Genomic DNA, 57,671 nt, shown 5'->3' on the forward strand with positions numbered 1-57,671 from the left:
CCATTACTTCATCATAATCCAGATATTCAGAAGTGATTGGCGCAAATTTCGGTCCAACTTGAGTTTTTATACGTTCATCGACACCACCGTTGATTGCATAAAGAAGAGCTTTTGCAACGTTAACCCGGGCACCGAAGAATTGCATTTGTTTACCGATTCTCATTGCAGATACACAGCAGGCAATACCGTAGTCGTCACCGTAGATTTCACGCATCATATCATCGTTTTCATATTGAATGGCACTCGATTTAATCGACATTTTTGCTGCATATTTCTTGAAGTTTTCCGGTAATTTTGTTGACCAAAGAATCGTTAAGTTCGGTTCCGGAGCCGGTCCTAAGTTATCCAAAGTGTGCAGGTAACGGAATGAAGTTTTTGTTACCATTGGACGACCGTCAAGGGCAATACCGCCGATGGATTCAGTTACCCAAGTCGGGTCACCGGAATATAATTCATTGTATTCAGGTGTACGAGCAAATTTTACAAGACGCAGTTTCATGATAAAATGGTCAACTAATTCTTGAGCTTCTTTTTCGGTTAATGTACCATTTTTTATGTCTCTTTCAATGTAAATATCTAAGAAAGTGGAAGTACGACCAAGGCTCATTGCTGCACCGTTTTGTTCTTTAATGGCTGCAAGATAAGCAAAATATAACCATTGAATCGCTTCTTTTGCATTGGTAGCCGGTTTACTGATATCATAACCGTAAGCTAATGCCATTTGTTTTAATTCTTTTAAAGCACGAATTTGTTCTGAGTATTCTTCCCGTTCACGAATAACATCGTCAGTCATTGTACGGTCGCCGATATAATTTAATTCGTTTTGTTTTTGTTCAATTAGGAAATCGACACCGTATAAGGCAACGCGACGATAGTCACCGATAATCCGACCACGGCCATATGCATCCGGAAGACCGGTAATAACTCCGGCATGACGAGCAGCTCTCATTTCCGGCGTGTATGCATCGAATACACCTTGGTTATGAGTTTTCCGCCAGTCAGTGAAAATATGTTCAATTTCTTTGTCAAGTTCAAAACCGTATGCTTCCAATGCTTGTTTTGCCATGCGGATACCGCCAAACGGCATTAATGAACGTTTGAAAGGTTTGTCAGTTTGGAAACCGACGATTTGTTCAAGGTCTTTATTTAAATACCCTGGACCATGAGATGTAATAGTTGATACAATTTTCGTATCAGCGTCTAATACACCGCCAGCTTCCCGTTCTTTTTTCGATAATTCCATAACTTGATCCCAAAGTTGTTTTGTTGATTCAGTCGGACCTTCCAAGAAACTTTCATCACCGGTGTAAGGAGTAAAGTTTTTAATAATGAAATCACGCACGTCAACTTCTTCTTGCCATTTACCAGGTTTAAAGCCTTCCCAATATTGAGTCATTTCTCATGCCTCCTAAAATTATATTAATATAATTTGTTCACTATTTCACATGTTTGTTTAAAAAAATATATAACAGGTAAAATGTTGTTACTGATACAGTTTTGAAATATTTTTGTAGTGAACAATCTTTCTATGAATATAATAGCACTTTCATAACTAATTTCAAAGCAATTTTTTTTTACAAAAATGTGATAAAAGTTAGTTTTACACTGATTTTCACATAAAATTCACATTTACTAAGAAAATCTTGAAAAATAATAGAATGCATGTTTGTATTATATATTTAAAATAAGATAGTGCTGAACTGTATTACTAAAATTCATTTAATAATTTCTGAACTTGTCTCATAGAAATATAATATCCTATATGTTTTCGGTAATCGAAACAAAGTGATGGGGGTTTTCTTTATCCCCTCTGATGGTTAGTTACCAATCGGACCTTAACGGGTAGTTCATTCCCCCATATATTTTCTCGTAAACTCCTAATCTTGAGGCGGGGGTCTTACTGCCTGTTAAAGCGGCTAATATCATGCAGAAAAAATCAATTGAGACACAAAGGAGTTATTTATGAGTAATTTTTTTAAAGGAACCATTTTATTGGCAGCAACAGCTTTTATAAGTGAGTGTATTGAATTTTTAATTAATTTAACGATAACAAAAGAATTAGGTGAATATGGTGTGGGTCAATACATGACAATTATTCCATTAATTGGACTTGTCATGATCATTGCAAGCATGGAGTTGCCAATTTCCATTTCAAAATTTATCGCTGAAAAAGAAGAACTATATCATTTGACCATGTTAAAATATGCTATGAAACTGACAATAATTTTCATTTCAATTTTATTAACGGTTTCGATACTAATTTTTATGATTTTCCCGATTTTTAGTGAGATCCACCCGTTGATTCGCTGGGTTATTTTGCTATTAGTCCCGATTGTATCGATTTCTTCCATTGCCCGGGGTTATTTTGTCGGTATTCAAAAAATGGGACAAGTTGCTGTTTCGAATTTGCTGAAAAGAAGTACACAACTTTTTATCCTTGTATTTATATATCAAATGTTTGATTTTCAGCTTGAAGTTGCTATTTTGATTGCGTTATTTTCATTAATTGGCGGCGAGCTGCTTGTTTTTATTTATTTGATCAGTGCTTATGTTTTGCAGCTAAGGTATTTAAAAAACCGACCAGCCGTAAATATCCCTAAGAGTCAACTGGCGAAAAGTTTAATGGAAGTTTCCGTGCCAACAACTGCCATGAGAATATTCCATTCTTTGACCCATGCCATCCAACCGTTCTTGATTAAGTATACTTTAGTTGCTGCCGGTTTATCAATGGGAGAAGCGACGGAAAATTTTGGGTTAATTTCAGGTGTTGCGATGACGATCGGCTTTTTTCCGGCCTTTATTGCCCATTCATTAATGACCGTTTTGATCCCGAATGTTTCACAAGCATTTGCCAGTCACAACCATGAACAATTACTGCAATTGTTGAAGCGTGTTATTTTATTGACTTCTTTATATGGGATTCCTGTCACTATAGGCTTCTACAATTTTGCCGATGAGTTAACGGGAATATTTGTGAATTCAGCAACAGCATCCTATTTTTTTCAGCTAATGTTGCCTTATTTTTTTCTTCATTATTATACCATTCCATTTCAAGCGTTTTTGATTGGAATGAACTTGGTTAAAGATGCATTTTTACATAATATATGGACGACGATTATTTCTTTTTTGATGATTTATTTTCTTGGTTCAAATGAGCATTTTGTCATGGATGGGATCATCGTCGGAATGAATATGGGAGCGGTTCTTTTAATGTTGTTGCATTATTTTACGATTTGTAAAAAAATTGGTATATCACCTTTGTCACTAAGAAAAGGGGAGATGTTCATTCCACATTGAGGGATAGGTAGCATCTTCCCTTTATTTATCGTATAGAAACACTGGTTAAATTTTATTGTCTCGCTCCACAAGGATATGAAAGCTGTATTTAGCGCCTTTGGGGTTAAGAATACAAATTAGCTGATAAATTTTCATATTGTAGGCCCCAAAAATTGTTAACTTGGTTACTGCATGGAGATACATATACTTGTGAAAGCAGTATTTTGTGCTTTTCTTATGTGTAACAAATATTTTTCATTATTTGCGCCAAAAATTGTTAACTTGGTAGTTGCATACAGATAAAGATATGTGAGACATTAAGAGTAAATTCGATTCGTATGATGAAAAACTTTATTGTTGATGGATAAAAAAAATAGAGATAGAATAATTTTAGTGTCATTTTCATGATTTTTATTGTTGTTCTTGAAAGAATTTTTGACAATGGTTTATTTTAAAATATGGTAGAGAGAAGGATTGATGTTGGAACTTGCTTGGTCATTAGCGACTGTAGTTGTTGTATTAAAAATCATTGCGATCGATATTATTCTTTCCGGAGATAATGCTGTTGTCATCGCTATGGCCACAAGAAGATTACCAAAGAAAAAGAGAAATGTGGCAATTTTATGGGGGACAGCCGGGGCAGTCGTTTTGCGGGTGTTATTCGCCAGTGTTATTGCCGTCCTGTTGGGGATACCCTATGTACATTTCTTCGGCGGTCTTTTATTACTGTGGATTTCTTACAAAGTATTAGTGAATCACGATGATAGCAAAGATGTAAAAGCAAAAGACTCAACATTGCAAGCGATTTGGACAATCATCATGGCCGATGCGGTTATGAGTTTGGATAATGTCGTAGCAATCGCCGGTGCTTCAGGTGGTCATATTTTACTGATTTTCTTAGGGGTTCTTGTTAGTATCCCAATTATGGTTTTTGGCTCAAAATTAATTGTTCGTTTGATGGAAAGGTTCTCCATTGTACCATATATTGGTTCGGCGATATTAGCCTGGACAGCTAGTAATATGATTACAGGTGATGAACGGATTGCAGATTTGTTAAATATTGAGCAAGGTGTGCTTACTCGTATTTTTGCGATTGTGGTCACAGCTGTTGTGTTATTATTAGGTTACTTAAGCAATAAAAAATGGGGACAACCTAGTTCCAGTCATTAAATATAGTTAATACGAAAAGGGTTCTCCGGTCGGGGAGCCTTTTTTGTACGTTAAGAAGTATAAATTTCCAGCAAAGAAGCGACTTCGACGTAGTTGAAAATTTTAAGAATTAAGTATAAGTGCATAAGGAAAACTTCACTGGAATACATCGCAGCCCAAAAAATTTTATATTTTTTCGGTGAACTACGGCTCTGCTCTCGCCTAAAGGCTCAGCAATCGCCGAGTTTTCTTTATGACTGTGAGATGGGGTCTCGTCGCCAAAAAAAGGAGTTTCGCGCCTCAAAACGACGACGAGAAAGAGTCTCGTCGCCAAAAAAGGGAGTTTCGCGCCTCAAAACGACGACGAGAAAGGGTCTCGTCGCCAAAAAATGAAGTTTCCGGCCCAAAAACGACGACGAGAAAGGGTCTCGTCGCCAAAAAAGGGAGTTTCCTGCCCAAAAGTGACGACGAGAAGAGGTCTCGTCGCCAAAAAAGGGAGTTTCCTGCCCAAAAGTGACGACGAGAAAGGGTCTCGTCGCTAAAAAATGAAGTTTCCTGCCCAAAAATGACGACGAGAAAGGGTCTCGTCGCTAAAAACGAGCGATTTTCGCCTCAAAATGGTGACGAGAAAGGGTCTCGTCGCCAAAAAATGAAGTTTCCGGCCCAAAAACGACGACGAGAAAGGGTCTCGTCGCCAAAAAAAGGAGTTTCCCGCCTCAAAACGACGACGAGAAAGGGTTTCGTCGCCAAAAAAGGGAGTTTTCCGGTCAAAAATGACGACGAGAAGAGGTCTCGTCGCCAAAAAAAGGGGTTTCTCGGCTCAAAATGACGACGAGAAAAGGTCTCGTCGCCAAAAAAAGGAGTTTCTCGCGCAAAAACGACGACGAGAAAAGGTCTCGTCGCCAAAAAAAAGGAGTTTCCCGCGCAAAAACGACGACGAGAAAAGGTCTCGTCGCTAAAAACGAGCGATTTTCGCCTCAAAATGGTGACGAGAAAGAGTCTCGTCGCCAAAAAAGGGAGTTTCCTGCCAAAAATGACGACGAGAAAAGGTCTCGTCGCCAAAAAAAGGAGTTTCCCGCGCAAAAACGACGACGAGAAAAGGTCTCGTCGCTAAAAAAAGTTCCTCACACAAAATTGTCGGCGAGAGTAAGTCTCATCGGTAAAAAATAGGTTCATCCCGCCCAAAAATTCTTGTCGAGAAAGATCCCGCCAACACCCTGACACCACAGTTAATGATTATCAATCTAGATTATCTTGGTCTGTTAAAATCAACGTACCCTCTTTGGTAATCGCAATGGTATGTTCATATTGAGCCGAGTTTTTTCCATCGATTGTCCGGGCTGTCCAACCATTTGCATCCATTTTTGATAAATATTTCCCAACATTGACCATTGGCTCGATGGTGAATACCATCCCTTCTTTAATTCTCGGCCCTTTTCCCGGTAAACCAAAATGGGGAACATCCGGTTTTTCATGCATCGATGGTCCAATACCGTGTCCAATAAATTCACGGACAACGGAAAACCCTTCTTTTTCCACATATGTTTGAATTGCATGACCAATATCACCGATTCGGTTACTAGGTACTGCTTTTTCGATGCCTAAATATAATGCCTTTTTTGCAACTTCCAGTAACTTTTTGTTCAATTCGGAAATTTCACCGACACCATATGACCAAGCGGAATCGGCCAAAGCACCGTTTAAATTAACAACCATATCAATTGTCACAATATCGCCGTTTTTTAATGGGGTTTTTCTTGGAAATCCATGACAAATTTCATCATTGATACTTGCACATGTGGCATACTTATACCCGTGATAACCTTTTTGCTCCGGTGTTGCGCCTTGTTTTTTTAAATACTCATCTACAAACACTTCAATATCCCAGGAAGTTACGCCCGGTTCAATCATTTTTGCAATTTCTTTATGGCAAGAAGCAAGAATTTTACCTGCCTCCCTCATATTTTCAATTTCACGTTTTGATTTTAAAACAATCATTTCTACACCGCCTTCAAATACTAAAAAATTTGCCTTCAATATTCTATTGTACTCTTTCTCCATTGATTGTTCTAGTATACCAAAAAATTATCTAATTTCATTTTAAAAGCCGGTCTTCAAGTTTCCTTTGATAATTTTTAAAAACAGATGAATTGGTACGGATTCTTTTCTTTGCCAGCAACGAATTGTATTGTAATAATTTTTTTGATAATGCTTGCTCAAATTGTTTCCTTTCTTCATCATTCAAACAATTTTTCAATAAATCTTGGGTGGTCATAATTTCCTTCTTCAATTCGGCTTCTTCCGGACTAAAACCAGCATTCTCTAATATATGGTATGCCATCCTCAAATCCTTAGGAATTCCTGAATCATCTTTCAAATTTAACGGTTTACCCATCCCTTTTAAATTACGAAACTCCCCATCCTGATATGCTTTTTGAATTTTTTCTTCTGCAATTCGCCAAAATAAATCCATCCGACTCCCACCCTTATCGTTTTTTAATAAACAGCCTATTTTTTAGTTCGCCATTTATAGTGAACAAACCTTGGCCACAATGCGGATGCGCTTGCTTTAATCCCCTTTAGTTTACCATTTATAATGAAGAAACCCCAGTTTCCGAACCTTTAGATTAGCTTATCGCCTATTAATGAAGAAAACCCTCCGTACAAATGAGGGTTGTTTTACTTATTATTCATTTTTTTCGCAAGGATCCCAGCTCTTCAGCAATAGCTTGTCTTTCGTTTGGTGAAAAACGGTCTCGCTTAATGACAAGTTGATAAATATCGAAAAGTTCTTCGTATTTTTCCTCGTCAAATTGGCTGGCTTTCATTATACCAGTATTGATAAAATTTAATTTTTCCGATATTTTATCAACCATATACACCATATTTTCCTTACTTTTGACTGATAAATCCATTCTTATCCCCCTTGTCAAAAATTTATCTCATACTTAGTAGGTAAGTCAAAGACTCCCACCAAAATGGGTGCGTCAATTTGCACAATGTTGGTCCCACAAGGACATGAAGCATTTAGCTTATGTTCCTATACTTCAATGAGGATACCGATTTGATCCCTTACAGATTTTTGATTTCATTCGCTCATTTATATGTAAAATGATAAAAAATAATGATATTGTTAATCATAGCATAGCTGATGTTCAGTTGAAATGATTTTTTGTTATAATGCAAAGTGTAAGGTCTTGTCAGTCTGTCCACAAAAACATGTTAGCTACTCATAAACATAAGTTAAAAATTCGTCGGACAGACTCCGTAGATGATTTAAATGAGGTGATTAATTTGATACGGGTATTATTTGTTTGTCTTGGAAACATTTGTCGTTCACCGATGGCCGAAGCGGTGTTCCGTGATTACGTAAATAAAGAGGGGCTTGGTGACAAATTTTTCATTGATTCGGCGGGTCTTGGCGGTTGGCATATTGGGGAAGGTCCGCATCACGGTACAAGAAAAATTTTAAAGAAATATAATATTTCCGGGGAAGGACTAATTGCCAGGAAAATTGAAGCAGATGATTTAGACAAGTTTGATTATATTATTGCCATGGATAATGACAATCTTTCAGGGATCCAACGTTTGCGAAAAGAACATCCAAAGGCTTATGTGGCAAAATTAATGGATTTTGTTCCGGATGCGGATGAAAATAATGTGCCGGATCCTTACTACACAGGAAATTTTGAACAAGTATATCATTTGGTAACAATGGGATGTCGGGCATTATTGGAAAAAATAAAGGCTGAGCATGGTTTGTAGTATAATTAATAGAAAATTACTCTTTTATCGTTTCCAAAATTATATTGGCTGAAAGAGGGGGACATGATGAATAATAAATTTGTGAAGGGCATAATATACGGTGCGTTAATCGGTGGTGTGATCACTTTATTCGATAAAGAGGTTCGGCAACAGGCTTTGAGTGAAGGAAAACAAAAGGCGAGACAAATAAAGGGAGTCATTTTAAACCCGCGGAAAACGATTGATGAAATCCAAGGAAAATTTGATCAAGTTCGAAATTCTATTCAGCAATTTAATCGTGATATCCAATTTCTTACCGAAAAAGCTTCGGAAATAAAAGAACTTAGTCTGCAAACAGTAAAAACATTTACGGATGAACAGGAAAGTAAAGAGTATGAAAAGGCAAATTCGAATAATGAAAACCAATGATAGAAAACAGCATTACCGGGTTTTGCCGATGTTTTTTCATAAAAAAAACCTCAAATGAAGGATGTAAGTTTTCTTAAATTGCTGGATGTTCCAAAATGAACAGGTGATACGATGATTAATATAAAAAAGAGTATAAATTGGGTGTTGGATTTATATAGAAGAATTATAAGGCACGACTCTCTCGGGTATTCGGCGCAACTGGCTTATTTTTTTCTATTATCGCTATTTCCATTATTAATTACGATGTTTTCCTTACTACCCTATTTACCGCTTAAAACCGAGGATATTATGTATTTTATTAGTGACTTTGCTCCAGGCGAAACAATAACTTTTATAGACTCCACATTGGATACATTATTGGAAAAGCATAATGGCGGGATTTTATCATTTGGTATTATTGCAACACTTTGGGCTGCTTCGAATGGAATGAATGCCATTATTCGGGCGATGAATCTGGCGTATGAAATTGATGATGACCGGCCATTTTTCATTGTCCGCGGATTGTCTGTTCTGCTAACGATCGTTATGATTGCAGTATTTATTATTGCTCTTCTATTACCGGTTTTTGGGAAACATATCGGGATCTATATATCTTCAAAATTTGGCTATACGGATCAGTTTATCGACACATGGAACACGATTCGTTTTAGTCTTAGTTCTGTAATTCTTTTTATTGTTTTCAGTGCAGTTTATTTTCTGACACCCAACCGGAAAATGAAATGTGCAACAGTGGTTCCCGGAGCTGTTTTTTCAACGATAGGGTGGATACTGGCTTCATTGGGGTTCTCCTTTTATGTGAACAATTTTGGAAATTATACGTTTATGTATGGCAGTCTCGGGGTTATTATCGTGTTGATGATCTGGTTTTATATAACCGGTGCAGTGTTGATTATCGGCGGAGAAATAAATGGATTAAATGAGGAGTATAAACGAAAAAATTGCAAGTGAAAAAATGGATAAATGACAAGCAGTTTTTAAAAAATTAGGAACTGCGTCTGATTTGTTTACGAGGGTACGACATTGGTTTCATAAGGACATGACGAATTAGCTTATGTTCGTAGGGGGATAGGTGCCCCACTGATGAGCCTCATCTTAACGGGCAGTAACTTTCCTACCTCGGATTTTCGAATTTATAAAGAAGGTAGGGGCTGCAAAATTCCGAGGTTCAGCAAACCATCAGTGCCCTGCTTTAAGCGGTCACTAAATCTTCCTCCTGAAACTTAAGCTAAAGGAGGAAGATAAGTGTCCGATTGGCTCGACTAACCATTAGAAGGAATAAAAAAACCTACTTATTTTAAAAGTCTTAATCCATTAAGAATGACTAATATTGTACTGCCTTCATGCCCAATAACTCCTAGTGGCAGGTCAATTGATTGGAAAAAATTGGACATGACTAATAAAATAATGACACTGATTGAAAAGACGAGATTTTGTTTAATAATGCGGTTCATTCGTTTAGATAAATGGATCGCTTGAGAAATTTTCGTTAAATCATTTTTCATTAAGACAACATCGGCGGTTTCCAGTGCAGCATCCGTTCCTTCTCCCATTGCCATTCCGATATCAGCAGTGGCTAAAGCAGGTGCATCATTGATCCCGTCACCGACCATTGCGGTTAATCCATATTTTTCTTTAATTGCGCGTATTTCGTTGGCTTTATTTTCCGGAAGACATTCATAAATATAATGAATGATACCTACCTCACTTGCAATGGCATTTGCGGTATTGGCATTATCACCGGTTAACATGATCGGTTCAATTCCCAAAGCTTGCAAATTGGTGATCGCCTGTTTTGATTCTTCTCGCACAATATCTTTCAATGCAAAAGCAGCGACGACTTGTTGATCTTTTTCAATATAGACGATTGTATTCCCTTGTTCTTCCAGGAAAGATCTTTGCTTTTCATCAATGACTTCTTCAATATTTCCATCCATAAAGGCCCGTTTCCCGATTTTCCAAGTTTCACCATTGAAGAAGGCTTTTACTCCCCATCCGCTAACGTCTTCTATCGAGTCAAGCTCAAATGGTACATTTTGATTTTTTGTTGTGGCAAAGCGGATGATAGCTTGGGCTAACGGATGATTTGAGTGTTTTTCAATGGCAGCAACAATTTGCAAAATCTTTTGCTTTTCATCCTCCAAATTCGGCTTCACAAGATATTGGCTCACTTCCGGTTTTCCTTGCGTTAATGTCCCTGTTTTATCAAAAGCGATAGCTCGTAAATTTCCTAAACTTTCCAAGTGTGAACCACCTTTAAACAAAATCCCTTTTCTGGCACCATTTGAAATGGCCGATAATGTTGCCGGCATAATCGATGCAACGACAGCACATGGAGAGGCAACCACCAACAATACCATTGCCCGGTAAAATGTTTCATTCCAACTCCATCCGAAAATATAATGTGGCAAAAATAACATCAATGAAACAATCGCCAATACCAGTTTTACATATGTGCCTTCAAAACGATCAATAAATTGTTGAGAAGGGGATTTTTGACTTTCGGCATTTTGAACTAAGGTAATAATTTTTTGAAATAATGTTTCACTGCTCGGTTTTGTAATTTCGACGGTAATCGAACCACTAATGTTCACAGTTCCCGCAAAAACACCATCATTCAGTCCTTTACCGACCGGAATCGATTCACCAGTAATCGCAGCTTGGTCAACGCTTGTTCTTCCTTTAATAACGCACCCGTCTGCCGGAATTCGTTCTCCCGGTTTCACAAAAATATAGTCACCGACTTGTAATTTTTCGACTGCAACTTTTATCTCTTTTCCATCTTTAATCAGCCATGCTTCTTCCGGTTGTAAACTCATCAATGCGGAGATTTCTTTTCTACTTTTACTCATTGTATACGTTTCAAGAGCACCACTTAATGCGAAAATGAAAATGAGGATGGCTCCTTCTTCCCAATACCCGATAATGGCAGAACCTAACGCCGCAAGCACCATAAGCAGTTCGACATTCAGTGTTTTATTGTGAATCGTATCTGTAATGCCTTCTTTCGCTTTAAAATAGCCTCCAATCACATACGCTAAGATATAAAAGAAGACAGAAGCCGCTTGTTGATCAAGTTTTGCCAAAATCCAACCTGATACGATGAGAATACCGCTAAAAAGGGCAAATCCTAATTCGATATAGGGTTTAATTCGGAGCAGTTTCTCTTTAAAAAGTTGATTTTCTTTCAAAGGTTTTTTTCGAAGGCTAATATTTAGCTCCATTCAGATCACGCTCCTATCTAATTGAGAAAAAATCTCAAATATATATTGGGATTTTATTGATTTGATTTACATAATTGAGAATTAAAATCAGTTCATATCTGTTAAAATGAAATTGTTCTAGTAGTTGAGAATCATTGTCATTGCTATATTTTACCCATATCTTTGTATAATCATTATATCATATTATAGTAAATTGAAAAGGAAAAAGGCCCATTTTGTTTAAAGTAATTATAAATAAGTAATAAAAATAATTATAAATAAAGCAAAATAAAACAGGCTATCCTTCTTAAATCAAGAATAGCCTGTTTTTTTTCGTACATTAAAAATTCCAGCGTTGATCAGCAAGAGGAAGTTGTTTTTCCTCTTTAAATCCGGCAAGACCAAAAAAGATGAGGAAGAGGATACAGCTAATTAAAAAGAAAAAGCTAATATTAGGTAAATGCTCAATGGCAAGACCGCCGAGAAAAGGCCCGGAAATGCTACCTAAGCTAAAACAAATCGAAATTAATAAGTTTCCTGCCGGTAATAGGTGTTTCGGGATCGTATCTGTTAAAAATGCAATACTTAATGAATAGGTGGAACCCAGAAGCATTCCGGCAATAAAAAAGGCGGCTAACAGAAAATAGGCGGAATGTTCAAAGATACTGGCACTTAAGAAAATGACACTGCCGATTAACATAGCAAATAATAATACATTTCTTCGACCAAATCGATCACTTGCCAATCCCAGCGGCAATTGAAAGATAATAGCTCCGATTGAAAAAGCGGAAATAATAACAGCAATTAAATGAACATCAAAACCTAGCCGCAATCCATATACAGGGAAGTTTCCGTTAAGTGATGCTTCTAATACACCGTAACATAAAGCCGGGAGAAGCGGTGCCCAAGCAAATTTAAGTACTTTACCAAAGCGGCCAATTGTTGATCGGATGCATACCGGTTCCATGTCATTATTAATTTGATCGGGATATTCATTTTGTAATAAAAAGACGGTCAGCCATGCAAGTAAACTAAAGAAGGCTGTTACATAAAACGGCAAGTTTTCGTTGATGTCGACTAACCTGGTTAAAAGCGGCCCGACGGCAAAACCAATCCCAAAAGATAACCCATAAAGAGATATATTTCTACCTCGTTTTTCTGGAGGTGAAAATGAAGTGATCCATGTTTGGGTTGAAAAATGAAGAATATGATCACCGATACCAATTAACAACCGCAAAATAAACCAGATCATTATGGTGTTCAAAAAAGGAAATAAAAATAAAGAAATAATAACAATCAACCCACCGGTAATAATTAAGGGCTTATAGCCGAATTTTCTGAGCGGTGCTTCCATAAACGGAGAAGCAAGTAATACCCCTAAATATAAGCCTGTTGCATGTAGTCCGTTGACCGTAGATGAAACCCCGCGATTTTCTAAAATAATCGCAATCAATGGCAACAACATCCCTTGTGACAAACCGGAAATGATGACAAGCGCAACTAAAATGGGGAAGCGTAACTTTGTGTTTTTCATGATCCGATTTCTCCCTTACTGTAATTTCCATAATATGAATGGTATCGGTAAATTGCAAAGTTGGCAAGGGAAACTTATTCGTATTAGAATGTTATTTTTTTAAAACTATTCGTTTGAAAGGGGAGATCGATTGGAAATACGTGGAACTTCAATCATAGGGGACACTGATTATAAATGGCTTTCAAGTTGCAAAAATGCTAAAAATTACGCTCTTGCGGGGAACTGCACACTCATTGTCAATGGGCTCACAAGTTACATGTGTGGCAAGGTTTATACGACCAACATGTGTAGGTCTGAACAAACCGAAAGCATGCAGCCATCCAATTTTGCAGCCATCTTTCCACACCGTTGCAAATCGGACATTTCATTTCCACAACGCATGCACCCATCTTTCCACACCACTAAAAAATAAAACCGAGTGGCAATTCATAACCCACCCGGTTCATTTATTTTACGATTAGTTTTTTAAAAATAGTTTGAACGATTCACCCCCAAAAGTTCATTCACGATTCCAAGCGAGGTTCATGCATTCCATCCAAAATCTTCGTCTGTCCCCTCCTCTCAGGTGCAGTGATAGAATGGAATATTCGCTTCCCTCCTTTTCCTTTTGTTAATACATAAATATTAGGAACGTTTTATTAATATTCTGATTTTAAAACAATTTTTTTAGAAAAATTTTTGGATAAGAATAACAAGCATAGCGAAAAATATAGTCAAAATGAACATGGAAGGAGTTTCAAAGATGAATAAACCCTTATTGAAGTTATTTTTTCTAGTCTTGGCATTATTATTGACTGTGATTCTAAATCATCCGATAAGTTTTGCGGAAAAAACAGAAGTTCCACCAAAAAGTAAACCGGAGCAAAAATTCGAAATTCCAAGTTTTGTATTAAATGTGGCAAAGGAAAATACGTATCCAAATGCATCCCAAGATTTGCCACAACTTCAACCAAGTGAATTAACGAAAGAATTGCTTGAAACATCGAAAGTAAAAATAGAAAATCCGGATTTAATATTAATGCTAAATGAGTCTTCCATCAATAAACCGATCATTGCCATGGGACATAAAGCAACGATATATTTGGGACAATGGCCGCTTAACTATGTATCAAAAGAAACATCACCGAATTGGGAATATCAACAAATCAATACGAATTATTATGATAATCGTGGCGGCGATGCTCCTTACAAATTCCATTATGTACAAGAAGTTCAAAAAATTGTGCGCGGTGGTTTGACGGCAAAAATTCCCCATGCAAATGATGTGAAAAAGATGATGTTGTTAAAAGCAGCTGAAAAAACAAAATTCCCGTTGTCCTTTGATACGGTTGTCGGAGCAGGAACGAAGAAAGATCAATACTACAATATTCCAAGCCGAAAAGTCGGTTATTTAGATGCCTATGCACCTGCCGTGAATGAAAAAGGAACCGTTACGTATGGAGAAGTTTATCTTGTTTTAAAAGGCGGGAAAAAATCGATTGTCGTGAAAAATATTACTTCTCAAGGCATTGGGGCATGGATCCCGATTCAGGATTACGTTTCCTTTAAATTTTCCGCAGTAGAAATGCCAAGATAAGCCGCCATATTTATCCCGCCCCTTTTGAATTTTACTTGTTACAGCTTTTTGTTGTCGAAATGCCAAGATAAGCCGCGCCGAATTTATCCCGACTTAACGGGCAGTAAGACTCCCACCTCAAGTTTCTCGAGTTTACAAAAAAGAAGGGTGGGGGATGAAGAAAACCCATTGATGGAAGTTTCACTTGTGGGATTAAAAGAAAGTAGGAAGAAACTGGTTTGTTTCATTGTCAAAATTAGGGCAGTTCTCTAAAATGAAAGAAGGTGTATAATAAGGACAGATATCATTGGAAGGGAGTTATTTTTTTGCCAACGACTCAAGATAAACAGTTTGACATTTTGCAACAACGATTCAACTCATTTATTGAAACATTGGAAACGATGGAGCCGGAACATGTCGACTTGGAAGAAATCGACCGGCTTATCCAAATGATTGGCGATTTGGAAGAAAAATGTAAGCAAATAAAAGAACAAGGATAGTTTTTAAATTAAGCCCCCATTTGAACAGGGGGTTTTTTATTACAAAAAAGGATAAAATTCCAGTAGTGATGCAATTGGATTTTTATCGTTTCGTTCAAGTACGTTGGTTTGGCCAATTCTATTAGACATTTTGGCTTATTTTTTGTAAAAATTGTCCAATAGAGCCGTTCTATTAGACAGTTTTGATTCAACTTTTAAAGAAATTGTCCAATAAAGAGAGGATTGGTCCCTCCTATTAGACATTTTGGCATACCTTTCCACAAAAATTGTCCAATAGAGCCGTTCTATTAGACAGTTTTGATTCAACTATTAAAGAAATTGTCCAATAAAGAGAGGATTGGTCCCTTCTATTAGACATTTTGGCATACCTTTCCACAAAAATTGTCCAATAGAGCCGTTCTATTAGACAGTTTTGATTCAACTATTAAAGAAATTGTCCAATAAAGAGAGGATTGGTCCCTTCTATTAGACATTTTGGCATACCTTTCCACAAAAATTGTCCAATAGAGCCGTTCTATTAGACAGTTTTGATTCAACTATTAAAGAAATTGTCCAATAAAGAGAGGATTGGTCCCTTCTATTAGACATTTTGGCATACCTTTCCACAAAAATTGTCCAATAGTGCCGTTCTATTAGACAGTTTTGATTCAACTATTAAAGAAATTGTCCAATAAAGAGAGGATTGGTCCCTCCTATTAGACATTTTGGCATACCTTTCCACAAAAATTGTCCAAAAGAGCTGTTCTATTAGACAGTTTTGATTCAACTATTAAAGAAATTGTCCAATAAAGAGAGGATTGGTCCCTCCTATTAGACATTTTGGCATACCTTTCCACAAAAATTGTCCAATAAAGCGGTTTTAATGGACATTTTTGTTCGGTATTTTGAAGGTTTTGTCCAATAAAGCGTGATAATCCAATAGACGGTTCAGCACCATTTTTTAACAGTATCGTTCAATAAGTGAGCTACCGACTTCCCTACAAAACGCAGTTCCACTTTTTTAGCATGATTTCCTTTCCTTATGACAAACTAAGAAAAAAGGAAAGGATGGATAACTTTGAAAAGGTGCTTAATGTTATATATGACCGTCATATGCCTGTTTTTTGCACACGGAATGTCAGCAACTGCCGTCTCCAATTCAGCGATTCATTGGGGATTTAAAAAAGCAGAAAATGAAGTGCCACCGGAAGCAGGGGCAAACTATGATGAATTACTGAAAAAATATAATGCATTTTATAAAGCCGATCCAACTGAAAAGGTTGTATATTTAACATTCGATAACGGTTATGAGAATGGTTATACCGAAAAAATTTTAGATGTTTTAAAAAAGGAACAAGTTCCCGCTACTTTTTTTGTAACGGGTCATTATCTTAATTCCGCAGCGGATTTGGTAAAGCGTATGGTAAAAGATGGCCATATTGTCGGCAATCATTCGTGGAGCCATCCGGATTTTACCCAAATTAATGATGCGAAAATCAAGGAAGAGCTGGATAAGGTCAAGCAAAAAACAAAAGAATTGACGGGTCAAGAGGAAATGATATTCATGCGACCGCCGCGGGGAATCTTTAGTGAGCGCACATTGAAAGTTGCGAAAGATGCGGGTTATATCCATGTCTTTTGGTCGCTTGCTTTTGTTGATTGGAAAACCGACCAACAAAAGGGATGGGAATATTCGTACAACGAAATTATGAAACAAATTCACCCGGGGGCCGTCATCCTTCTACATACCGTTTCAAAAGATAATGCGGATGCATTGGAAAAGGCCATTGTCGACCTAAAAAAACGAGGCTATACATTCAAAAGCCTAAACGACTACGTATTGAGTCAGCAGTTTGGAAAGAATAAGATTTTTTATTGAGGAGAAGGTTTTAATACAAATATTGAATACGACCAAAAAGGAGATATAAAAAACTTTATGTGACAATGGTTTTTATTATTGTAGTTTAAACAGTCGTTTTTTTAAAAGATGTCTTTTTGATACTGACCGAATGCTTTTGTAATTTAATACTTCAGTCATCGGCTGTCAGACGTTTCCAAAAAAAAGAAGCGATTTTCTGAAAGCCGACCTTCCAATACTTTCTTCATGCATCGAAACTTGAAATGGGGCTTAAATGATTCGTTATGGAAACACACATCTTGCGCCCCAACACCAAATATCGAGACAACCTTATAAATTAATCATTGGACAGACTATCAAGCATTTTCTGAAGTTCTTCATCTCCTTGAATGCTATCCAATGGTTATCACCCAAAAAGGTTTTAAGGAAAGATTTGCGCCAAATATAGTACTAACAATTTTTATCAAGACACAGTATATTGTCATTTGAGCGTAAATGTTTTTGAAAAATAGGCTTTTTGAGTGCTAATCATCCAATAAGTTCCATTAAATATTTTGCCTTCACTGATGATTTTTTTAGAAATAGTAAGGATCCAACCCACATTTTACAAACGCATATGTTAAAATATGGATAGATCACTGGTTTTCAATAATCAAAATGCAGGGAGTGAAGAACGTGAAAAAAATCATCAACCATCCGGAACGTGTGGTAACAGAAATGTTAGAAGGTTTAGTTGCTGCTTATCCAAACCAATTAAAACTTATTGACGGGCGGGCGGTCGTGACAAGAAAGGATGTACCGGTAGCGAATAAAGTCGGAATTATTAGCGGTGGAGGAAGCGGTCATGAACCTGCCCATGCCGGTTATGTGGGTCAAGGAATGCTCGATGCAGCCGTTGCCGGAGAGGTATTTACCTCGCCAACCCCTGATCAAATTTTGGAAGCGATTAAAGCCGTTGATAGTGGAAAAGGTGTATTTATGGTTGTCAAAAATTATACAGGTGACGTTATGAATTTTGATATGGCTGCGGAATTGGCTGAAATGGAAGGAATTCAAGTGGACAAAGTCGTAGTCAATGATGATGTGGCAGTGGAAGATAGTACATTTACGACCGGTCGCCGCGGAATTGCCGGGACCATTTTGGTTCATAAAATTGCCGGTGCAAAGGCAGAAATGGGAGCTACATTAGCTGATGTGAAAGCGGTTGCTGAGAAAGTGGTGAAAAATGTTCGTTCGATGGGAATGGCGATTAGTCCATGTACACCACCGGCCGTAGGAAAACCGAGCTTTACATTAGGAGAAAATGAAATGGAAATCGGTCTTGGCATCCACGGTGAGCCGGGTACCGAACGGAAACCCCTTGCGACAGCCGATGAAATTGCCGAGGAATTGACCGATCATATTTTTAAAGATATGCCGCTATCAAGTGGTGATGAAGTTGCTGTCATGATTAACGGGTTAGGTGCAACTCCTGAGATGGAACTCTTCATTGTCAATCGAAAAGTGAATCAAATTTTAAAAGAAAAAGGGATCGGGGTTTATGAAACATTCGTTGGAAATTTCATGACATCCCTTGAAATGGCCGGTTGTTCCGTCACCATTTTAAAATTGGATGACGAATTGAAAGACTTACTGGCTGCTCATGCCAATACACCTGCATTTAAAAAATAACCGGTTGACTAGTGTCGAGGAAATGGAACAATAATCCGGGCATTTTAAAAAATACAGTTTGACTGTGCCGAAAAAATGAACAGTAATTTGATCATTAAAAAATAACGGGTTGAACAGTGTCGGGAATAGGAGCAGTAATCCGGGCATAAAAAAAACGAGTGGATAGTGCCGGAAAATGGAGCAGTATTCCCGGCACTTTAGCAATAACTGGAGGGTTCAATTATGGAATTAACAGTTAAAAAAGCAAAACTTTGGATGGAAGCACTAAACGAAAAGATCCAAAAACATAAAGAATATTTATCCGAGCTGGACCAGGCCATTGGTGACGGAGACCATGGGGTAAATATGGCTAGAGGTTTCCAAGAAGTAATGAATAAACTATCCGATGCTGATTATGCCACCCCCTCGGATTTGCTGAAAGATGTTGCCTTGGTGTTAATGTCCAAAGTCGGTGGTGCATCCGGTCCGTTGTATGGCACAGCTTTTTTAAAAATGTCGATGGCAACGAAAAATAAGGAAAAAATAACTGAAGAGGATTTGACACTTGCGGTAGAAGAAGCAATTAAAGGTCTGGAGCAACGAGGTAAGGCACAGCTTAAAGATAAAACAATGTTGGATGTATGGATTCCTGTTCATCATTATATGAAGCAAAACAGTCCGATCGGTTGGGAAAATTTGGAAGCGACAGCAAAAGGTGCAATGGAAGCAACAAAAGAATTGCTGGCATTGAAAGGGAGAGCAGCTTACTTAAAAGAGCGATCGGTAGGTCATATCGATCCGGGGTCAGTATCGTCCTACTACCTGTTTCAAACATTAGCGGAAACGATGAAAGAAGGGGACGAATAGATGACCGATGTAAGCTCGTTCTAATTTCACATAGTAAAAAAAAAGGAACAAATTAAAGACCGATGTGAGCTCGTTCTAAATTTCACATAGTTTAAAAATAGAGAAGGAGCAAATTTATGACCAATGTAGGAATCGTTCTAATTTCTCATAGTCCAAAAATAGCAGAAGGAGCAAAAGAGCTAATTGAGCAAGTCGTAAAAAATGTCCCTGTTGCAGCTGCAGGCGGGACAGATACAAATGAAATCGGTACAAATGTGGAAAAAATACTATCAGCCATTGATCAAGTATATAGTGAAGCAGGCGTCATCCTTTTTTATGACTTAGGAAGTGCAATGATGAATGCCGAAGTCGCCATCGAATTGGCGGGAAAAGGAAATATCAGAATTGCCGAAAATGTACCCATTGTAGAAGGTGCCTATGTGGGAGCGGTAGAATCCGGAATGGGGCATGGCATTGAGCAAATTTTGGAAAGCTTAGGAAAATCTTTTAAAAAATAACAGAAAAAAAATCATCTAAAACACCTTCGAAATTTACTAAATCAACTTTCGGGGGTGCTTTCTTTTTAGGAGTGTGTTCATTCTTAAGAATTTCAATACCTTGTTACGATAGTTGGATTAAATACGCTGCCATCTAATGAGCAATCACAATCAACGTCTAGGACAACTTGAAAAAGAAATTACTCCAATCAAACGGGCAGTAATAGAAACACGTGACAGGGTCATTGAACTAAAAGAAAAGCCAAGAAATATAAGATACATATTTAGACCAGGAAACAGAAAATAGGGAATAAAACGTAAGAAATGAGACTCGTAGCTTGAATTTTTGCCTTCTTTCTAAAACATAATTGAGTTTGGCCAAAAGTTGACTTTCCCTTTCCCCTAAACTACCATATGTTAAAGAATACTATTTCAAACGTAATAAAGGATGAACTTGATGAAAAAATCAACAAACACTAGTGTCAACATACATAAGGGACAAGTGTTTCCAGTAACGATAAAAAGGCTTGGAATCAACGGGGAAGGTGTCGGCTATTTTAAAAAGCAAGTGGTGTTTGTGCCAAATGCATTGCCCGGTGAAGAAGTGGTTGTCGAGGCGACCAACATCCATAATCATTTTGCGGAAGGCCGGATCAAGAAAATCCGTAAAAAATCGCCTCACCGTGTCAACCCCCCATGCCCAATTTACGAAGATTGCGGAGGTTGTCAGCTTCAGCACTTGGCGTATAGCCAACAACTTGTCGAAAAACGGGATATCCTTATTCAAGCACTGGAACGCCATACGAAATTGGACATTGAAAAACTTGATATACGGCCGACAATCGGGATGGATGACCCATGGCTTTATCGAAACAAATCCCAATTCCAGCTTGGTGAAATTAAAGGAAATTACATAGCAGGCCTCTATAGTATAAACTCTCATCGCCTCATTGACATTCCCAACTGCATCGTTCAACATCCGGCAACGAATAAAGCGGTGCGTGTAGTTAAAGAAATATTGAGCGATTTACATATTCCGGTGTACGATGAGCGGAAACGGACGGGCTTGGTGCGGACAATTGTTGCCCGAGTAGCGGTAGGAACGGGCGATGTTCAAGTTGTTTTAATAACCGCAAAGAAAGATTTGCCAAAAAAAGAATTAATTGTAGCTGAAATTCAAAAGCGTCTTCCTGAGGTGAAATCGATTATCCAAAATATCAATGGAAAAAAAACGTCACTAATCTTTGGTGATGAGTCACTGCAACTTGGCGGAGAGGAAACGATTCAGGAAGTTTTGGGTGATATCAGCTTTGAATTATCTTCCCGTGCCTTTTTCCAATTAAATCCAATTCAAACGGTAAAGCTTTATGATGAAGTGAAAAAAGCTGCGGGACTAACGGGAAAGGAAAAAGTGGTCGATGCCTATTGCGGTGTTGGAACAATTGGGCTTTGGTTGGCGGATAAGGCCGGAGAAGTTCGCGGCATGGACGTGGTCAAAGAGGGAATTCGTGATGCGAGGAAAAACGCAGAACGACTCGGTCTGAAAAATGCTCATTATGAAGTCGGTAAAGCCGAAACCGTTATGCCGAAATGGGTGAAAGCAGGATGGAGGCCGGATGTTGTTGTCGTTGATCCACCCCGAGCCGGCTGCGACGAAACACTCCTCGATACCATCTTAAAAACAGGTGCCAAAACCGTCGTGTACGTCTCCTGCAACCCATCGACATTGGCGAAAGACTTGAATAAGTTGATGAAAAAGTACAAGATAGAGTACATGCAGCCGGTCGACATGTTCCCGCAGACTAGCCACGTTGAGTGCGTTTCGCAGATAGTTTTAAAATGAAAAAATGAGGCAAGATAAGGTTTCTCTCTTGCCTCTATTCAATTTTTGGTGTGGTAAACCGGTAATGAATTATTGGTGTACCGTCCTCTTTTACCTCGATTCGATTAATCAGTCGATGGAGAATATCCTCGGTTAATTCATCGAAATTTAGGAATTGAAGTAATTCCTTTTTGAGCTTTTCAATCGTTTCGATTACATCCTCGCTTTCCATCAATGAAAGAAGTTCATTTTTCTGTTCCATTAATTCAGTTAAATCCTTGTTCGTTGCTTCAATACTCTCTTGATATTCTTCATTGGTAATGATTCCGTCAGCTAACAGGTTGATGAATTTCCTTTTTCGATTTTTTAAAACATCCATCTGTTTGTTAATCTTATTGATTTTCTTTTGAGAATCCGATTTTGTACTTTTCGATTTTCTCTCCATCTTCTTTATATATTGCTCTTTGTCCATTTGATGAATTAAGGATTTTATGTCATTTAGAATTGTTTCTTTTAAAAAATCCTCTTTTATTGTGTGGGCGGTACAGGCTTTTTTTCCATGACGCGCATAAGCCCCACAAATGTATCCGTCTCGATTGCTTCGGAACCACATACCTGTACCACAATCGGCACAAAAGAGGACATTAGTAAAAAGATGTATCTTGGGTGCTGTAATATATTTTCTTCTCTGCTCTAATTGATTTTGGACAGCATCAAACGTTTCCCTAGATATAATTGGCTCATGTGCATTTTTGATAATAAATTGTTCTTCTTTAGGAACGTTTTTTCTTCTTTTACTTGTTACACTTACTGTCGTTGTTCTTCCTTGAACAAGATCCCCAACGTAATGGGGATTTGTTAAGATGCATCTAATGGTAGAATCATGCCACTTATCTCCTGCGTTTGCTTTTCCAGCTATTTGAGCAGGAGTAGGAATTCCCTCGTTATATAGCCGTCTTGCAATACTTTGTCGTCCGTTTCCTTCCAAATATTCTTTGAAAATTCGTTTAACAATCTTTGGTGTCTCATCATTACGGATATACAGTTTTCCATCTCTTACTTCATAACCATATGGAGGATTCGAACCTTTAAAAAGTCCATTTTTTGCTCGAGTCTTTAATGTCTCTTTCACACGATTACTCGTGTTTTGAGATTCTTGTTCATACATCCATGCATAAAGGCCAAACATATGGGTGTTCCCTGTTAATGTATTGATTGCATTATCTAATGTAATGATGTGAATCCCTTGGTTTTCACATAAGTTTTTGATTTTATAGGATAACTCTCCATTGCGGGCAAGACGTGATAACTCTTTAGCAAGAATGATATCGAACTCCTTATTCTGAGCATCTTCAATAAGTTTTTGAAGTTCTTCTCTTTTTGCCGTCGTCCCGCTTTCAACATCGATATAAAAGTAGTAAATATCCCAACCTTTTTCTGTAAATTTCCATGATATATCATCCGAAATCTTAGTGAAATTTTCAAATTCCTCCAGATTTAGATATATACTCTACCCATAAAATGTGCTAAATTTTTGGCATATTGGAACGGGGGAGTATTTTTTATGATTATTTTACATGATTTTGGCATCAGTCTTGAGGAATATGCCATAAATGGAAAAAAGAATAAATTTCCAACTTTTGACAAGTGTCCAAATTGTAACTGTGTGGCTTCGGGCAATCTACATAGGCATGGCTATTATTGGAGAAATGCAATAGCGGAGGAAAAAGAAGTTAAAATTCCTATTTGTAGGATTATTTGCTTGTCTTGTAAAAAAACTTTTTCTATTATTCCAGACTTCCTAATCCCTTATTTTCAACATAGTCTAGAAATCATATTAAAGAGAATTGAACAGTTTTTAGAGAAGAAAAAGTCTAAAGGAAGCCGACAGTTACTTGCTTTTTACTGGAGGCGGTATCAAAAAAAATTAAGATGGATTCATAGCTTTTTTGTGGATTTAGGGGAGGAAGTGGGTTTGTCCAAAGATATGAAAAAAGAGGCCATAAAATATATGAAAATGATTCGCGATTTTGGAGAATCCCTCTTCTTACGAAGGTCGTGGGGTCATTTTTCCTCTTACTTTATAGCAAATTAATTCTGCTATATTTTTGAGGATAAAAAAATATTTTTAGTCCCACATACCTTTTGCGTGTTCAAAAAATGGGGAAAAAGGTAGAATGAGATTATGGATGACCGGTCGTCCTTCTTAGTAAAAAAGGAGGATAAATCAATGACTGAAAAAGAAAGAGAACAAGTAGCTTTATTTCGTTACGGAATCATTGCCCCTTTGTTAAATGGTCAGGTTGATTCCAAGCAATACTTTGAGGAATTAGAGGGAAAAGTCCACTCTATCCCCTATTATGGAGAACGGAAAATAGCTGTGAAAACAGTAAAAGAGTGGCTTCTCAATTATCGTCGAAATGGATTTGATGCTTTAAAGCCAAAGAAGCGTGCAGATCGAGGTAATTCGAGGAGATTATCCCCAGATGACCAGGACCATATTTTAGACATAAGAAAAAAATTTCTCCATATGCCAGTGAGTGTTTTTTATGAACAACTCATCCGGCAAGGAGAAATTAACCGAAACCAAATCTCATACTCTACTATAAACCGTTTATTAAAAAAACACAACCTTTCAGGAAAAATTTTAAGTGCAATTCCTGAAAGAAAACGGTTTGCCCACGAAAAAGTGAATATATTATGGCAAGCTGATTTATCTCATGGACCCTATATCAAAATAAAAGGAAAAGTAAAAAAGACCTTTTTAATTGCTTATATTGATGATTGTTCGAGGCTGGTTCCATTCGCACAATTTTTCACATCAGAAGGCTTCGATGGTTTACGAATTGTTACAAAAGAAGCTCTTATTCGAAGAGGAAAACCGGCCATCATTTATGCGGATAACGGAAAAATCTATCGGTCTGAAACTCTGCAGTATGCATGTGCCCAACTCGGGATTACACTCACGCACACACAGCCTTATGACCCTCAAAGTAAGGGCAAAATTGAACGGTTTTTTAAAACGGTTCAAACACGTTTTTATCCGCTGTTAAAAGCAGAACCCGTGGAGTCCTTAGAAGAATTAAATGAACGATTCTGGAGATGGTTAGAGGAGGACTATCATCGAAGGGAGCATGCATCATTAGATGGAAAAACCCCACATGAAGTATTTCATTCTCAATTAGAGAGTATCACGTTTTTAGAAGACACATCCATTCTCGATTCCATCTTTATGAAGAGAGAACAACGGAAAGTGAAGGCGGATGGAACGATCAGTTTAAACAAGCAGCTCTATGAGGTCCCGGCAGATTTTATTGGCTATTCAGTGGATGTAAGAATTGACGATACCGGGGTTTATATCTTTAAAGATGACAAGAAAGTGGCTGAAGCCAAACCGGTATCCATGACAGATAACGCCCATGTTAAACGAGTTCGGTCTCCTTTTTCTGTTACCCAACTGGCTGAAGAAGAGAGGAAGGAGGAGAACAATCGTGTATAAATCCTTCTACTCCTTAGCTTGGGAACCATTTTCAAAGGATTTGCGACCACAAGATGCTTTTTTATCGACTGATTATAAAGGGGCATTAAATGCTTTAACGTATTTACAGAAATCAAAAGGAATGGGTCTTCTTACTGGTGATCCAGGTGTCGGCAAGACATTTACGTTAAGAGCATTTAAGGAAACGTTGAATCCGTCATTATATCATGTCATTTATTTTCCGCTATCTACAGGCGGTGTCATGGATTTCTATCGTGGATTAGCCTATGGTTTAGGGGAGGAGCCAAAGTTTCGTAAAGTAGACCTTTTTCGGCAGATTCAGCAAGGAATTGAACGAATGGCTGGAGAGAGAAAAATGACGCCTGTATTTATTCTAGATGAAATGCATATGGCAAAGGATGCATTTTTGCAGGATATCGCCTTATTGTTTAATTTTCAAATGGATTCGACCAATCCGTTTATCTTGATTTTGGCAGGATTGACACATCTTAAGACTCGACTAACAATGAATCATCACCGGCCGCTAGCTCAACGTCTCATTCTGAAGTATGAAATCCAGCCTTTGCCGAAAGAGGAGATTATTTTATATATCCATCACCACCTAAAAATAGCAGGGGCGAAAATGCCGATATTTACTGAATCAGCATTGGAAGCTATTGCATTACGTTCTCAAGGTTGGCCCAGAGTCATTAATACATTAACGATTAACAGCTTGTTATTTGGTTTTCAATTAAAGAAAGAACAAATCGATGAGGAAGTCGTCCGATTGGCCATAGAGGATAGTGGGTTATGAAGCGAGGGATTCTAGTTTATAACCATGATGAGTTGGAATGGAGAGTTTGGATTGGGCAACAGGCTTATTGGATTGCGCAGGGATATCATTTTGAACTGCGAATCCAAAATAGATATTTTAAAGCATTCTTGGAAAAAGATTTGGATTGGTTTATTACTTTAGATCAAGATGTGAAGTTTATCCTTCATCCTAATGAGATATATAAAGTTCGAATTAACATTCAGGATTATATACGTTTAGATGCCCCTTTTTAGAGGGGTTTTCTTTTCTCTAAAATTCACTGAAATATTTTGAACTGATTTTTGCACATTCTGAAATAAAGTGGAAAAATAAGCACATTATTTCAGATGATAAGCCGGATTAATTTGAAAATGATGAGCTGAAATAGTGTGCTCGTTTACAACACAACATATAAATATTTTTAAATGGGATGGACAAAAAGTTATTATTCATGAATATTTCAGATTATTTATTACAATTTATGGCATTATAGTAATGCTTCTCTTAATACTATACCTTGTCCAGACTTAATAATAAATAAACCAAATTTTAATCGTTTTTTCATAATAAAACACTTGACTGAAAGCGCTATACATATTATCATGTGATTATAAGTTACCAAAACTTACCCAAAAGATAACAAAAACGTTTTATGGATATTAGGAGGAAGAACAATATGCCAGAAGTTAAGACGCTAAGAAACTTTATTAATGGTGAATGGGTTGAAAGTTCCACAACAAATTATGAAGAAGTTGTTAATCCGGCAACAAATGAAGTAATCGCAAGAGTTCCTCTTTCTACAAAAGAAGAAGTAGATTATGCAGCAGAGGTAGCGGCAAAAGCATTTGAAACATGGAGTAGTGTGCCTGTTCCTCGTCGTTCTAAAATTTTATTTAAGTTTCAAAACTTATTAGAAGAAAATAAAGAAGAATTAGCACGCCTTATTACAATGGAAAATGGTAAAAACTTTAAAGATGCCCTTGGCGAAGTAGGACGTGGAATTGAGAACGTTGAATTTGCAGCTGGTGCGCCAACATTAATGATGGGTGACTCTTTATCATCAATTGCAACAGATGTTGAAGCAACTACTTACCGTTATCCAGTTGGTGTAGTTGGTGGTATTACACCATTCAACTTTCCAATGATGGTTCCTTGCTGGATGTTCCCAATGGCTATTGCTCTAGGAAACACCTTTATTTTAAAACCATCTGAAAGAACGCCTTTACTTGTAGAAAAATTAGTTGACTTATTGATGGAAGCGGGTCTACCAAAAGGTGTATTTAACGTAGTATATGGTGCTCATGATGTTGTTAATGCAATCCTTGATCATCCAGAAATTAAAGCGATTTCCTTCGTTGGTTCAAAACCAGTTGGTGAGTACGTATACAAACGTGGTACAGCAAACTTAAAACGTGTTCAAGCGTTAACAGGTGCGAAAAACCATACATTCGTATTAGATGACGCAGATCTTGACTTAGCTGTGCAAAGTATTATTGGTTCTGCATTTGGTTCTGCTGGTGAGCGTTGTATGGCAACTTCTGTTGTTGTCCTTCAAGAAGGTATTGCGGATGAATTTATGGAAAAATTCGTTCAAGCTGCTAAAGATATTAAAATCGGAAACGGTCTTGATGACGGAGTATTCTTAGGTCCAGTTATTCGTGAGGAAAACCAAAAGAGAACATTTAATTACATTGAAAAAGGTGTAGAAGAAGGCGCTAAATTAGTGCTTGATGGTCGTGAAAATATTCCGGAGGACGGTTACTTTGTTGGACCAACAATCTTTGAAAATGTGACACCTGAGATGACAATCTGGAAAGAAGAAATATTTGCACCAGTATTATCCGTTATTCGTGTGAAAACATTGAAAGAAGGAATCGAGATTGCAAACAAATCTGAGTTTGCAAACGGTGCATGTCTATTCACAAATAACACATCTGCAGTAAGATACTTCCGTGAAAACGTAGATGCAGGTATGTTAGGAATTAACTTAGGTGTTCCAGCACCAATGGCGATTTTCCCATTCTCTGGATGGAAAAATTCCTTCTACGGTGATTTACATGCGAACGGAAAAGACAGTATTGAATTCTATACTCATAGAAAAGTAGTTACCGCTCTTTATAAAACAGGTGAATTTAATAACTAATTTAGTAATGTGCTAGAAAAAAGCTTGATAAGTCCATATGCTTAGACAGAGGCTGGTTTATTTCTCCTCTGTCTCTCTTCTATTTAATTCTTTGAAAGTAAGGGGGAAGGAAAAATGGCTAATTTAATTCGCAAACCCCAAACAGGATGCTCAAATGAAGGGGTTACGATTGTACATAATGTTACAGAAGAAAATTCTCCATTAAAATATGTTGAATTTAAAGTAGTTGATTTAAAACCAGGTGCAAAATATGCAGAGACACTACCGAAAAAAGAAGTGTGTGTTGTTGCTTTAACTGGTAAAATCAACGTTTCCGATGGTGAGCAAACATTTGAAAATTTAGGCACAAGAGAAAGTGTATTTGAAAAGAAACCAACAGACAGTGTGTACATTTCAAATGACCGTACCTTTGAAGTGGTGGCTGTATCTGACGCACGTGTTGTTCTATGTTACTCTCTATCCGAAAAACAGCTTCCTACTCGATTAATAAAAGCAGAAGATAACGGAATTGAGCAACGTGGTAAATACAATAACAAACGTTTAGTGCATAACATTTTAACGGACCAAGATGATTTTGCGAATAATTTACTCGTTGTTGAAGTTTATACAGAAAGTGGAAACTGGTCAAGTTATCCTCCACATAAACATGATCAAGATAATTTACCTCATGAGTCATTTTTAGAAGAAACATATTATCATGAAATGAACCCACGTCAAGGTTTTGTATTCCAACGAGTTTATACTGATGATCGTGTACTGGATGAGACTATGACCGTTGAAAATGGTGATGTTGTTCTTGTTCCTGCTGGTTATCACCCAGTTGCTGTACCGGACGGATACGAATCCTATTATTTAAATGTGATGGCTGGTCCAACTCGTATCTGGAAATTCCATAATGAGCCTGCCCATGAGTGGATATTAGATAGAAAATAATTTAAGTAAATGGAGATGAAAGAAATGAAAATCGATTTCAATACAAACCGAGAATTTGACTTAATTGCGATTGGTCGCGCTTGCATCGATTTGAATGCTGTTGAATACAACCGACCAATGGAAGAAACGATGACATTTAGAAAATATGTAGGTGGATCTCCAGCAAATATCGCGATTGGTACTGCAAAACTTGGTTTAAAGTCCGGTTTTATCGGTAAGTTAGCAGATGATCAGCATGGTCGTTATATAAAGCAATATATGGCCGATGTAGGTGTTGACACATCCAACATGGTATTTGATACAGAAGGACGTAAAACAGGTCTTGCTTTTACAGAAATCCTAAGCCCGACAGAATGTAGTATTTTAATGTATCGTGATGAAGTTGCGGATTTATATTTAGATCCATCTGAAGTTAGTGAAGATTATATTAAGCGTGCGAAAATGCTTTTAGTTTCTGGAACTGCGCTTGCGAAAAGTCCGTCCCGTGAAGCGGTATTGAAAGCGATTAAATTAGCAAAGAAAAACGATGTTAAAGTTGTATTTGAATTAGATTACCGTGGCTACACATGGACTTCAGCAGAAGAAACGTCTATCTATTACTCATTAGTAGCTGAACTATCTGATGTTGTAATTGGTACTCGTGATGAATTTGATGTTCTTGAAAATGTTGAAGCAGGTAAAAATGAAGACACAATCAATTACTTATTTAAACATTCACCAGAACTAATCGTAATTAAACATGGTGTAGATGGTTCTTACGCTTATACAAAAGACGGTCAAACATTCGAAGGTAAAGCGTATAAAACACAAGTATTGAAAACATTTGGCGCTGGAGATTCTTATGCTTCCGCATTTATTTATGCATTAGTGAACGGTAAAGATATTACAACAGCGCTTAAATATGCTGCTGCTTCAGCTTCCATTGTAGTAAGTAGACATAGTTCATCTGATGCGATGCCAACAGTTGCTGAAATTGAACAATTAATTGCGGAAAGAGAATAGTAATTTTTTCTAACGGGGTGGTATCATGAAAAAAATTAGACTTACGACAGCGCAAGCGTTAGTAAAATTTTTAAATCAACAGTACATCAGTGTTGATGGGGTAGAAAAACCGTTTGTCGAAGGTGTTTTTAATATATTTGGTCATGGAAACGTACTAGGAATTGGTCAAGCACTTGAACAAGATGCAGGTCGTTTAAAAGTTATCCAAGGTAAAAATGAACAAGGAATGGCATTAGCTGCTGTCGCATATGCGAAGCAAAAGTTGCGTCAAAGTATTTATGCTGTTACTACTTCCGTTGGTCCTGGTTCTGCTAACTTAGTTACGGCGGCTGCAACGGCAATGGCAAATAACATCCCGGTTCTTTTCTTACCAGGTGATACGTTTGCAACAAGACAACCAGACCCAGTTTTACAACAAATTGAGCAAGAGCATAGTTTAGCTATTACAACTAACGATGCTTTAAAACCTGTTTCAAGATATTGGGATCGAATTACTCGTCCTGAACAGCTTATGTCTTCTTTAATCCGTGCATTTGAAGTATTAACGAACCCAGCAACAGCTGGTCCAGTTACTATTGCGATTGCGCAAGATGTTGAAGGTGAAGCCTATGATTATGATGCGGCATTTTTCCAAAAACGTGTTCACTATTTAGATCGAAAAGAGCCTGTTCAACGTGAGCTTGAAGGTGCAGCAAAATTAATTAAAGAAAGTAAACGTCCAGTGATTTTAGTTGGTGGGGGAGCAAAATACTCCCAAGCGCGTGATGTATTAATCGAGCTTTCAGAAAAACATAATATTCCTCTTGTCGAAACGCAAGCAGGTAAATCGACTGTAGAGTTTCAATTTAAAAATAATCTCGGTGGTTTAGGTGTGACTGGTAACCTGGCAGCCAATAAATTGGCGAAGAAAGCCGACTTAATCATCGGTGTTGGTACACGCTATACCGACTTTGCAACTTCTTCAAAAACAGCTTTCGATTGGGATAATGCGAAGTTCTTAAATATTAACGTCAGCCGTTTCCAAGCGTATAAACTAGATGCATTCCCAGTTGTAGCAGATGCGAAAGTAACATTGGAAAAACTTGCTCCATTATTGGAGGGTTACGAAACAACGTACGGCGATGAAATTCAACAATTAAAAGAAGAATGGAACGCTGAACGTGACCGCTTAAGTAAAGTAACGTTCAACCGCGAAAACTTCGTACCTGAAATTAAAGATCATTTTAGCCAAGATGTGCTAAATGAATATGCCGATGTATTAAATACAGAATTACCACAGACAACGGCTTTAATCGCGATCAATGATACAATCGATGCTGATAGCGTGATAGTTGCAGCTGCTGGGTCATTGCCTGGGGATCTTCAACGTATTTGGAATCCAACGGTTGAAAATACGTATAACCTTGAATATGGATATTCGTGTATGGGGTATGAAATTTCTGGTGCATTAGGGGCTAAATTGGCTGAACCGGATAAAGAAGTGTACTCCTTAGTTGGAGACGGAAGTTTCCTCATGCTGCACTCTGAACTTGTAACAGCTATTCAATATGGACAAAAAATTAACGTTGTATTATTTGACAACTCTGGTTTTGGTTGCATTAACAACCTACAAATGGGCAATGGAATGGGGTCTTATTACACTGAATTCAGAACCCATGACAATCAAATACTAAATATCGACTATGCTAAAGTAGCAGAAGCTTATGGTGCAAAAACATATCGTGTAAATACGATTGAACAATTAAAAGCAGCGATTGAAGATGCTAAAAAACAAACTGTTTCCACATTAATTGAAATTAAAGTACTACCAAAAACAATGACTGATGGATATGAGTCTTGGTGGAATGTTGGTGTGGCTGAAGTTTCTGAAAGTGAAGCAGTTCAAAAAGCATATAATGAAACAGCTGAAATGAGAGAAAAAGCAAAACAATATTAATTGATCTTTTTGCTCCGATTCCTTGCAAGTAATCGGAGCAATAATTTATTTTAATAGAATATCAGATTACATCAATGTTTTACGTAATAAAGAGAGGTGAAATTGATGGGAGAAAAAAGTTCGGTATTAGTACCACTCAATGAAATGCTTGAGGATGCGTTAAAAGGAAATTATGCGGTTGGGCATTTCAATATTAATAGTTTTCATTGGGTTGAGGCAATTTTAGAGGCGGCTCAAGAAGAAAATTCACCTGTAATTGTCGCATCTTCCAATCGTTTAATCGATTATTTAGGTGGTTTCCAATCCATTGCATATTTTGTCAATAAAACAATAGAAGCGAAAAACATTACTGTACCAGTAGCACTACACCTTGATCATAGTGATAGTGTTGAACGTTGTTTCGAAGCAATCGACGCTGGCTATACATCTGTGATGATTGATGGCTCTCATTTTCCTATCGAAAAAAATATTGAATTAACTAAACGAGTTGTTGACTATGCGCATAAGCATGGCGTCTCCGTTGAAGCGGAAGTCGGAACGGTTGGAGGAAATGAGGACGGAGTAATCGGAAATATCAATTATGCAGATCCGCAAGAATGTCTTCGCTTAGTAGAAGAAAGTCAAATTGATGCGCTTGCAGCGGCACTTGGTTCTGTCCATGGACCGTACAAAGGGGAACCGAAATTAGGTTTTGCAGAAATGAAGGAAATTTTTGAGTTAACGAAGGTGCCTCTTGTATTACATGGTGCATCAGGAATTCCTCTTCAACAAATTGAGAAAGCGATTGAATATGGTCACGCAAAAATTAACGTGAATACGGAATGTTTACAGGCATGGACAAATTCTGTTTATGAATATATCGATAGCCATAAAGATACGTATGATGCTCCAAGTATTTTAAAAGCAGGTAAACAAGCGGTTAAAGCGGTAGTGAAAGAAAAAATGAAAGATTTTAAATCTAGTAATAAAGCAAATTAATAGTCGTTTGATAAGGATGTCTTACTCATGAAGACGTCCTTATCGTGTATAGGTAATTGAAAGGTTTTGTTTAGTATATTGTGCGATTCTCCATCGAGGAAGTGATCCTATGGTACCATCCCAGAGGAAAAACCGTTATTTATTTATTGTAGTCTCCTTCTTGTTATGGTTTCCCAACTTTCTATACGTCCCAATTTTGTCGCCTTATATTGATTTTTTAGGCGGTAGTTATACTTTTGCAGGTATTATATTGAGCAGTTATGGGATTACGCAATTATTATTCCGTTTACCCATTGGGATTTTTTCCGATTTAGTAAAGAAGAGAAAACCTTTTATTGTGATGGGAATGCTCGCAAGTGCACTTAGTTGTATTCTCTTTTTAATGTCCGAAATTCTATGGTTTATGCTCCTTGCTAGAGCTCTTGCTGGAATAGCAGCAGCAACTTGGGTCGTTTTTACGGTTTTATTTCCTACGTATTATGAGGAAGATAAAGTACATAAAGCAATGAGCCATATCACATTTATTGTCGTGTTAGGTCAATTACTCGGAATGAGTTTCAGTGGTATTGTTGTTGATGAATTTGGCTGGAAAGCACCCTTTATTCTAGGTGTTATTTTTAGTATTGTTGGTTTATTTTTATCCTTATTTGTCCACGAACAAAAGGGATTAGTTGATAAAAAGCCGATTACATTTAATGAATTAATTTTTGTTGTAAAAGACCCTTTATTATTAAAAACGTCGTTTCTCTCTATCGTAGCCCATAGTATGATATTTGTAACGATGTTCGGTTTTACATCGAGTTACGCACTCGAAATCGGCTTTCAAGAAAAAGAATTAACATGGATTGTTATAGTGTTTATGATTCCTCATGCTTTTGCAACTTTATACATGGGATCTCATATCGTTCCGCGTTTAGGTGAATGGAATTCTTTGAAACTTGCATTTTTAACTTCATCGATTTTTGCGATAGTGATTCCATTGTTTCAAACGAAATTTGCCTTTTTAATTATCCAAGGATGTTTTGGATTTTCTTTAGGTTTAATCTTCCCGCTACTACTAGGGATGTCGATTCAAAATATTGAAATAGAAAAACGAGCGACAGCAATGGGTGCTTATCAAGCGTTGTATGCCATAGGTATATTTGCAGGTCCGTTTTTTGCTGGGATTTTAAACTCGTTACTAGGGCTTGAGTCTGGTTTTTACTTTGTTGGAATTTTAGGGATTTTCGCATTAACATTTATTTTCATCTGGAGTAGAAAACAAGTAATGGTAGTTGAGAATAACCAATTCGAGGAGAAGGTTGAATGATTAAAAGAGTAGAGCATGTCGGAATCATCGTATCGGATATGGATAAATCCATTCAGTTTTATGAAGAAATGTTAGGGTTTCAATTACGTATCCGGATTAATAATGGGGAGAAGGAATTAGCATTTCTTTCACATCCTGGTTCACCGACCTTTGAAATCGAATTAATCCGTGATTTAGAGGATACGATTCATTATTGTGAGCATGGACTTGTTAATCATGTGGCATTTGTTGTCGATGATTTAGAAACAATAATTGTAAAATTCCAAGAACATCATATTCCATTTGTCACCGCCAAACCGAAGCAAGGGTTAGGGAGAAAAACGATTCGATTTAAAGGACCAAATGGTGAAATTTTGCAATTGGTGGAAGAAAGAATGGAATGAATGTTGACTTACGTTTAATGTTTTGTTTTTTACGGTTAAGGGGTGAAAACAATGAAAGAAAAAGGAGTATTATCACAGTCCGAACAATATTTTCATATCCCAAGTGAATTTGCCAAAAAAGTCCTCTATTATCCGACGTTAGGTGGAAATTACTATTGTTCGAGTGAATATGAGACGAAACGAGATAAGTTTAATCAATACTATTTTTGTTATATTAAAGAAGGAAAAATGGAAATTGGGTATAAGGAAGAAAAATTCATTGCTAAACAAAATGATTTCGTCTTTTTAGATTGTTTTTCACCACATTTTTATACTGCATTAGAAAATAGTAAAATTACGTGGTTGCATTTTAAAGGTTCGGGTGCAAAAGAATATTTTAAACTTTTATATAAGAAACAACACGGACCCATTTTTACTTTAGAAGGAAATAGAGAAATTCCGACGAAATTGGATCTCATCTTAACGATGATGCAGGAAGATAAAGTGAATGAACACCTTGCATCCATACTAATCCAACAAATTCTATACGAACTTACGAAAATATCAAAACAGGATCTAAATGAAATAGGAGTTGTGAACCAAGCCATTTTATTTATTGAAAATAACTATCATAAAGATATTAGTTTGGAAGATATTGCTCGACATGTTAATCTAAGTCCATACCACTTTTCTAGATTATTTAAAGAACAAACAAATTTTACGCCAAATCAATACTTAATCAATTATCGAATTAATTGTGCTAAAGATTTATTATATAAGACAAACTTATCCATCAGTGAAATAGCGTATCGATGTGGTTTTAATAGCGATTCATATTTTGCGACAACCTTCAAAAAGCATACTGGGTATTCACCAAAAAAGTACCAAAAGTTCATCTTCAAAATATAACTTTTGGTGTTTTTTTATGTCTTTTTTACTAGAGGGGTCAATTTAATAGCAATATTATGAAAAAAGTGAGCAAAATACTGAAAGAATATTGGTAACTTTTGAGTTATATTAAAAATGTAATATTAATCTTTTGATTAATTTAACAATTAGGTATTCAAAAGATATATATTACATTTAACATCAAATCCTCATTTTGATTTGTATTTTTCATTAGTTAATGAAAGCGTTTTATAGTTTTTTATTATTAGAAAATTTTGACACACATTTCACAAACACGAATACAGGAGGCGATTAAAAGAATATTTATACTGCAAAAGTATTCGAAATTAAAATTTCAAAAATTCTTACTCATAATTTTAATGGGTTATGAGTCACCAAAACAACAGGGGAAGGAGTTTAAAAATGGCTGAAAATGCTACTAACCTCCTTGATATTAAGGGTATTAAGAAAAGCTTTGACAAAAATGAAGTTTTAAAGGGTATTGACTTAGATATTCGGTACGGTGAAGTCCATGTATTACTAGGAGAAAATGGTGCGGGAAAATCTACTTTAATCAAAATTTTAAACGGTGTTCACCCAAAAGATGCTGGTGAGATGTATTGGGAAGGGAAACAAGTAGAATTTACGAAACCACAAGATGCAATCAATCTTGGAATCTCAACCATTTTCCAAGAGTTAAATAACGTAAAACAACTTAAAGTCTATGAAAATATTTTTTTAGGAAGAGAAAAGAAAAAAGGCGGAAAAATATCTTTTCTTGATAAAGAATTTATGCGTAAAGAATCCATCCGTTGTTTAAATGAACTTGGCCAAAATGGTGAAGAACTTGTAGATCAAGAAGTTGGGAAACTTGGAATGGGTCAGCAACAGCTCGTTGAGATTGCGAAAGCGATTGCATTAGATGCAAAACTCATTATTATGGACGAGCCTACGTCAAGTCTGAGCGGTAGGGAAGTTGAACAGCTATATAATGTTATAGAACTTTTACAAGAACGCGGTGTCTCGATTATTTTTATCACCCATAAGTTAGAGGAAATTAAACGGATTGGGAACCGATTAACAATCCTACGAGATGGATATATGATTAAAACTCTACCTGTAAAAGAGACAGATCCGGATTACTGGATTGAGTTAATGGTAGGACGGAGTCTTGATGAAAAATATCCAAAGAAAAAATTTGAAGTTGGAAATGAAGGTTTTCGAGTAGAAAATTTACATGTCGAAGGCACACCAGGACCGGTTAGTTTTTCCGTTAATTACGGTGAGATTGTTGGTTTTTCAGGGTTAGTTGGAGCTGGTAGGACGGAACTTGCTCGGGCAATTTTTGGAGCAGACCCAAAACTTGGCGGAAAGATTTTTATCGATGGGAAGGAAGTTGTAATCAATTCACCAGGAGATGCGATAAGAGCGGGCATAGCTTTTATTACGGAAGATAGAAAAAATGAAGGACTTCTCCTTGATCAGACGGTACATTTCAATATCTCAATTGCCAATATTAAGGATTTCTTAAATAACAAAACAAGAATCATCAATCAAAACAAAATTAGAAAACAATCTGAGAACTATGTGAAAGAATTGAAGGTAAAAACCGAAAGTATTGACACAAACGTACGATTTTTGAGCGGTGGAAACCAACAAAAAGTCGTTATAGCGAAATGGTTATGCACGAACGCAAAAGTGTTTATTTTTGATGAACCAACAAGAGGTATCGACGTTGGTGCTAAAGTAGAGGTTTATCGTTTAATGAACGAACTTGTTGAACAAGGGAATATTGTGATTATGATTTCTTCTGAACTGCCAGAAATATTAGGAATGTGTGATCGGGTTCTTGTCATGAATGAAGGAAGAATCACGGCGGATATTCCGATTGAAAAGGCAGATCAAGAAATAATTATGAAATATGCAACAGGGGAGTGAAGAGTGTGAGTAAAGTTCAAGAAAGAATAATAGATTCAGTACCTACTGAAGAACAAAAAGACACATCCTTTTTTAAATCGGTCAAAAAAGTGTTAGGTAAATTTGGAACATTAATAGCTCTTTTACTTTTATGTTTAATTTTTACAATAACATCTGAGGAATTTTTAACATTCGATAACTTTATGAACATCGCAAGACAAGTATCCATTAATGCTCTGCTTGCTCTTGGAATGTTACTACCAATTTTAACTGCAGGTATTGACTTATCCGTTGGTGCAGTACTTGCTTTTTCATCAATGATCATGGGAATTGTAACCGTGTCAATGGGCATGAACCCGGTTATCGGTATTTTAGCAGCACTTGCCGTTGGTGCAGGGTTTGGTCTACTTAACGGGGTATTATTAACGAAATTTCACTTACCACACCCATTTATTTCCACGATGGGTACCCAATTTATCGCACGTGGATTAGCGTTAATGGTAACGGCAGCTGCTCCAATCGCTGGATTTCCATTATTAATCCAGTATATGGGAAATGGGTTTGTAGCAAATATTGTACCATTTAGTTTCGTATTAGTTATTGTTGTTTATATTATTATGCATATTTTCCTTACGAAAACGAAAACAGGTCGATATATTTATGCGATTGGTGGAAATAAAGAAGCTGCCCGTTTATCAGGGATTAACGTAAACCGAGTACTTTTAATTGTCTATACAATTAGTGGATTATTAGCTGGTTTAGCAGGGGTTATTCAAGTAGGGCGTGTTAACGCAGCTTTCCCAACCGCTGGTATGATGTATGAAACAGATGCGATTGCCGCAGTAATTATCGGTGGTGCAAGTTTCTTTGGAGGAGTTGGAACTGTTGTTGGAACTGCGATAGGAGCAGCAATTATCGCTGTTTTAAGAAATGGATTAAACTTACTTAATGTTTCTTCCGACATCCAAATGGCTGTCATTGGTGCAGTTATTATTCTCGCGGTTTATGTGGACGTACTACGATTAAGAAAGAAAAGAAAAGCTGGTAGTAATTAAAATTCAAATATATAAAAACAATAGGGGGAATTTTAGTGAAAAAGAAATTATCTTATGTAATAATTACGGCTTTATTAATGCTTGTATTAAGCGCATGTAGTCAAGGATCAAATTCCGAAAGTTCATCAGGGAATGATTCTTCTAGCGGTTCAAACGATGAAGATATTACAATTGCTGTTGTATTGAAAACTCTATCAACTCCATATTGGAAAGTGATGGAGGCTGGTGTATTACAAGCAGCTGAAGATTTGGGAGTTAAAGTAAATATTGTTGGACCTCCGTCCGAAGCTGAAATTATGCAACAAGTTAACCAAATTGAAGACCAATTAAGTAAAAATCCAGATGCTATTTTAGTAGCACCAATTCAACCATCAACAGTTGTACCTTTACTAGAAGCAACTGATATTCCAGTTATTACACTTGATACAGATGCTGATATCGAAAATCGTCTATCCTATATCGGAACTGATAACTATACTGCTGGTGTTGAAGGTGCAAAATTCTTAATTGAGGAATTAGGTTTGAAACAAGGTGACAAAGTAGCATTAATTGATGGTGCGCCAGGTAACCCTGCAACAAACGATCGTATTAAAGGTGCAAAAGATACATTTACAGAAGCTGGAATAGAGATTGCAGCTGAACAACCTGCAGACAGTGATTCCACAAAAGCGATGAACGTTATGGAAAACATTCTTCAAGTTGAAAAAGATTTAAAAGCAGTTTTTGTAGCTAGTGATGATATGGCTCTAGGAGCATTACGTGCAATTGAACCATCTGGCTTAGATATTAAAGTAGTTGGTGTTAACGGTGACCAAGTTGCTGCTGAATCTATCTTAAATGGTGGAATGTTTGCCTCTGTTGCTCAAAAACCGTATGACATGGGATATTTAGGTGTACAAAAGGCTGTCGCTGCAATTAAAGGCGAAGAAATTGAAGAGCGTATCGATAGTGGTATCGATATTATTAAAAAAGATAATGCACAAGAACAAATTGATTTCTTGTCAGATATTGTTGACTAATATTAATGTATCTAATTGAAATTAATACATTGAATCATAAGTTTGGATGTTGAAACCAAAGCAATGAACATCATCTCATTGTAGTATCCATAGATAAATAACTTTACTTAGTACCTAGTGGATAACTTATTCCTATCATATGGGAGGTATAAGTATGTTCAAAAATCAAATCGCATAGATTATCCCAAGTTATCTTTGTTGATATGGAGGTAAATTTTAATGAAATTTCCCAAAGCAGCATGTATCGAAACATTGTATACAGAACTTCCATTTATGGAACGGTTTAGGGTGGCAAAAAATGATGGCTTTGAATACGTTGAATTCTGGAGTTGGGTAGATAAGGATTTAGAAGCAATACAAGCTGTTTGTGAAGAAACAGGTATAAAGGTTTTTGCGTTTAATGGTGATGGTGATTACTCCCTTGTAGATCCTACTCACAAAAAAGATTATTTGGCATTTTTGGAGCAATCGATTGAAGCGGCTAAAAAAGTCGGTGCACCATCATTGACGATTCATTCTAATGCATTAGGTGAATTAGGGGTTGTAGTTAATCATTATATCGAGCTTTCGGATACTCTAAAGATTAGTTCGATGTATGACATGCTTTTAGAATGTGCGAGATTAGCAGAAGCAAATGATATTCTCTTAAACTTAGAACCGTTAAATATTTATGTAGACCATGTTGGTAACTTCCTAACAACAACACAAGAGGCAGCAGAAATGATTAAATTAATTAATTCACCAAACTTAAAAGTGTTGTATGATGTGTATCATATGCAAATCAATGAAGGGAATCTATCTTACAACATAAAAAAATATTTGGACCAAATAGGCCATATTCATGTGGCTGATACCCCAGGACGTCACGAACCAGGAACAGGAGAAATTAACTATCATTATATCTTTAACTTATTAGAAGAACTGAATTACACGGGTTGTGTGGGTTATGAGTTATATCCAAAAAATACAACAGAAGAAGCTGTAAAAGCGATTATGAGCTATTAGAGTAGAAGTTGGACCTCTTATTATGGCACCTCGTTATGTTAAAAGTATCAAAGAATCGAGGTGCTTTCCTCATCCTAAATAGTAAATAAAGAATCCCTCTTTAGTTACTTCCGAAGACTTATCTGTTTTCTCAATTGCAAAATAACTCTTAGTTTCAAGGTTGTAAAAAATAAAAAGGCATGAGGATTCCAATGCCTTTTTGTGTAATAATCTTGATGTTTTATATCCACTATGACAATGTTATTTATTTTGGAGCAATAATATGAATATCGTGTTCGGCAGCATATTTCTCATATTCCACAAGAATTTTTTCATCAGAAACGATATAATCCACATCTGCTAATTGGCAATACGTCATCAAACCTAATTTTTCAAATTTCGTACTATCAACCAATAAAAATACTTTACTACTTTTTTGAACAATGGCTTGTTTTAATCCTGTTTCTAAAGGAGATGAGTTCGTGACGCCTTTTGATAATGAAATTCCAGTTGTTGCCATAAATGCTTTATTGATATTATATGTGTTAAATAGTTCGGTATTATCTAGTGTCGTAAATGCGTTTGTTTCTCTTTCTAAAATTCCACCAGTAGAAATTATATTTAAACTTGGAAAAGGAATAGACCGAACGATAAATTCTATATTATTTGTTAGAATCGTTATCTTGTTTTCTTTTATATATTCAAACATTTCGATTGTCGTCGTACCTGAATCGATAAAAATGATATCACCATCTTCAACAAATTCAGATGCTAATTTTCCAATTAAAGCCTTCCCTTTTTGGTTTTTAACTTGACGATCTTGAAAGGATTCAAGTTTTTTTTCATTAATCGCAATTCCACCGTATACCTTTCGAAAATCTCCTCTTTCAACAAGCTCTTGAATATCCCTTCTAATCGTGTTTTTAGAAACGTTAAACACTTTAACTAATTCATCTAAGGAAGCGGTTTGATTTTTGGAAACGTATTCTTCTATCCTTTGAATCCTTTTTTCTTTGATCATGAATCTCCCTCCGATTTTAAGTTCCGGTTATGAAAACGTTTAATATACTATCATTCTATCAAAATATATTCAAAAGTTCACCATTTATTTAAAAAACCATAAAAATATACGAGTAATTGGTAATGAATTTGTTTTATAATTAATTTGGAAAAGCTTTAAGGAATACAGAAAATATATTGATTGTAAACTTTTTTAATTATAATATTTAACTAAGAGTAAACAAAAAGATTATCTACAATTTGTGGTTTTTCCGACAAGGTTGTTTAAATTTAATAAAAAACATACAAGTTTTGGCAATCTTTTGGGTGGTCCAGTGCTTACAATGGAAACTCTTACAGGGAAGGGGAAAAATGATGGGAATTAATGTTGGAATTATTGGCTTAGGAAGAATGGGGCAGATTCATGCGAAAAATATTGTAAATATTCCAGATGCCAATCCTTATGCAGCGTGCAGCACAACTGATGCTAGTTTAGAGATGGTCAAAAGGGAATTTGGTGTAAAAGAAACATATAAAGATTATGAAGAGATGATATCCAATCCAAAATTAGATGCGGTTGTCATCGCATCCCCATCAGGAATGCATACCGAACATATTCAACTTGCGATGGAAAAAGGACTTCATGTTTTTTGTGAAAAACCCATTGGTTTAAATATTGATGACATTAAAAGAACAATCGAAGTAATCGAATCTCGTCCTAATCAAATCTTTCATCTAGGATTTATGAGACGTTTCGATGAGTCCTATCAATATGCAAAAAAATTAGTTGATGAAGGTGCTATTGGTGAACTTACGTTAATTCGTTGTTATGGGATGGATGCAAGTTCAGGGTTTGATTCCTTTTTACGATTTGCAAAGAAAAGTAAAAGCGGTGGTTTATTTGCAGACCTTGGGGTTCATGACATCGATTTAGTTCGCTGGTTTACTGGTAAAGAAATTAAACGAGTTTGGGCACTGGGTAAAAACACGACATATCCTGAATTAAATGAATTAGGTGAACTTGAAACAGGTGCAGCAATGATGCAACTAGAAGATAAAACGATTGCCCTATTAGTTGCAGGGAGAAATGCTGCCCATGGTTATCATGTAGAGGCAGAACTAATTGGTACAAAAGGTATGTTACGTGTAGCCCAAGAGCCGGAGAAAAATCTTGTGACCATTTTCAATGAACATGGAGTAGTAAGACCAACACAACAATCTTTTCCAGAACGATTCCAAGATGCCTTCAGAAGAGAAATGGTCGAATTTATTTCATGTATTAAAGAAGGAAGACAGCCTGATGTAACCGCCTTTGATGGCTTACAAGGAACGATTGTTGCTGAAGCATGTCAGAAGTCGATTGAAACAAATGAAATTATTGATATAAGTTACTAAATGGGACTATGAGAATGTGGAGAAAAAGCAATCGGGGAATGAACTCGATTGCTTTTTTCGTTGGTAAAACAAGTTAGTGTGAGCACATAACGAATCAATTATAAATCAAAATTGGATTTCCCTAAATTTTTTTGGTGATAATCCGACACGATTTTTAAATGTCGTAATAAAATGGCTCGTATTGCTAAACCCAGATGCTTCGCCAATTTCCTTAATGGATAAATTTGTATTATGTAGTAACTTTTTTGCATTATTAACTCTGAAATCTATTAAATAATTAATCGGTGAAGTATTCATATGTTTTTTAAAAATGCGGGAAAAATAAAATGGACTTAAATAGACATGATTTGCTATGTCTTCGAGTTTAATTTCTTCCCTAAAGTTTCTGATGATGAAATTAATCGCTCGTTCGATTTTTAATTCTGTACTTTGGTCTAAATAATGTGAAATTTGGTTTAATTCATATAGTATATTTTGAATGTAAATTGAGACTAAATGTTCATCAACCTTATTTGCCTCCGCCATTTTAATTATTCGATTCATGTAATCAGGAATATATTGATTGTTTAGTAAGAAAACACAACCATGCTTTTCATATAATAAATCAAAATATTCCTTACTCGAGTTACCAGCGAAGTGAAACCACTCAAAAATAGTTTCTTCTTCAGCTCTATACATATGAGGCTTTGTGCAATCAAGAAATACAAGTGAATTTTGTGATGCAGTGAAAGTTCTATCATCAAACTGTATTTTCATTTCCCCCTTTTTTACATACATAAATAAATAACTATTAAAATTATCTCTTTTAACGATGTAATTGTTCGAACAATGAAACAAACCAGAATAGATGATGTAATATAACGCCTTTTTTGCAAACTTATTGGCTATTGTAAAGTACATCTTTGACTGAGGTAAAATTCCCTTATCAAATATCCTCATATGCCTGTCACCTCATTGTTTTTTAAATTGAGAAAAAACCTGTTGACTGAAGGCGTTTTTAGTACTAAAATTTAGCTATAGATGACCAAAAGTTAACCAATAAATTATAGATTATTATGGTAAAGTTATAGTTTTTCATTTTTTGAAAGCGCTACATGTTTGTATTGACTGAAATTCTTTGTTAAATATCGGTCATCTTCTGGAAAAAATTAAAATACTATATAGAAAGTGGTGTATGAAAATGACAAACATTACTTGGGGTATTGCTCCGATCGGTTGGCGGAATGATGATATTCCCGAAATTGGAGCAGAAAATACGCTATCACACGTATTAAGTGATATTGCAGTTGCAGGTTATGCTGGAACTGAAGTGGGTGGATTTTTCCCAGAACCAAAAATATTAAACAAAGAATTAGAACTACGCAACTTACGTATTGCCGGAAGATGGTTTAGTAGCTATATCATCCGGGATGGGATTGAAGTAGCAGTAAAAGCATTCCGTGAACATTGTCGATATTTGAAAGAGGTTCATGCAGATGTAGCGGTAGTTTCTGAGCAAACTTACAGTATCCAAGGTACGGATAAAAATGTTTTTGCGGACAAACCAAACTTTACAGATGCTGAATGGGAACTGTTATGTGAAGGTTTAAACGTTTTCGGAAAAGTAGCAGAAGAGTATGACTTGAAGATGGTTTATCACCATCATATGGGTACAGGTGTTCAAACATTAGAAGAAGTAGACCGTTTAATGGCAAATACAGATCCAAATCATGTTCATCTTCTTTACGATACTGGACATATTTTTGTTTCTGATGATGAATACATGCCGTTATTAGAAAAACATATTGATAGAATTAAACATGTCCACTTTAAGGATGTACGTAAAGAAGTAAGAGATCGATGTAAAGAAGAAGGGAAATCCTTCCAAGGGTCATTCTTAGCTGGAATGTTTACGGTACCGGGAGATGGAGCGATTGATTTTGTTCCTGTTTATAAAAAGTTACTAGAAATTGCTTATGAGGGATGGATCATTATTGAAGCTGAACAAGATCCAAAGAAAGCGCATCCACTTGAGTACGCTTTAAAAGGGAAAAAATATATTGATGAAGTGCTATTACCATTAAATGAGTCCCTCTTAACGAATAACAGATAGCTAGTTTTATATCACAACACTGATGATTACTTATAATATACCTAAAATAATCAACTTACAAACGATTTGTTAAAAAGAATATGTTAGAAAGAAGTGATAAGTATGGCCATTCATGTAGGGGTTATTGGCTTAGGAAGAATGGGGCAAATCCACGCAAGAAATATAGCTGAGAATGTTCCAGATGCTACCCTTTATGCTGCATGTAGCTATGTTGATGAAGAATTGGAATTGGCAAAACGGGAATTCGGTGTTAAAGAAACGTACAAAAATTATGAGGATATGATTGCAAATACGAATCTTGATGCCGTAGTCATTGTCTCTCCTTCTGGACTTCATACAGAACATATTCGCATAGCCATGCAAAAAGGGTTACACGTATTTTGTGAAAAACCAATTGGACTAGATTCAGAAGATATTAAAAAAACAATTGAAGTAATTAATTCCCGTCCAAATCAAGTATTTCAATTAGGTTTTATGAGACGGTATGATGAATCGTATCAATATGCCAAAAAATTAGTAGATGAAGGTACCATTGGTGAACTTACTTTGATTCGTTGTTATGGTATTGATCCAAGCTCAGGACTTGAGTCGTTCGTAAATTTTGCTAAAAACAGTAGAAGTGGTGGATTATTTGCAGATATGTCTATTCACGATATCGATTTAGTGAGATGGTTTACAGGTAAAGAAATAAAACGGGTTTGGGCAATAGGCAAAAATGCCGCTTATCCTATATTGGATAAATTAGGCGAACTTGAAACGGGTGCAGCTATGATGCAATTAGAAGATAAAACGATGGCTATTTTAGTTGCTGGACGAAATGCGGCCCATGGTTATCATGTGGAGACAGAACTTATTGGTACAAAAGGTATGTTACGCGTAGCGCAACAGCCTGAGAAAAACCTTGTAACGATATTTAATAATGAAGGTGTAGTTAGACCAACATCCCAAAACTTTCCTGAACGATTTCATGATGCTTTTATTAGAGAAATGAAAGAATTTATTTCATGTATAAAAGAAGGTAGACAACCGGAAGTTACAGCTTATGATGGTCTTTTAGGAACAATTGTTGCAGATGCTTGCCAAAAATCAGTTGAAACAAATTCTATTGTTGTTATTGATTAGAGCGCAAGGTATTTAGTCGAACTAGTCAAAACATCAATCAGAAAAACAAAAAAGCAGCTTAGTGGCTGAGAGGGGAGAGGAACAATGGGGACATTTGCGATTATATCCTTTTTCTTAATTATTGCAATAGTATGGTTTTATGCCTGGAAGCGGAGTAGGAAAGTTGATAACTCCACTTCCGATGGTTTCTTTTTAGGTGGGCATTCATTAACAGGTATTTCCATAGCTGGTACCATAATAATGACAAACTTATCAACCGAGCAATTAGTTGGACAAAACGGTCAAAGTTATGCAGCAAGTATGGAGATTATGGCGTGGGAAGTTACATCTGCTATAGCGATTGTATTACTTGCTGTAGTGTTTTTACCACGTTATATGAAATATGGTATCAGTACAATTTCGGATTTTATTGAAATTCGTTACGATACATTTACAAAGCGTTTAATTTCATTTTTATTTATGTTTACTTACATGACATCATTTTTACCTGTTGTTCTTTATTCGGGTTCACTCGTATTTAACAGGTTATTTGATGTTGAAGAGATGTTTGGTGTAAATACTTTAACGGCAGTTGCGATTTGTGCAGGTTTTATCGGTTTTATTGGTATGGCCTATTTATTAATGGGAGGGCTTTCATTAAGCGCTTACAGTGATACGCTTTATGGAATTGGATTATTAGTTGGAGGAATGACAATACTTATTCTTGGGCTATCATTTCTTGGCGATGGTAGTGCAATTGCGGCAATTGATATTATTCGTGAAAACACACCGGAAAAATTAAATGCATGGGGTCCAATTGATTCAGATTATGTTCCATGGCCAACATTAATGTTAGGTATGTTCTTTAATAACCTATATTTCTGGTGTTGTAACCAAATGATTGTTCAAAAAGCATTAGGGGGTCAAAACTTAAAAGAAGGTCAAAAAGGTACTTTATATGTTGCTTTCTTTAAAGTATTTGGTGCTTTATTCTTAGTATTACCAGGTATTGTTGCTTTCAATATTTTTGATAGTGGATTAGCAAATAATGATGATGCCTATCCATCGCTTGTATCATTAGTATTACCTGAATGGGCATATGGTATTTTTGGTGCAGTTATTTTTGGAGCCATTTTAAGTTCCTTTGTTGGTTCTTTAAATGCAACAGCTACCTTATTCTCACTAGACTTCTACAAACCTATTTTTCATAAGAATGCAACAGATAGGCAAGTAGCAAGAGCTGGTAAGTGGGTAACTGTGATTGTCGGATTAATATCTGTAGTTATTGCTCCATTAATTGCGTTTGCACCAACAGGATTATATAACGTCATTCAACAATTTAACGGTTTGTATAGCTTACCATTACTTGCCGTTATTCTATTTGGTTTCTGGAATAAATATGTTACAGCAACAGGTGCCAAAATAACCTTTGCTTTCCATATCTTGTTCTATATTACAGCTAACTTCACATTAGATATTAACTACTTATATATTTTTAGTATTATTTTTATTTTAGATTGCTTTGTCTTATGGTTAACTTCTAAAATTAAACCGTTGGATACTCCATTTGAGTTTAAAGGAAACTTAAACAAAGTTGACTTAACTCCATGGAAACATGTGAAATGGGTTAGTGCTTTAGCAATTTTAGCAGTTATAGCAATGTATGTAATCTTTTCACCACTTGTTTTAGCGCGATAGTATTTTTCTAATAAAATATTAAAAGGTCAAGGAGATGTAGAAAATGTCAATAAAAGTGCATGTTGTTGGGGTTATTGGTGCTGGCAGAATTGGCAAATTACATATTGCCAATATGAAAAATATGCACAAAGTACGAGTAAAAACAGTATCGGATCCATTTATCGATCAGATGCAGGATTGGTTTATAAATTCGTGTGTGGAAAACCTTACCAAAGACTATAAAGATATTATCAATGATCCAGAAATTAAAGCTGTGATTATCTGTGCACCAACAGATCTACATATACCAATAATTAAAGAAGCCGCAGCTGCAGGTAAACATATTTTCTGTGAAAAGCCTATCAGTTTCTCAGATGAAGAAACGATTGAGGCATACGAAACCGTTCAAAAAGCAGGTGTGAAATTCCAATTAGGTTTTAATAGAAGATTTGATCGAAACTTTGCGAAAGTAAAAGAAATTGTTGCAAATAAGGAAATTGGCGATTTGCATATTTTGAAAATTCAATCAAGGGATCCTGAACCACCATCCTTAGATTATGTTGCACATTCAGGAGGCATATTTATGGATATGAGTATCCATGATTTTGATATGGCTCGCTATATTTCAGGATCAGAGGTTGAGGAAGTTTATGCTACTGGTACGGCATTAGTAAACCCAGAAATCTCAAAATATGAAGATATTGATACTGCTATTATTACATTAAAATTTGCAAATGGTGCAATCGGTGTCATTGATAATAGTCGTCAAGCTGTATATGGATATGATCAACAGTTAGAAGCATTTGGCTCCAAAGGTTCTGCAAAAGTAAATAATGAAACACAATCCCGTGTAGAAGTATTAACTACAGATGGTGTAAAAAGTGATAATCCTCTGTACTTCTTCTTAGAACGTTATAATGACGCTTATATTGCAGAAATGAGTCAATTCTTTGATGCAATTGAAAATAATACAGAGGTTCCATGTAGTTTCATTGATGGAATTATGGCTCAAAGAATTGCACAAGCAGCGAAAGAATCTTTGTTAACAGGAAAGCCTGTTAAAGTGAAAAAACTATAATTAATAGTTGGTAAAGTTGTGATGATGCTACCTTTATATTGAATATTGAATAAAAAAATGAGTTCGGGGTTTACCGGACTCATTTTTTACTGTTTGTTAAGTTTGAAAAAGGAAAATTGATGGGGAGAGGGATCAGTAACTAAATATTAGTTGAAATGATTTTTTTTCTTTATGGCGAAGATAAGTTTTTTATTTATAAATCATTTTTATATGATTTTCATTGAAAAAGTCACGATAGGTAGAATTTGGTACTTTATCGGTAACTAAGTAATTAATTTCATCGAGTTTACAATACGTTATTAAACCTTGTTTATCAAATTTACTGTGGTCTACTAATAAATATACTTCATTACATTTTCGAACAACGGATTCTTTCAATTTACTTTCGATTGGAGAAGCATTTGTAACTCCGTTCCTAATGGAAATTCCTGTTGATGACATAAAAGCTTTATTTATATTATAGATGTTGAGTAATTCGAGATTATTAATATTTCCGAGTGAGTTGGTTTGGCGTTCGAGAATACCACCAATACAAATCAGTGATATGTTGTCGTGTGGGATACATTTCATAATTAGTTCAATATGATTTGTAATGATGGTGATTTTTTTATTTTTTATATGTTCAAACATTTCAATAGTAGTTGTTCCAGAATCAATGAAAATAACATCTCCATCATTGACAAGATTTCCAGCTATCTGTCCAATCAGTTGTTTCGCTTCTTGATTACGAACACTACGTTCTTTGAAGGAGTCAAGTCCTTTTTTATTTTCATGATTGACAGTAACGCCACCATATATCTTTTTATAATCCCCGGTTTTTAATAATTCTTGAACATCTCTTCGTATTGTATTTTTAGACACATTAAAAACGGAAACAAGTTCATCTAAAGAGACAGATTCTTTTTCATTAATATATTCTTGTATTTTTTTCAATCGTACTTCTTTAATCAATTTTGATCCCCCATTATTTTTAGCGAGTAAATTTATTTTATCAGAGAAACCAAAATTTCCCCACAAATCCACAAAAATATTCATATAAATTGTTTAATATATTATTATCTATGTATTAAGTTATCATTTTTTCTATAGTTTAGGAAGGGGATTTTCTCTTTAATTTTTTCAAAAGTGAATCACTAATCACTGATTAGAATTAATTATAAAGAGAAAAGGGTTAATTCAAATAAGTTTGAAGTGAAAGCCCTGTTTTTTACTTAATGATGATGTTTTTTTTTAATTCTTCATAAACGGCTGGGTCTTGATTTTGAATTCTTCAGCCGGGTGAGAAAGGCTTGAGATTGTATTCTTTTCGTCTCGGATAGTTCAAAATTCAAAGATTGAAATGTTCCCTAATTGACGTTCTGGTGATGCAGACTTCGGAAAAGTATTGGGACCTAATTGGAAATGCCAATCTAAAATGACTTGGGATACGGTTTTATTATGCAGAGCTATGTATTGTAAAGTCTCATTCGTAAATAACTCCGATCTTTTGCACGGAAAAGCAGGATCCACGACCCAGTTTGAATATTATATGCTTGATGGAAATTTCTTAACACTTCTTGATTAAAGTATGGATGTAATTTGATTTAGTTAATACTTAGTTTTACACCTGTTTCTTTTTCTAAACGTTCAATATGCTCTGGTAAGAAGTTGTACACGCCAATAGAAAGGACAAGTCCCAATTTTTTGCATCGATGTTTCAACATATTTATCTTGGATTGGATTTGGCCAATGTATGAAATATAAGTCGTAATGGTCAAGATTTGCGCGATAAAGTGATTCTTGAACAGCTTTTGTTAGTTGATATATTCTTGATAACGTCCTGGTAGTTATGTTAAGGAAAATTAGGAACTTCGTATTGGAACAACAAAGCATTATCTTTTAGAGACCTCACAACCTGGGCAATGCATTTATCAGACTTAATATAGATATTATAATGTAGAAGAAGATTATCTATCGTTAGTATATTAATCGTATTTTTAAACGAAATATTTGTGAATTACTGATATGCATTTAAGACGAGAGAGAGTGATAAGAAGTGGAAATATGTAGATCAGGAAATTAAAGAGTAGTTAATAAATATTGATATAATATATTTATGAACTAAATTAAACAATGGACTGTCAGAATAAACTCTTGTTAATTCTAACACCGCGGAGTATGGTGGAGTTACGGATGCATTTATCAAAAGATATATCATAAGTATTTTGATCTTCCAAGATAAGTTAGGGTATACAGAAATTTTCTTTCATAAAATAGAATCAAAGAAAACTTTTGATAAAAAATAAAATATTGGAATTACCAACAGTGAAAACAGCGATACTTAAGCCTTATATAATTTGTTAAATGATTATGACTCTATACTAAAATAATAATGATCTATGTCTCTACAGTAATGGAAAAACTGAAACCTCCCATTTTAAAAATCAAGTAATGAATTTTTTAGAAAACAACTTTTTATGTATCTCAGCTATGAGGAGTAAATTTATCAATTTTCGGTAGTATTATGCAATTACGACTTATTCACAATTGATAGAATTTTCCAGTTGAATTTATTTACAAAAAGGGTCAAAAAGAACCAATTTTGCTTATTTTTTTAAAAAATGTGGATGACTTATTTTTGCTTATTTTTTTGTTGTGGATAACTTTTTTCTTTGCCAAACATCACATCCTTTGGTACAATTAAATCGCTAGGTAAACCTAATTTGCATAGGTTTTCCCAGTTGTGCGATATCCTCGTCTGTTAGTGTTTGCCCGCGAAAGGCTTCTAACAATCGCGAGGATATTTCTTTTATCGTTTTCTTCATGCTTCTCAATATTTTTGACCCATGCTCATGTAACACCATGATAATCTCTGTAATTTGGGTTAATAGGTAGTGATTTTTCATGGCATTGTAATCTTGGCTGCTTGCGTGTTCAATGTGGTAGCGCAGGTTTTTTTGTCTGTTAAACCCCTCATTCTCTATTCTCCAGCGGCTTCTGCCAGCGTTCATCAGTTTCTTTGCATTGTTTTTTGTGATTTTTATATCTGTGATAAAGGTAAATTTTTGTTTTCTTTTTTCATCTTCTAATTCGCATTCGAAAACATTCACCCCAAAGCCTCTGTAATCAATATCGTTCACCCAGGTGATTTCCCCTCGCTGTTCGCTTTCACGTATCTTTACCACATTGGCTTTCTTGCCTTCCTCCTCTTCCATATTTTTTAACGCTTGAAACTCATCGGTGATGCTTTTAATACGATCTTCCTTAAAACGGAATAAGTAGTTCCAATTATTCGCCTTGCATTGTTTCAATACATTTTCGCAGGCATAAAGACTATCGGCAATCAGACAGATAGGCAGTTTTTTAAAGGTGTCTTTCAGTCTAGCAGTCAGTCGATAAAAAGCATTCAACTCACAATCTTGCTTTTCCACGTCCTCTGATTCATTTTCAATAAACTCGGAGGCCACACTCAGCACCATATTTCCCACAATTAATTTGGCTTCCAAGACATGATGCATGTAGATGGTCTTTATTTTTTCTTCACCCGTTTCCTTGTCTGTGTATTTGTACACTCGTCTCAGGCAGTGTTCACAATGTTTTTTGTCAAAAGTAAAAATACCGGTCCCATCTATGGCAATACCCCAGTATTCCCCATTGATACGATAGGAATCAAAACACCTCTTTTTCAATAATTCCTTGATCATATCGATTCGGATTCTTTCAAGTTCTGCCGGATTCACTCGTGACAAAAAATCATTGATTGTGTCATAATGGGGCAGTTCTTCCAAATCTTCATTCCCCAACAATTTCCCCAAATTTTTAATGCACTCTTCCTTATTAAATTCGTTTGTCATTTCGCGCATACTTTTTAAGTTGCATGCATTTTTCAAAATAACCATCATCAAAAGGACTTCCGTGTCATAGGTGATATAGCTTTGGTGCCTTGGATCATCAATAGTTTTGAGCAATTTGTTTAAATTTTTAAAAAAGTGATTTTGTGTTTTTAGCAACTCGAATAAATAATTTACCTCTTTTTCCTTTTCACGCTTTTCCTTCCTCGTTACCATAAAAAAATCCCCCCAAATGCCAATATATTAGGTTTTTTACATACCCTTATTATCACATATTTGGCAAAGTTTGGGTGGAATTATCTCGAAGAATTTTTACTCTTCAGGGCTGGATTTCTGAAAGTATAGGTAATTTGACGGATGATAAAGATGCATTCTAAGAAAATGCGAAAAGTATTTATAACATTCTTGTACCAAAATACTATAATGAACAATAAGAATATTTATTCAACGCAACCTCCCTTTGTTGGAGGTTTTTTATTTACGAAGAAATTCTAATGGAATAAGTGAGTTGACTGTAGAACGTTTTGCATAAAAATAGGAGATATTCACGTTCTAAATATCAAAACTTTCACTTAAAAAACTGGCTCTTCGCTAATTAAAGTGAATATATAGAAATTTGGTTCTCGTAGATTTCATTTACGAGTTAGAATTTAACTATAAAGGAAGTTCAGAAGAGCAACTATTAATAAGTAATTTTGATAAATTTAAATTTAGAAAGTCCTTTTCTAATAATGAATTTAATCATCTCGCTGAACGTATGGATAGAGAATTTATTAGAGATATATTACAACTTAATGATGTTATAAGGGTGGAGAAAAATTCATATTTCAAAATTCATAAAAGTTATCCATCACCAAGAAGTCTTTATCCGATAAAAATCTTGGTATCAATTGGCTCTTCTTTTTATGTAACAAAAAATGATATCCAAGATGTTTATGAGTTATATTCTTGTGAAGATTTAAATGTACCATCAGGTGACATTGTTTTAGAATTCAATGATAAATATCTTGAAGATTATAAAAGTATTAAAAAGTCATTGTTACTATTAGAAATGGGACATTTATTATTTAATCTTTTATATATTATTAAAGTTTATGGTAAAAAATGTTAATAAATACGGATTGACGACACTGATGGTGACTCATAATATTTAACAGGCTTTAGATCTTGGTAACCGGTTGATCATGATGGATGGTGGCCAAATCATTTTAGATATTAATGAAACGAAGAAGAAACAACTGACCATTGATGATTTATTAAATGAGTTCCAGCGTATCCACGACGAAAAGCTTGCATCAGACCGAACGGTACTAGCTTAATTTTTTTATAAAAAGGACATGAAAAACGTATTAAAATGTATCCTTTGTAAAGGATATTTTAATCAACTTCATGTCTTTTTTTCCATAAATTACTCGGTGAAAATAGAACTATAATATCTTCTAAAAAAAGTTTTTTCCCTATGCATAAATATGAAAAAGTCAAATATATCTATATAGAGTTGAAAATGAGACTGAACGAATAGGGAAAAGATCCTCAAAAACCATGACCTTTCACCCATTCTATTTTTATATCCAAAAAAATTAGAACATTGTTTGTTTTAAAGGTAACTTGAAAGATTTCAAAATTCAGGCTGGAAATATTTTATTTAACATCTGATCACATGATCACCTGATTTGTTCAAATCAACCAGTTTTGTTGTCATTGTCGAAACAGGCAACATTTCAAAACAGGATTACTGTCAAAAAACATTGCTTCATCGCTTGCCTGTGCTGACACATTTTCATGTTAAAATCCCTCTTTCTTATACATAAAGGGGTTTTATAAAAAATATCAAATAGGTAAAGGAGAGATTTTATGGAAATCAAAAGGAAATTAGGTTTAGGAATTGCTTCGGCAGCACTCGGTTTAGCACTAATCGGGGGAGGAACGTTTGCTTACTTTAGTGATACTGAAGTAACAAATAATACATTTGCAGCAGGTACTTTAGATTTATCTGTTAATCCATCCACAATTGTAGATATTGGTAATCTAAAACCTGGGGATACCGTTGTACGTACATTTGAATTAGTAAACGGTGGTTCATTGGATATTTCAAGTATTGATTTATCAACAGTAACATCTGTCACAGATGCAAAAGGTGACAATACAGATGATCTTGCTAAGTATATTAAAGTACTATTCTTAGAAAATGCCGACAAAACAGGTGATGGTTGGGTAATTGGAGATCGTAATAATATTATTTCTCAAACAACATTATATGATTTGCAAAACAAGACTCCTGATGCTGTTGAAAATCTGAATAAGTTCTGGACGAAATTATTAGGTTTAGGCGGCGAAAATAGTGGCTTAAAGGCTGGAGATACGGACACGATGTATGTAGCCTTCGAATTTGTTGATAATAAACGTGATCAAAACCAATTCCAAGGTGACTCATTACAGCTAGAATGGACTTTTAATGCACACCAAACTGCAGGTGAAAATAAATAATATAGTATGTCAAGTTAGAGGAGGGAGATTTCTTTCTCCTTCCTTTGTACATACAACGATTAGCTTTAACAAGAAAAACATTATTGTGGAGGAAAGGATATGAACGTTAAGAAAAAAATTGGATTAAGTGCTGCAACTGCTATTCTCGGAATAAGTTTAATCGGTGGGGGATCATTTGCTTACTTTAGTGATTCAGAAGTAACGAATAATACTTTTACTGCAGGAACACTTGATATCAATCTAAAAAGCACAGATGATAGTAAAAAAATTAATTTAAACATTGAAAATATGAAGCCGGGTGATTGGAAAGTACACCAAATTCGCATTTATAACGGCGGTTCACTTGAGGTCAAAGATGTCAAATTACGTGCAGATTACACTGTAACTGACGCAAATGGCGATAATGGTACTGAGGACTTTGCCGATCATATTTTGGTAAATATTATGAAAGCAGATACGAAGGAAGTTATCGCAAATTGGGTTCCTTTATCCCAATTGAAAGACAGTAATTTAGTTGTTGCGAATGATTTAAAAACACCTACCGGAAACAAATATCAGACGAATCATAGACAAACTTTACGTGTAGATTTTAAATTCAACGATAATGGTCAAGATCAAAATATTTTCCAAGGTGATCAGATTGATTTTAAATTGTCATTCGAAGCTAGCCAAAAAGATGGAGAATTAAAGTAATAAAGAGGGCGGGATTTTTTCCTGCTCGGAAGTAACGTAGTACATATTTATATGTCTTTATAAATATATATAAACTGCAATAGATTAAGGATGGGTGGTGATCATTTGCACAATGGAACGAGTCGGTTAATAAGGGGGATTAAGGAGCGAAACAAAAAATTAATGGTTGTAATAAAGATTGTAGCTTCCTTTTACTTATTTATTTTTTCAATGAACTATATAACTGCAGATACGAATGCGTCTTTTACTAATAAGAAAAAGGTGAATATATCAATTCATGCTTGGGTAGAAGAGCGAATGGAGGATGCTACTACGGACCAATTAGAACAAAATAAGAGCAAATCTACTAATGAGAATACCAATCAGAAAAAAGAGAATCAATCAGAAACAACAAATAAGAACAGTAATATCAAGCCTGAAAAACCAGTAGATGAAACAAGTGGAGGCGACAGTCCTCAAACAGATTCCAATATGAACGAAAACCCAATCAGCCAAGAAAATCAAGCGGATTCACCAGAACAGGAACCGGTCAAAGAACAGACAAGTCAACCTGCAATAGAGAAGGATTCGAAAGCAGTAGAAGCATCAATTTCAACCCAGGAACCAACAAATACACAAGAAAATAATCAAAATAATAATAAGAAATAAAGGGTGAAAAAAATGGAAGAAAATCGTCATAAAAATCCTGAAAAAAATGATGAAACGACAGTATTAGACGAACAAAGTTCCCACGAGAATGAAGAAAAAATGAATCATGAAATAGACACGGAGAGTGAAATACTGGCTCACACTGAAGTTCCAAGCATAGGGCAGACTGAAACAAAAAGTGTGGGTCAAAATGGAGACAGTATGGACGTAGGTCATTTGAGCAGAAAAGAAAGTGCAAAGGATCAAAAAAAGATAAAGTCCGGCAAAGTAATTTTCAAATGGGTCAACAATATTGTAACTACGATTCTCATTTTATTATTTATCGGTGTTGCTGCATTAGTCATATCTACTAAAATTTCAGATGGCGAACCTCAAGCATTCGGTTATCAAATAAAGAATGTTTTGTCTGGATCGATGGAGCCTGGCATCAAAACCGGCTCAATCATTTTCGTAAAAACGGGCGGGGATATGACTCGTTTTAAAGAAAATGATATTATTACTTTCATGCAAAAGGATGACAAGTTAGTAACGCACCGAGTGACTGAGGTTATACAAAATGGTGATCAAGTCATGTATCGTACTAAAGGGGATAACAATGAGGAAGAAGATTTAGAACCGGTACAATCTAGTAATGTTGTAGCTGAGTATACTGGGATAACAATTCCATATGTCGGTTATGTCGCTGATTTTGCTTCCTCCAAAATAGGTATATTATCTCTAGTTATTCTGCCTGGCGTATTTTTGCTTCTTTATTCCGTGTTCTCTATCTGGAAGACGATTCGACTAATAGAGAGACAAATGAAAGGAAAACAGG

General features: G+C 35.7%; 52 protein-coding genes and 1 pseudogene (2 of these 53 running past the window's edge). 42 read left to right on the forward strand and 11 right to left on the reverse strand.

What is annotated here, in order from left to right; genetic code table 11:
- Positions 1-1,396, reverse strand: the 5' portion of a protein-coding gene (gene pflB / locus NSQ14_RS04020; RefSeq protein ID WP_328189170.1) for a formate C-acetyltransferase. It extends 836 nt beyond the left edge of the window; only the first 1,396 of its 2,232 coding nucleotides appear in the window; its start codon is at positions 1,394-1,396; its stop codon lies beyond the left edge, outside the window.
- A gap of 566 nt (positions 1,397-1,962) precedes the next feature.
- Here pflB and NSQ14_RS04025 point away from each other — a divergent pair.
- From NSQ14_RS04025 to NSQ14_RS04045, 5 genes are all read left to right on the forward strand, one after another.
- Positions 1,963-3,297 (forward strand): oligosaccharide flippase family protein, encoded by a 1,335-nt coding sequence (locus NSQ14_RS04025; RefSeq protein WP_034768384.1) that lies wholly within the window; start codon positions 1,963-1,965, stop codon positions 3,295-3,297.
- Positions 3,298-3,753: 456 nt separating this feature from the next.
- Complete coding sequence (locus tag NSQ14_RS04030; RefSeq protein ID WP_034768386.1) at positions 3,754-4,446, forward strand: TerC family protein; 693 nt, start codon at positions 3,754-3,756, stop codon at positions 4,444-4,446.
- Positions 4,447-4,678: 232 nt separating this feature from the next.
- Positions 4,679-4,942 (forward strand): hypothetical protein, encoded by a 264-nt coding sequence (locus tag NSQ14_RS04035; protein ID WP_328189168.1) that lies wholly within the window; start codon positions 4,679-4,681, stop codon positions 4,940-4,942.
- A 48-nt stretch (positions 4,943-4,990) separates the two neighbouring features.
- On the forward strand, positions 4,991-5,254 hold the full coding sequence (locus NSQ14_RS04040) for a hypothetical protein (protein WP_346216900.1): 264 nt from the start codon (positions 4,991-4,993) through the stop codon (positions 5,252-5,254).
- Entirely contained in the window at positions 5,251-5,595 is a 345-nt protein-coding gene (locus tag NSQ14_RS04045) for a hypothetical protein (RefSeq protein WP_346216901.1), read from the forward strand. The genes NSQ14_RS04040 and NSQ14_RS04045 overlap by 4 nt, the downstream gene beginning before the upstream one ends.
- Positions 5,596-5,664: 69 nt before the next feature.
- Here NSQ14_RS04045 and map read toward each other — a convergent pair whose 3' ends face one another.
- The 3 genes from map to NSQ14_RS04060 all read right to left on the reverse strand — a co-directional run bounded on the left by map (position 5,665) and on the right by NSQ14_RS04060 (position 7,340).
- Positions 5,665-6,423 carry a type I methionyl aminopeptidase gene (gene map / locus NSQ14_RS04050; RefSeq protein WP_251246518.1) on the reverse strand — a complete coding sequence of 253 codons (759 nt, stop codon included), beginning with the start codon at positions 6,421-6,423 and terminating at the stop codon, positions 5,665-5,667.
- 97 nt (positions 6,424-6,520) lie between these two features.
- Positions 6,521-6,898, reverse strand: coding sequence for a DUF1992 domain-containing protein (locus NSQ14_RS04055; protein WP_034768389.1), 378 nt, complete (start codon positions 6,896-6,898; stop codon positions 6,521-6,523).
- Positions 6,899-7,115: 217 nt separating this feature from the next.
- On the reverse strand, positions 7,116-7,340 hold the full coding sequence (locus tag NSQ14_RS04060; RefSeq protein ID WP_034768390.1) for a DUF1128 domain-containing protein: 225 nt from the start codon (positions 7,338-7,340) through the stop codon (positions 7,116-7,118).
- A 379-nt stretch (positions 7,341-7,719) separates the two neighbouring features.
- Between NSQ14_RS04060 and NSQ14_RS04065 the strand changes: the two genes are divergently transcribed.
- The 3 genes from NSQ14_RS04065 (at position 7,720) to NSQ14_RS04075 (ending at position 9,546) form a co-directional block, all read left to right on the forward strand.
- Positions 7,720-8,190 carry a low molecular weight protein-tyrosine-phosphatase gene (locus tag NSQ14_RS04065; protein ID WP_034768391.1) on the forward strand — a complete coding sequence of 157 codons (471 nt, stop codon included), beginning with the start codon at positions 7,720-7,722 and terminating at the stop codon, positions 8,188-8,190.
- 66 nt (positions 8,191-8,256) lie between these two features.
- The gene (locus NSQ14_RS04070; protein ID WP_346216902.1) at positions 8,257-8,598 is read left to right on the forward strand and encodes a hypothetical protein; all 342 of its coding nucleotides are present in this window, start codon (positions 8,257-8,259) and stop codon (positions 8,596-8,598) included.
- Positions 8,599-8,709: 111 nt separating this feature from the next.
- Positions 8,710-9,546, forward strand: coding sequence for a YihY/virulence factor BrkB family protein (locus NSQ14_RS04075; protein WP_176458983.1), 837 nt, complete (start codon positions 8,710-8,712; stop codon positions 9,544-9,546).
- A gap of 341 nt (positions 9,547-9,887) precedes the next feature.
- Here NSQ14_RS04075 and NSQ14_RS04080 read toward each other — a convergent pair whose 3' ends face one another.
- Entirely contained in the window at positions 9,888-11,819 is a 1,932-nt protein-coding gene (locus NSQ14_RS04080; RefSeq protein WP_346216903.1) for a heavy metal translocating P-type ATPase, read from the reverse strand.
- 319 nt (positions 11,820-12,138) lie between these two features.
- Positions 12,139-13,332, reverse strand: a complete 1,194-nt coding sequence (locus NSQ14_RS04085; protein WP_216408205.1) for an MFS transporter — start codon at positions 13,330-13,332, stop codon at positions 12,139-12,141.
- A 757-nt stretch (positions 13,333-14,089) separates the two neighbouring features.
- Here NSQ14_RS04085 and NSQ14_RS04090 point away from each other — a divergent pair.
- The 7 genes from NSQ14_RS04090 (at position 14,090) to rlmD (ending at position 22,060) form a co-directional block, all read left to right on the forward strand.
- Positions 14,090-14,908, forward strand: coding sequence for a YfkD family protein (locus NSQ14_RS04090; RefSeq protein ID WP_375293593.1), 819 nt, complete (start codon positions 14,090-14,092; stop codon positions 14,906-14,908).
- Between the two features lie 305 nt (positions 14,909-15,213).
- Complete coding sequence (locus tag NSQ14_RS04095) at positions 15,214-15,387, forward strand: SE1561 family protein (RefSeq protein WP_227091950.1); 174 nt, start codon at positions 15,214-15,216, stop codon at positions 15,385-15,387.
- A gap of 1,081 nt (positions 15,388-16,468) precedes the next feature.
- Entirely contained in the window at positions 16,469-17,245 is a 777-nt protein-coding gene (pdaA, locus tag NSQ14_RS04100; protein ID WP_428831589.1) for a delta-lactam-biosynthetic de-N-acetylase, read from the forward strand.
- 654 nt (positions 17,246-17,899) lie between these two features.
- Positions 17,900-18,895, forward strand: a complete 996-nt coding sequence (dhaK, locus tag NSQ14_RS04105) for a dihydroxyacetone kinase subunit DhaK (RefSeq protein WP_346216904.1) — start codon at positions 17,900-17,902, stop codon at positions 18,893-18,895.
- A gap of 222 nt (positions 18,896-19,117) precedes the next feature.
- Positions 19,118-19,741 (forward strand): dihydroxyacetone kinase subunit DhaL, encoded by a 624-nt coding sequence (gene dhaL / locus NSQ14_RS04110; RefSeq protein WP_346216905.1) that lies wholly within the window; start codon positions 19,118-19,120, stop codon positions 19,739-19,741.
- A gap of 116 nt (positions 19,742-19,857) precedes the next feature.
- Positions 19,858-20,238, forward strand: coding sequence for a dihydroxyacetone kinase phosphoryl donor subunit DhaM (dhaM, locus tag NSQ14_RS04115; RefSeq protein ID WP_034768396.1), 381 nt, complete (start codon positions 19,858-19,860; stop codon positions 20,236-20,238).
- A gap of 436 nt (positions 20,239-20,674) precedes the next feature.
- Positions 20,675-22,060 carry a 23S rRNA (uracil(1939)-C(5))-methyltransferase RlmD gene (rlmD, locus tag NSQ14_RS04120; protein WP_346216906.1) on the forward strand — a complete coding sequence of 462 codons (1,386 nt, stop codon included), beginning with the start codon at positions 20,675-20,677 and terminating at the stop codon, positions 22,058-22,060.
- Between the two features lie 34 nt (positions 22,061-22,094).
- Here rlmD and NSQ14_RS04125 read toward each other — a convergent pair whose 3' ends face one another.
- Positions 22,095-23,546 (reverse strand): recombinase family protein, encoded by a 1,452-nt coding sequence (locus tag NSQ14_RS04125; protein ID WP_346217109.1) that lies wholly within the window; start codon positions 23,544-23,546, stop codon positions 22,095-22,097.
- Between the two features lie 57 nt (positions 23,547-23,603).
- On the opposite strand from NSQ14_RS04125, the gene NSQ14_RS04130 reads away from it, so the two are divergent.
- The 16 genes from NSQ14_RS04130 (at position 23,604) to NSQ14_RS04205 (ending at position 40,878) form a co-directional block, all read left to right on the forward strand.
- On the forward strand, positions 23,604-24,134 hold the full coding sequence (locus NSQ14_RS04130) for a DUF6431 domain-containing protein (protein ID WP_346216907.1): 531 nt from the start codon (positions 23,604-23,606) through the stop codon (positions 24,132-24,134).
- 135 nt (positions 24,135-24,269) lie between these two features.
- Positions 24,270-25,538: an IS481 family transposase gene (locus NSQ14_RS04135; protein WP_044898958.1), complete on the forward strand. Its 1,269-nt coding sequence runs from the start codon at positions 24,270-24,272 to the stop codon at positions 25,536-25,538.
- Positions 25,531-26,331, forward strand: a complete 801-nt coding sequence (locus tag NSQ14_RS04140; protein ID WP_346216908.1) for an ExeA family protein — start codon at positions 25,531-25,533, stop codon at positions 26,329-26,331. The genes NSQ14_RS04135 and NSQ14_RS04140 overlap by 8 nt, the downstream gene beginning before the upstream one ends.
- Entirely contained in the window at positions 26,328-26,585 is a 258-nt protein-coding gene (locus NSQ14_RS04145) for a DUF5348 domain-containing protein (protein ID WP_041846797.1), read from the forward strand. The genes NSQ14_RS04140 and NSQ14_RS04145 overlap by 4 nt, the downstream gene beginning before the upstream one ends.
- A gap of 422 nt (positions 26,586-27,007) precedes the next feature.
- Positions 27,008-28,474: a CoA-acylating methylmalonate-semialdehyde dehydrogenase gene (locus NSQ14_RS04150; protein ID WP_346216909.1), complete on the forward strand. Its 1,467-nt coding sequence runs from the start codon at positions 27,008-27,010 to the stop codon at positions 28,472-28,474.
- A 114-nt stretch (positions 28,475-28,588) separates the two neighbouring features.
- Positions 28,589-29,407, forward strand: a complete 819-nt coding sequence (gene iolB / locus NSQ14_RS04155; RefSeq protein ID WP_346216910.1) for a 5-deoxy-glucuronate isomerase — start codon at positions 28,589-28,591, stop codon at positions 29,405-29,407.
- Between the two features lie 24 nt (positions 29,408-29,431).
- Positions 29,432-30,409 carry a 5-dehydro-2-deoxygluconokinase gene (gene iolC / locus NSQ14_RS04160; protein WP_340499386.1) on the forward strand — a complete coding sequence of 326 codons (978 nt, stop codon included), beginning with the start codon at positions 29,432-29,434 and terminating at the stop codon, positions 30,407-30,409.
- Between the two features lie 22 nt (positions 30,410-30,431).
- Positions 30,432-32,345, forward strand: coding sequence for a 3D-(3,5/4)-trihydroxycyclohexane-1,2-dione acylhydrolase (decyclizing) (gene iolD, locus NSQ14_RS04165; protein ID WP_346217110.1), 1,914 nt, complete (start codon positions 30,432-30,434; stop codon positions 32,343-32,345).
- Positions 32,346-32,450: 105 nt separating this feature from the next.
- Positions 32,451-33,323, forward strand: coding sequence for a class II fructose-1,6-bisphosphate aldolase (gene fba / locus NSQ14_RS04170; protein WP_340499387.1), 873 nt, complete (start codon positions 32,451-32,453; stop codon positions 33,321-33,323).
- Positions 33,324-33,432: 109 nt separating this feature from the next.
- The gene (locus NSQ14_RS04175; protein ID WP_340499388.1) at positions 33,433-34,632 is read left to right on the forward strand and encodes an MFS transporter; all 1,200 of its coding nucleotides are present in this window, start codon (positions 33,433-33,435) and stop codon (positions 34,630-34,632) included.
- On the forward strand, positions 34,629-35,015 hold the full coding sequence (locus tag NSQ14_RS04180) for a VOC family protein (protein WP_340499389.1): 387 nt from the start codon (positions 34,629-34,631) through the stop codon (positions 35,013-35,015). Before NSQ14_RS04175 ends, NSQ14_RS04180 begins: the two co-directional genes overlap by 4 nt.
- Positions 35,016-35,066: 51 nt before the next feature.
- Positions 35,067-35,903 carry an AraC family transcriptional regulator gene (locus tag NSQ14_RS04185; RefSeq protein ID WP_340499390.1) on the forward strand — a complete coding sequence of 279 codons (837 nt, stop codon included), beginning with the start codon at positions 35,067-35,069 and terminating at the stop codon, positions 35,901-35,903.
- A gap of 402 nt (positions 35,904-36,305) precedes the next feature.
- Entirely contained in the window at positions 36,306-37,820 is a 1,515-nt protein-coding gene (locus NSQ14_RS04190) for a sugar ABC transporter ATP-binding protein (protein ID WP_346216911.1), read from the forward strand.
- A gap of 89 nt (positions 37,821-37,909) precedes the next feature.
- Positions 37,910-38,854 (forward strand): ABC transporter permease, encoded by a 945-nt coding sequence (locus NSQ14_RS04195; protein WP_340499415.1) that lies wholly within the window; start codon positions 37,910-37,912, stop codon positions 38,852-38,854.
- A 35-nt stretch (positions 38,855-38,889) separates the two neighbouring features.
- Positions 38,890-39,873: a sugar ABC transporter substrate-binding protein gene (locus tag NSQ14_RS04200; RefSeq protein ID WP_346216912.1), complete on the forward strand. Its 984-nt coding sequence runs from the start codon at positions 38,890-38,892 to the stop codon at positions 39,871-39,873.
- A 219-nt stretch (positions 39,874-40,092) separates the two neighbouring features.
- Positions 40,093-40,878 carry a hydroxypyruvate isomerase family protein gene (locus NSQ14_RS04205; RefSeq protein ID WP_340499395.1) on the forward strand — a complete coding sequence of 262 codons (786 nt, stop codon included), beginning with the start codon at positions 40,093-40,095 and terminating at the stop codon, positions 40,876-40,878.
- 244 nt (positions 40,879-41,122) lie between these two features.
- On the opposite strand, the gene NSQ14_RS04210 is transcribed toward NSQ14_RS04205, so the two are convergent.
- A complete protein-coding gene (locus NSQ14_RS04210) occupies positions 41,123-41,878 on the reverse strand; it encodes a DeoR/GlpR family DNA-binding transcription regulator (protein ID WP_340499396.1) in 756 nt (251 codons plus the stop codon).
- 353 nt (positions 41,879-42,231) lie between these two features.
- Between NSQ14_RS04210 and NSQ14_RS04215 the strand changes: the two genes are divergently transcribed.
- Positions 42,232-43,251 (forward strand): Gfo/Idh/MocA family oxidoreductase, encoded by a 1,020-nt coding sequence (locus NSQ14_RS04215; protein WP_340499397.1) that lies wholly within the window; start codon positions 42,232-42,234, stop codon positions 43,249-43,251.
- 105 nt (positions 43,252-43,356) lie between these two features.
- Here NSQ14_RS04215 and NSQ14_RS04220 read toward each other — a convergent pair whose 3' ends face one another.
- Positions 43,357-44,190: an AraC family transcriptional regulator gene (locus NSQ14_RS04220; RefSeq protein ID WP_340499399.1), complete on the reverse strand. Its 834-nt coding sequence runs from the start codon at positions 44,188-44,190 to the stop codon at positions 43,357-43,359.
- Positions 44,191-44,425: 235 nt separating this feature from the next.
- Between NSQ14_RS04220 and iolE the strand changes: the two genes are divergently transcribed.
- From iolE to iolG (NSQ14_RS04240), 4 genes are all read left to right on the forward strand, one after another.
- Entirely contained in the window at positions 44,426-45,343 is a 918-nt protein-coding gene (iolE, locus tag NSQ14_RS04225; protein ID WP_346216913.1) for a myo-inosose-2 dehydratase, read from the forward strand.
- A 102-nt stretch (positions 45,344-45,445) separates the two neighbouring features.
- Positions 45,446-46,465, forward strand: coding sequence for an inositol 2-dehydrogenase (iolG, locus tag NSQ14_RS04230; RefSeq protein WP_340499404.1), 1,020 nt, complete (start codon positions 45,446-45,448; stop codon positions 46,463-46,465).
- 84 nt (positions 46,466-46,549) lie between these two features.
- Complete coding sequence (locus tag NSQ14_RS04235) at positions 46,550-48,142, forward strand: solute:sodium symporter family transporter (protein WP_340499405.1); 1,593 nt, start codon at positions 46,550-46,552, stop codon at positions 48,140-48,142.
- 49 nt (positions 48,143-48,191) lie between these two features.
- A complete protein-coding gene (gene iolG, locus NSQ14_RS04240) occupies positions 48,192-49,199 on the forward strand; it encodes an inositol 2-dehydrogenase (protein ID WP_340499416.1) in 1,008 nt (335 codons plus the stop codon).
- A 189-nt stretch (positions 49,200-49,388) separates the two neighbouring features.
- Here iolG (NSQ14_RS04240) and NSQ14_RS04245 read toward each other — a convergent pair whose 3' ends face one another.
- Both NSQ14_RS04245 and NSQ14_RS04250 read right to left on the reverse strand, forming a co-directional pair.
- Entirely contained in the window at positions 49,389-50,150 is a 762-nt protein-coding gene (locus NSQ14_RS04245) for a DeoR/GlpR family DNA-binding transcription regulator (RefSeq protein ID WP_340499406.1), read from the reverse strand.
- A gap of 1,736 nt (positions 50,151-51,886) precedes the next feature.
- On the reverse strand, positions 51,887-53,245 hold the full coding sequence (locus NSQ14_RS04250) for a transposase family protein (protein WP_346216914.1): 1,359 nt from the start codon (positions 53,243-53,245) through the stop codon (positions 51,887-51,889).
- Positions 53,246-53,645: 400 nt separating this feature from the next.
- Between NSQ14_RS04250 and NSQ14_RS04255 the strand changes: the two genes are divergently transcribed.
- The 6 genes and pseudogenes from NSQ14_RS04255 to sipW all read left to right on the forward strand — a co-directional run.
- Positions 53,646-54,140, forward strand: a complete 495-nt coding sequence (locus NSQ14_RS04255) for a hypothetical protein (protein ID WP_110133741.1) — start codon at positions 53,646-53,648, stop codon at positions 54,138-54,140.
- Positions 54,136-54,348, forward strand: a pseudogene (locus tag NSQ14_RS04260) (ABC transporter ATP-binding protein); the annotation flags it as partial. The gene NSQ14_RS04255 and the pseudogene NSQ14_RS04260, both read left to right, overlap by 5 nt.
- Positions 54,349-54,883: 535 nt before the next feature.
- A complete protein-coding gene (locus NSQ14_RS04265) occupies positions 54,884-55,516 on the forward strand; it encodes a TasA family protein (protein ID WP_168985813.1) in 633 nt (210 codons plus the stop codon).
- Between the two features lie 99 nt (positions 55,517-55,615).
- Positions 55,616-56,209 carry a TasA family protein gene (locus NSQ14_RS04270; RefSeq protein WP_108897630.1) on the forward strand — a complete coding sequence of 198 codons (594 nt, stop codon included), beginning with the start codon at positions 55,616-55,618 and terminating at the stop codon, positions 56,207-56,209.
- 105 nt (positions 56,210-56,314) lie between these two features.
- Positions 56,315-56,857, forward strand: a complete 543-nt coding sequence (locus NSQ14_RS04275; protein WP_346216915.1) for a hypothetical protein — start codon at positions 56,315-56,317, stop codon at positions 56,855-56,857.
- A 12-nt stretch (positions 56,858-56,869) separates the two neighbouring features.
- A protein-coding gene (gene sipW / locus NSQ14_RS04280; RefSeq protein ID WP_346216916.1) for a signal peptidase I SipW crosses the window boundary here: on the forward strand, positions 56,870-57,671 show its 5' portion. The gene runs 32 nt beyond the window's last position; the window shows 802 of its 834 coding nt (coding positions 1-802); its start codon is at positions 56,870-56,872; its stop codon lies beyond the right edge, outside the window.

Origin of the sequence: Caldifermentibacillus hisashii (genome assembly GCF_039654145.1) — a bacterium.
Lineage (GTDB): Bacteria > Bacillota > Bacilli > Bacillales > Caldibacillaceae > Caldifermentibacillus > Caldifermentibacillus hisashii.

Coding starts and splice junctions, on each gene's coding strand:
- NSQ14_RS04025 (WP_034768384.1), top strand. CDS start 1,963: ATGAGTAATTTTTTTAAAGGAACCATTTTATTGGCAGCAACAGCTTTT.
- NSQ14_RS04030 (WP_034768386.1), top strand. CDS start 3,754: ATGTTGGAACTTGCTTGGTCATTAGCGACTGTAGTTGTTGTATTAAAA.
- NSQ14_RS04035 (WP_328189168.1), top strand. CDS start 4,679: ATGACTGTGAGATGGGGTCTCGTCGCCAAAAAAAGGAGTTTCGCGCCT.
- NSQ14_RS04040 (WP_346216900.1), top strand. CDS start 4,991: ATGACGACGAGAAAGGGTCTCGTCGCTAAAAACGAGCGATTTTCGCCT.
- NSQ14_RS04045 (WP_346216901.1), top strand. CDS start 5,251: ATGACGACGAGAAAAGGTCTCGTCGCCAAAAAAAGGAGTTTCTCGCGC.
- map (WP_251246518.1), bottom strand. CDS start 6,423: ATGATTGTTTTAAAATCAAAACGTGAAATTGAAAATATGAGGGAGGCA.
- NSQ14_RS04055 (WP_034768389.1), bottom strand. CDS start 6,898: ATGGATTTATTTTGGCGAATTGCAGAAGAAAAAATTCAAAAAGCATAT.
- NSQ14_RS04060 (WP_034768390.1), bottom strand. CDS start 7,340: ATGGATTTATCAGTCAAAAGTAAGGAAAATATGGTGTATATGGTTGAT.
- NSQ14_RS04070 (WP_346216902.1), top strand. CDS start 8,257: ATGAATAATAAATTTGTGAAGGGCATAATATACGGTGCGTTAATCGGT.
- NSQ14_RS04075 (WP_176458983.1), top strand. CDS start 8,710: ATGATTAATATAAAAAAGAGTATAAATTGGGTGTTGGATTTATATAGA.
- NSQ14_RS04080 (WP_346216903.1), bottom strand. CDS start 11,819: ATGGAGCTAAATATTAGCCTTCGAAAAAAACCTTTGAAAGAAAATCAA.
- NSQ14_RS04085 (WP_216408205.1), bottom strand. CDS start 13,332: ATGAAAAACACAAAGTTACGCTTCCCCATTTTAGTTGCGCTTGTCATC.
- pdaA (WP_428831589.1), top strand. CDS start 16,469: ATGACCGTCATATGCCTGTTTTTTGCACACGGAATGTCAGCAACTGCC.
- dhaL (WP_346216905.1), top strand. CDS start 19,118: ATGGAATTAACAGTTAAAAAAGCAAAACTTTGGATGGAAGCACTAAAC.
- dhaM (WP_034768396.1), top strand. CDS start 19,858: ATGACCAATGTAGGAATCGTTCTAATTTCTCATAGTCCAAAAATAGCA.
- rlmD (WP_346216906.1), top strand. CDS start 20,675: ATGAAAAAATCAACAAACACTAGTGTCAACATACATAAGGGACAAGTG.
- NSQ14_RS04130 (WP_346216907.1), top strand. CDS start 23,604: ATGATTATTTTACATGATTTTGGCATCAGTCTTGAGGAATATGCCATA.
- NSQ14_RS04135 (WP_044898958.1), top strand. CDS start 24,270: ATGACTGAAAAAGAAAGAGAACAAGTAGCTTTATTTCGTTACGGAATC.
- NSQ14_RS04145 (WP_041846797.1), top strand. CDS start 26,328: ATGAAGCGAGGGATTCTAGTTTATAACCATGATGAGTTGGAATGGAGA.
- NSQ14_RS04150 (WP_346216909.1), top strand. CDS start 27,008: ATGCCAGAAGTTAAGACGCTAAGAAACTTTATTAATGGTGAATGGGTT.
- iolB (WP_346216910.1), top strand. CDS start 28,589: ATGGCTAATTTAATTCGCAAACCCCAAACAGGATGCTCAAATGAAGGG.
- iolC (WP_340499386.1), top strand. CDS start 29,432: ATGAAAATCGATTTCAATACAAACCGAGAATTTGACTTAATTGCGATT.
- fba (WP_340499387.1), top strand. CDS start 32,451: ATGGGAGAAAAAAGTTCGGTATTAGTACCACTCAATGAAATGCTTGAG.
- NSQ14_RS04175 (WP_340499388.1), top strand. CDS start 33,433: ATGGTACCATCCCAGAGGAAAAACCGTTATTTATTTATTGTAGTCTCC.
- NSQ14_RS04180 (WP_340499389.1), top strand. CDS start 34,629: ATGATTAAAAGAGTAGAGCATGTCGGAATCATCGTATCGGATATGGAT.
- NSQ14_RS04185 (WP_340499390.1), top strand. CDS start 35,067: ATGAAAGAAAAAGGAGTATTATCACAGTCCGAACAATATTTTCATATC.
- NSQ14_RS04190 (WP_346216911.1), top strand. CDS start 36,306: ATGGCTGAAAATGCTACTAACCTCCTTGATATTAAGGGTATTAAGAAA.
- NSQ14_RS04205 (WP_340499395.1), top strand. CDS start 40,093: ATGAAATTTCCCAAAGCAGCATGTATCGAAACATTGTATACAGAACTT.
- NSQ14_RS04210 (WP_340499396.1), bottom strand. CDS start 41,878: ATGATCAAAGAAAAAAGGATTCAAAGGATAGAAGAATACGTTTCCAAA.
- NSQ14_RS04215 (WP_340499397.1), top strand. CDS start 42,232: ATGGGAATTAATGTTGGAATTATTGGCTTAGGAAGAATGGGGCAGATT.
- NSQ14_RS04220 (WP_340499399.1), bottom strand. CDS start 44,190: ATGAGGATATTTGATAAGGGAATTTTACCTCAGTCAAAGATGTACTTT.
- iolE (WP_346216913.1), top strand. CDS start 44,426: ATGAAAATGACAAACATTACTTGGGGTATTGCTCCGATCGGTTGGCGG.
- iolG (WP_340499404.1), top strand. CDS start 45,446: ATGGCCATTCATGTAGGGGTTATTGGCTTAGGAAGAATGGGGCAAATC.
- NSQ14_RS04235 (WP_340499405.1), top strand. CDS start 46,550: ATGGGGACATTTGCGATTATATCCTTTTTCTTAATTATTGCAATAGTA.
- NSQ14_RS04250 (WP_346216914.1), bottom strand. CDS start 53,245: ATGGTAACGAGGAAGGAAAAGCGTGAAAAGGAAAAAGAGGTAAATTAT.
- NSQ14_RS04265 (WP_168985813.1), top strand. CDS start 54,884: ATGGAAATCAAAAGGAAATTAGGTTTAGGAATTGCTTCGGCAGCACTC.
- NSQ14_RS04270 (WP_108897630.1), top strand. CDS start 55,616: ATGAACGTTAAGAAAAAAATTGGATTAAGTGCTGCAACTGCTATTCTC.